The sequence below is a fragment of the Cellvibrio sp. QJXJ genome (assembly GCF_024452345.1).
In the GTDB taxonomy this organism is placed as follows: Bacteria; Pseudomonadota; Gammaproteobacteria; order Pseudomonadales; family Cellvibrionaceae; genus Cellvibrio.
Map to the genome: position 1 here is coordinate 173,014 of NZ_CP101663.1, position 57,671 is coordinate 230,684.

At 42.2% G+C, this 57,671-nt stretch carries 36 protein-coding genes and 1 pseudogene (1 of these 37 running past the window's edge); 32 read left to right on the forward strand and 5 right to left on the reverse strand.

Annotation, left to right across the window (positions count from 1 at the left end):
* The 11 genes from tssC to NNX04_RS21735 form a co-directional block, all read left to right on the forward strand.
* Positions 1-1,478, forward strand: the 3' portion of a protein-coding gene (gene tssC, locus NNX04_RS21685) for a type VI secretion system contractile sheath large subunit (protein WP_261948521.1). It extends 49 nt beyond the left edge of the window; only the last 1,478 of its 1,527 coding nucleotides appear in the window; the start codon falls outside the window, past its left edge; its stop codon occupies positions 1,476-1,478.
* A 29-nt stretch (positions 1,479-1,507) separates the two neighbouring features.
* The gene (tssE, locus tag NNX04_RS21690; protein WP_261948522.1) at positions 1,508-2,002 is read left to right on the forward strand and encodes a type VI secretion system baseplate subunit TssE; all 495 of its coding nucleotides are present in this window, start codon (positions 1,508-1,510) and stop codon (positions 2,000-2,002) included.
* Positions 1,995-3,830, forward strand: a complete 1,836-nt coding sequence (gene tssF, locus NNX04_RS21695; protein WP_261948523.1) for a type VI secretion system baseplate subunit TssF — start codon at positions 1,995-1,997, stop codon at positions 3,828-3,830. The genes tssE and tssF overlap by 8 nt, the downstream gene beginning before the upstream one ends.
* Positions 3,794-4,924, forward strand: a complete 1,131-nt coding sequence (tssG, locus tag NNX04_RS21700) for a type VI secretion system baseplate subunit TssG (protein ID WP_261948524.1) — start codon at positions 3,794-3,796, stop codon at positions 4,922-4,924. Before tssF ends, tssG begins: the two co-directional genes overlap by 37 nt.
* 48 nt (positions 4,925-4,972) lie before the next feature.
* Positions 4,973-7,639 (forward strand): type VI secretion system ATPase TssH, encoded by a 2,667-nt coding sequence (gene tssH, locus NNX04_RS21705; RefSeq protein ID WP_261948525.1) that lies wholly within the window; start codon positions 4,973-4,975, stop codon positions 7,637-7,639.
* Positions 7,640-7,703: 64 nt separating this feature from the next.
* Positions 7,704-8,225, forward strand: a complete 522-nt coding sequence (locus NNX04_RS21710; protein WP_261948526.1) for a DUF4198 domain-containing protein — start codon at positions 7,704-7,706, stop codon at positions 8,223-8,225.
* Positions 8,226-8,227: 2 nt separating this feature from the next.
* On the forward strand, positions 8,228-9,391 hold the full coding sequence (locus tag NNX04_RS21715; RefSeq protein WP_261948527.1) for a lipase family protein: 1,164 nt from the start codon (positions 8,228-8,230) through the stop codon (positions 9,389-9,391).
* Positions 9,392-9,438: 47 nt separating this feature from the next.
* Positions 9,439-10,842: a tetratricopeptide repeat protein gene (locus NNX04_RS21720; protein WP_261948528.1), complete on the forward strand. Its 1,404-nt coding sequence runs from the start codon at positions 9,439-9,441 to the stop codon at positions 10,840-10,842.
* Between the two features lie 4 nt (positions 10,843-10,846).
* On the forward strand, positions 10,847-13,639 hold the full coding sequence (locus tag NNX04_RS21725) for a tetratricopeptide repeat protein (RefSeq protein ID WP_261948529.1): 2,793 nt from the start codon (positions 10,847-10,849) through the stop codon (positions 13,637-13,639).
* Between the two features lie 49 nt (positions 13,640-13,688).
* On the forward strand, positions 13,689-14,303 hold the full coding sequence (locus tag NNX04_RS21730) for a tetratricopeptide repeat protein (protein ID WP_261948530.1): 615 nt from the start codon (positions 13,689-13,691) through the stop codon (positions 14,301-14,303).
* Positions 14,304-14,305: 2 nt separating this feature from the next.
* A complete protein-coding gene (locus NNX04_RS21735) occupies positions 14,306-14,539 on the forward strand; it encodes a hypothetical protein (RefSeq protein ID WP_261948531.1) in 234 nt (77 codons plus the stop codon).
* A gap of 25 nt (positions 14,540-14,564) precedes the next feature.
* On the opposite strand, the gene NNX04_RS21740 is transcribed toward NNX04_RS21735, so the two are convergent.
* Together NNX04_RS21740 and NNX04_RS21745 are read right to left on the reverse strand one after the other, a co-directional pair.
* Entirely contained in the window at positions 14,565-15,728 is a 1,164-nt protein-coding gene (locus NNX04_RS21740) for an ATP-binding protein (RefSeq protein ID WP_007645640.1), read from the reverse strand.
* Between the two features lie 119 nt (positions 15,729-15,847).
* The gene (locus NNX04_RS21745; RefSeq protein ID WP_261948532.1) at positions 15,848-16,840 is read right to left on the reverse strand and encodes a hypothetical protein; all 993 of its coding nucleotides are present in this window, start codon (positions 16,838-16,840) and stop codon (positions 15,848-15,850) included.
* A 261-nt stretch (positions 16,841-17,101) separates the two neighbouring features.
* Here NNX04_RS21745 and NNX04_RS21750 point away from each other — a divergent pair, with 261 nt between their 5' ends.
* The 21 genes from NNX04_RS21750 (at position 17,102) to NNX04_RS21850 (ending at position 55,342) form a co-directional block, all read left to right on the forward strand.
* On the forward strand, positions 17,102-17,653 hold the full coding sequence (locus tag NNX04_RS21750) for a hypothetical protein (RefSeq protein WP_007645644.1): 552 nt from the start codon (positions 17,102-17,104) through the stop codon (positions 17,651-17,653).
* Between the two features lie 141 nt (positions 17,654-17,794).
* The gene (locus NNX04_RS21755; RefSeq protein ID WP_007645646.1) at positions 17,795-18,703 is read left to right on the forward strand and encodes a ParA family protein; all 909 of its coding nucleotides are present in this window, start codon (positions 17,795-17,797) and stop codon (positions 18,701-18,703) included.
* A 75-nt stretch (positions 18,704-18,778) separates the two neighbouring features.
* A complete protein-coding gene (locus NNX04_RS21760) occupies positions 18,779-19,813 on the forward strand; it encodes a ParB/RepB/Spo0J family partition protein (protein ID WP_261948533.1) in 1,035 nt (344 codons plus the stop codon).
* Entirely contained in the window at positions 19,806-20,228 is a 423-nt protein-coding gene (locus NNX04_RS21765; RefSeq protein WP_261948534.1) for a ribbon-helix-helix domain-containing protein, read from the forward strand. The genes NNX04_RS21760 and NNX04_RS21765 overlap by 8 nt, the downstream gene beginning before the upstream one ends.
* A gap of 1 nt (position 20,229) precedes the next feature.
* A complete protein-coding gene (locus NNX04_RS21770; protein ID WP_261948535.1) occupies positions 20,230-21,096 on the forward strand; it encodes a replication initiator protein A in 867 nt (288 codons plus the stop codon).
* Positions 21,097-21,892: 796 nt separating this feature from the next.
* Positions 21,893-23,986 carry a hypothetical protein gene (locus NNX04_RS21775; RefSeq protein WP_261948536.1) on the forward strand — a complete coding sequence of 698 codons (2,094 nt, stop codon included), beginning with the start codon at positions 21,893-21,895 and terminating at the stop codon, positions 23,984-23,986.
* 438 nt (positions 23,987-24,424) lie between these two features.
* Positions 24,425-26,530 (forward strand): hypothetical protein, encoded by a 2,106-nt coding sequence (locus tag NNX04_RS21780; protein ID WP_261948537.1) that lies wholly within the window; start codon positions 24,425-24,427, stop codon positions 26,528-26,530.
* A 439-nt stretch (positions 26,531-26,969) separates the two neighbouring features.
* Positions 26,970-40,814: a hypothetical protein gene (locus NNX04_RS21785; protein ID WP_261948538.1), complete on the forward strand. Its 13,845-nt coding sequence runs from the start codon at positions 26,970-26,972 to the stop codon at positions 40,812-40,814.
* 128 nt (positions 40,815-40,942) lie between these two features.
* The gene (locus NNX04_RS21790; protein ID WP_261948539.1) at positions 40,943-42,796 is read left to right on the forward strand and encodes a ShlB/FhaC/HecB family hemolysin secretion/activation protein; all 1,854 of its coding nucleotides are present in this window, start codon (positions 40,943-40,945) and stop codon (positions 42,794-42,796) included.
* A gap of 240 nt (positions 42,797-43,036) precedes the next feature.
* A complete protein-coding gene (locus NNX04_RS21795) occupies positions 43,037-43,519 on the forward strand; it encodes an Hcp family type VI secretion system effector (protein WP_007646070.1) in 483 nt (160 codons plus the stop codon).
* Between the two features lie 119 nt (positions 43,520-43,638).
* Positions 43,639-45,645 carry a type VI secretion system Vgr family protein gene (locus NNX04_RS21800; protein ID WP_261948540.1) on the forward strand — a complete coding sequence of 669 codons (2,007 nt, stop codon included), beginning with the start codon at positions 43,639-43,641 and terminating at the stop codon, positions 45,643-45,645.
* Positions 45,646-45,653: 8 nt separating this feature from the next.
* Positions 45,654-46,247: a DUF6484 domain-containing protein gene (locus tag NNX04_RS21805; RefSeq protein ID WP_007646068.1), complete on the forward strand. Its 594-nt coding sequence runs from the start codon at positions 45,654-45,656 to the stop codon at positions 46,245-46,247.
* A gap of 58 nt (positions 46,248-46,305) precedes the next feature.
* Entirely contained in the window at positions 46,306-47,301 is a 996-nt protein-coding gene (locus NNX04_RS21810) for a DUF2169 family type VI secretion system accessory protein (RefSeq protein WP_261948541.1), read from the forward strand.
* A 19-nt stretch (positions 47,302-47,320) separates the two neighbouring features.
* A complete protein-coding gene (locus tag NNX04_RS21815; protein ID WP_040393758.1) occupies positions 47,321-47,701 on the forward strand; it encodes a DUF4150 domain-containing protein in 381 nt (126 codons plus the stop codon).
* A gap of 8 nt (positions 47,702-47,709) precedes the next feature.
* Positions 47,710-48,996 carry a TIGR02270 family protein gene (locus tag NNX04_RS21820; protein ID WP_050977145.1) on the forward strand — a complete coding sequence of 429 codons (1,287 nt, stop codon included), beginning with the start codon at positions 47,710-47,712 and terminating at the stop codon, positions 48,994-48,996.
* Positions 48,996-50,093 (forward strand): hypothetical protein, encoded by a 1,098-nt coding sequence (locus NNX04_RS21825; protein ID WP_040393756.1) that lies wholly within the window; start codon positions 48,996-48,998, stop codon positions 50,091-50,093. Before NNX04_RS21820 ends, NNX04_RS21825 begins: the two co-directional genes overlap by 1 nt.
* Positions 50,077-51,000, forward strand: a complete 924-nt coding sequence (locus NNX04_RS21830) for a hypothetical protein (protein ID WP_007646053.1) — start codon at positions 50,077-50,079, stop codon at positions 50,998-51,000. Before NNX04_RS21825 ends, NNX04_RS21830 begins: the two co-directional genes overlap by 17 nt.
* Complete coding sequence (locus NNX04_RS21835; protein ID WP_007646051.1) at positions 50,997-51,554, forward strand: hypothetical protein; 558 nt, start codon at positions 50,997-50,999, stop codon at positions 51,552-51,554. Before NNX04_RS21830 ends, NNX04_RS21835 begins: the two co-directional genes overlap by 4 nt.
* Positions 51,555-51,899: 345 nt before the next feature.
* A complete protein-coding gene (locus NNX04_RS21840; protein WP_040393742.1) occupies positions 51,900-52,916 on the forward strand; it encodes a DUF2931 family protein in 1,017 nt (338 codons plus the stop codon).
* Between the two features lie 191 nt (positions 52,917-53,107).
* The gene (locus tag NNX04_RS21845; RefSeq protein ID WP_040393740.1) at positions 53,108-54,127 is read left to right on the forward strand and encodes a DUF2931 family protein; all 1,020 of its coding nucleotides are present in this window, start codon (positions 53,108-53,110) and stop codon (positions 54,125-54,127) included.
* 189 nt (positions 54,128-54,316) lie between these two features.
* Positions 54,317-55,342: a DUF2931 family protein gene (locus tag NNX04_RS21850; protein ID WP_261948542.1), complete on the forward strand. Its 1,026-nt coding sequence runs from the start codon at positions 54,317-54,319 to the stop codon at positions 55,340-55,342.
* Positions 55,343-55,802: 460 nt separating this feature from the next.
* Here NNX04_RS21850 and istB read toward each other — a convergent pair.
* From istB to NNX04_RS21865, 3 genes and pseudogenes are all read right to left on the reverse strand, one after another.
* Positions 55,803-56,399: pseudogene (istB, locus tag NNX04_RS21855) on the reverse strand (IS21-like element helper ATPase IstB); the annotation flags it as partial.
* Positions 56,327-56,734, reverse strand: a complete 408-nt coding sequence (locus NNX04_RS22850) for a hypothetical protein (RefSeq protein ID WP_315973100.1) — start codon at positions 56,732-56,734, stop codon at positions 56,327-56,329. The pseudogene istB and the gene NNX04_RS22850, both read right to left, overlap by 73 nt.
* A 170-nt stretch (positions 56,735-56,904) precedes the next feature.
* Positions 56,905-57,063 carry a hypothetical protein gene (locus NNX04_RS21865; RefSeq protein ID WP_261948543.1) on the reverse strand — a complete coding sequence of 53 codons (159 nt, stop codon included), beginning with the start codon at positions 57,061-57,063 and terminating at the stop codon, positions 56,905-56,907.
* Between the last annotated feature and the right edge of the window lie 608 nt (positions 57,064-57,671).

The following is a 57,671-nucleotide window of genomic DNA, read 5'->3' on the forward strand; positions in this document are numbered from 1 at the left end:
TAAATATCGACTTGTTAACATCAGCCTGTAAGCGTAGACCTTACATCACATCACTATCCGGTTTTCTTGAAGAGACTGATCCCTATGAGGCCATCAGTTACTGGCTAAGTAACTTCGAAAATATAACCCCCGATACAACAGCAACCGATATCGCCTTCATCATCAATAAAGCAATTGCTCGTATTGACCATCTCGTAAATGACCAACTAAATGAAATTATTCATCATCCAGGGCTGCAAAAACTTGAAGCCTCTTGGCGTGGCCTGTGGTATCTCGTTGCACAAGCAGATGGTAATAGAAATATTAAAATACGTTTTTTAGATATTACTTGGGCAGAAATCACCAAAGATATCGAACGAGCTTTGGACGTTGATCAGAGCCAGCTATTTCAAAAAATTTACAGTGAAGAATATGGTACACCTGGCGGTGAACCTTACGGAGCCATTATTGGTGATTATGAAATAAGCCATAAAAGATCAATAAGACACCCATTTGATGATATAGCTACTCTCAATGGTATAAGCCAAATTGCTGCCGCTGCATTTGCGCCATTTATTGCCGCTGCATCCAGTGAGTTTTTTGGTTTAGACAATTTTACTGCATTGGGCATGCCTATAAACCTGCATAGTATTTTTGCGCAAACAGAATACGTTAAATGGCGCGCACTACGTGAAAAACAAGACAGTCGCTTTCTCGGACTTACCCTGCCACGCATTTTGATGCGAGAGCCTTATCGCACGTCTCCTGGAAGTTACAAAGGTATATTTTTTTACGAAAAATCAAATCACGAAAATCAATCCTCTAGCGAGTTATGGGGGAATGCAGCCTATGCATTTGGTGGGGTTCTGATTAGAGAATTTGCAAACGTTGGATGGTTTGGTCATATTCGCGGTGTCCCTCGCGATGAGATAGGTGGAGGGCTATTAACCAATTTATCGTCTGTTAACTTTGCAACAGACGCTGATGGCATAGCATGTAAACCCTCAGTCGATATTGTGATTACAGATACCATGGAACGGGAACTTAGTGATCTTGGGCTAATGCCCTTATGTCATTGTTACGATACGCCATTTAGCGCGTTTTATAGCAACCAGTCTGTCCAACAACCACGCAGTCGACTATCGCGCTCGGATGACGTGAATGCGAAACTATCAGCAATGTTGCAACACGTATTATGTGCATCACGCGTAGCACATTATTTAAAAGTTATGATTCGGGACAAAATCGGCTCTTTTATTACAGCCGATGAATGCGAGCGATTTCTAACTGAATGGTTGTTCAAATACACTACCGGACGTGAAGATTTGGAATGGGAAGAGCAGGCGCGTTACCCTCTTCGTCAAGCCGCCGTGAGTGTAAACGAACACCCTAACAAACCTGGACAATATCTCTGTGTTATTCATCTGGTGCCACATTACCAGCTCGATCAAATGGTCGCTGAATTAGAGTTAGTAACCGAATTAATGCAAACAAGTTAAAAACGGCTAACAATAGGAAAACCGCGGAAATGCGAATTGGGAAAAAACAAGAATTACGGCCATCTATTTTAGACCGTTTGATAGATGATGAACCACATATACAAATCGAACAAGATAAAAACCGAAATCAATATTTACGCGAACTACGCAACAGCGTTAAACGGGATTTGGAAAACCTTTTAAACACTCGGTTCAGAATGCAATCACCACCTGATGATTTAAAAGAGGTGGAGTTCTCTATACTAAATTATGGCTTACCAGATCTTGCCACTATAAATATTGCAGATATAGAGAAAAAAAAAGGTTTCACTAAAAATCTAGAAAAAACACTTCGAACATTTGAGCCGCGATTCAAATCAGTAAAAGTGATCCATCTAGACAATACAGATACTACTGATAGAACCCTTAAATTTCGTATAGATGCAACACTTCATGCGGATCCCGCTCCAGAAGTGATCATTTTCGATTCCATTTTAGACCCGGTATTTAGAACCGTAAAAGTAGAAGAGTCCAAACATGGCTGATGAATTACTTCCCTATTACGAAAAAGAACTCGCTTTTATTCGGCAAATGGGTGCCGAATTCGCGAAGGAACATCCAAAAATTGCCGGCCGTTTAGGGATTAGTACAGATACGATTGAAGATCCGCATGTTTCACGCTTAATCGAGAGCTTCGCTTATTTAAATGCGCGTGTTCAGCATAAATTAGATGACGACTTTCCAGAACTTAGTGATGCTCTACTAGGTATCCTGTTTCCGCACTACCAACGTCCAATACCGTCAATGGCCATAGTGCAGTTGGTGCCAAATCAGGAGCAACTTGAAGCGAGCTATATCCTACCGGCCCAAACAATCCTGGAAACAGAGCAATTCCAAGGAGAGAATTGTCGTTTCACTACAGTGTATGAAACTGAGCTCCTCCCCTTACAAGTTAAAGATGCAAGCTTGGTTGGACGACCTTTTGCAACACCCGGGGCGAATAGCGTGCGCGGTGCAGGCGGTGTTTTGCATTTGCGACTTCATACCTTTAATGAAGCAATAAATTTTAACGAGTTGCGCCCCAACCGTTTGCGTTTTTATATCAAAGGTCAACCACAACACGTTCATCCACTTTATGAGATGATACTCAATGAATGCCAACAATTAGTTATTTCAACATCTGCAACCGATATAAATCCGGTCTTTTTAGGTAAAAATATCGTAAAAGCGGTAGGGTTTTGCGATACAGAAAGTTTACTCCCTTACCCTTCTTCCTCTTTTTCGGGCTACCGATTATTGAGTGAATTTTTTGTATTCCCAGAGAAATTCATGTTTATTGATATTGAAGGAATCGCCAATTACATCCCAAATAATGCCACGACAGAGCTAAATCTCTATCTCTATCTCAATCGATCTGATGTAGAGCTTGAACATAATATTAATGCAGCCACTTTTGTATTGGGCTGTACACCGGTGGTAAATTTATTCAGCCATAAAGCAGATCCAATAAAATTGGAGCACACTCAGCTGGACTATCAAATTATTCCAGATGCGCGCCGGCCAACGGGATATGAAATTTATTCAATAGAGAATGTTATCGCTAGTAGCACAACTGGTATACAAGAAAAATTTCTACCATTCTATGGCCTCAAACATGAACATCTGGATTTAAAAACTCAGTCTTTTTGGTTTGCTAATCGCCAGCACGCAAAACTCGGCTACGGCCAACGTGATGAAGGAACGGATATGTTCCTAAGTTTGGTTGATTTAAACTTTAACCCAAACTTACCTGAAGATCGTACGCTAATTGTAGAAACCACTTGTAGCAACCGAGATTTACCCGCAAAACTTCCGTTTAATCTTGAACAACCAAAACTTCAATGTGTCAATGCAGCTCCGCCTTGCGAAAAAATTCGCTGCTTAACCCAGCCTTCAATTACTGTTCGTCCACCACTGAGAAATGGCGCGCGCTGGCGGTTACTATCTCATTTAAATTTAAACCATTTATCAATAACAGGATCGCATAACGCCACCGATGCCTTAAAAGAAATATTGCGTCTTTATAATTTTAAAGACTCTCCGGCAACAAGAGCGCTAATTGATTCTATTCAATCGATTCATACACGAAGTGTGAATGCACCACTTAATATCGATGGCAGAGCGACATTATGTCGCGGTATCGAGGTTGAAATTGAAATTGATGATTCACAGTTTACTGGCAGTAGCAGTTTTCTATTTGCAAGTGTATTAGAACACTTCTTTGGTCTTTACTGCTCGATTAATTCATTTTCCCGCTTACTCGTTAAACGTAAAAATAAAGAAGGTTACTTAAAAAAATGTCCTCCCCGAGCTGGCGAAAAAATACTGCTGTAACCGATTTACTGTTAAAAGCACCACATGCATTTAGCTTTTTCCAGGCAGTACGCTTATTGGAACGTGCGGTTATTTTTAACGACTCATTGTCTGTTTATGAAAATAATCAGACAAAAAAACAAAATCCAATTGCACTATTCGTGCCGCCGACAACTGAAGCCTTGCGCTTCAAAACGCGCACATCATTTAATTTTCCAAGCAGCGAAATATCATCTATTACAAAAACCAAAGAAGGAAACTTGAATGCACCATGGGAAATGCAAATAAATTTTATGAGCCTGGCAGGCAGCACCGGGGTGCTGCCCTACCATTACACAGAGTTAATATTACAACGCTTGAAACAGAAAGATGAGTCCCTCATTCACTTTCTGGATATGTTTAATCATCGAACTGTTTCGCTTTTTTATCAAGCGAGTACTAAATACTCATTACCTATTGAATATGAGCGAAAAAAATTAAATGGCAGCGCGAAAAAAGATAAATCAACAGCTACACAAGCTTTATTATCAATGATTGGATTGGGTACTGAGGGACTTACTAATAGGTTGTTAATAAAAGATGAGTCACTGTTATTCTACAGCGGACTACTAACACAGAAAGTTAGAACATCTACCGGACTAAAACAAATATTAGCTGATTATTTTGATCTGCCCGTGAAAATTCAGGAATTTGTGGGGCAATGGCAGGATCTAATTCCCGATATTCGTACACGCATTGCATCTAAATTAGAACCTAAAGGACAAAATGCAGCATTAGCATACTCAGCAATGTTAGGTGCCAAAGGTTGGATCGCCCAAGGGAAAATTAGGATATTGCTCGGCCCACTCAATGAAGAACAGTTTTATCGCTTTGCACCAGGGACTAAGGCCCTAGCTGCAATGAATCATATGATTCAAATGTATTTAGGGCTAGAACATGATTATGAATTTATAATTGAGGTAAAGCGAATAGACCTACCCAACAAAATTAAACTTAGCGCAAAATCACCTCCAATTTTGAGCTGGAATACCTGGTTATCTACTAGCGATAAAAAAACATTAGTTGATAAAGATGAAACGCTAAAAATTAAAGTTTCAGCTAAACATTTCGTTTGATTATTAGAATTTAAAAAGCACACATTAAATTATTTTAAGGATAGAGACATGATTAATATTGATCTGAAATCGCTTGTAGTAAAACTCAATGAACCTTGCAGAAATGCACTTGAAAGTGCCGCTGGCTTATGTTTATCAAGAACTCATTATAATGTTGAAATTGAGCATTGGCTGCTTAAACTATTAGAGATAGCGGATAGTGATATCCTGTCCGTACTAGAAAAATTTGATATTAATATTGGCAATCTCGTTCGTCACCTAAACCGGGAATTGGATGCTGTTAAAGCCGGAAACTCACGCGCTCCCGCACTCTCCCCTACTATTGTCGATTTGGCAAAAAATGCATGGATACTTGCATCAGTAGAGTATGGCCACAGTAAGATTACTTCTGCTCACATACTAGCAGCACTATTATTGGATGAAAGCTTACGTCGAGCAACCGAAGCCACTAACGGTGAATTAAAAAAAATTATTCCTGAGTCACTACGTGACGTAGTCCGTAGTGTTATTGGTACTACTGGTGAATCCAAACAAACAGAAAATTCGAACTCCTCTAATGAAGATAATTCAACATTTACTGCGCCAAGCAAAACACCATCACTCGATAGATTTACAGTTAATCTCACTGAGGCTGCCAAGAAGGGAAAAATTGATGCCGTATTAGGGCGAGATGATGAGGTTCGTCAAATTATTGATATTCTTATTCGTCGCCGCCAAAACAATCCTATTCTTACGGGAGAAGCTGGCGTAGGTAAAACAGCCGTTGTTGAAGGCTTTGCATTGCGTATTGCATCAGGTGATGTTCCTGAACAATTAAAAAATGTCACCATCCGCAGTTTGGATTTAGGGTTATTGCAAGCTGGTGCAAGCGTAAAGGGTGAATTTGAAAACCGTTTAAAGTCAGTCATTGCTGAAGTCAAAGCATCATCTGAACCGATTATTATGTTTATTGATGAAGCGCATACATTAATTGGCGCGGGAGGGAAAGAGGGACAAGGTGATGCTGCAAATCTTCTCAAACCAGCATTAGCACGGGGAGAACTACGCACCATTGCTGCCACAACATGGGCAGAATATAAAAAATATTTTGAACGCGATCCTGCGCTAACGCGTCGTTTTCAGGTCGTAAAAATCGAAGAGCCTGATGAAGAAAAGGCTATCAATATGATGCGTGCTATCTCTGATATGTTACAAAATCATCATCGCGTAAGAATTATGGATGAAGCGATTGTGGACTCGGTACGCCTTTCAAGTCGTTATATTACTGCACGCCAATTACCCGACAAATCAGTAAGCCTACTTGACACGGCGTGCGCGCGCGTCGCACTCAGCCAAAGCTCCACACCCGCAGCAATTGAAGACACTCGCCGTCAAATTATTCAATGCAATGCAACAATTGAATCTCTTGGTAGAGAAAACGCATCCCATGGAAACGCTACCGAACGTTTAGCGCAACTTGAAACAGAAAAACAACAATTGCAGATGCAACTACATGATCAAGAGGGACAATGGCAACTGGAACTGGAAAAAGTAAAAACAATTCAAAACTTACAAAAACAAATAGAAGATGATTTTCATAACCGCAAAAATAATGCAGCCGAAAACGTCCTTAATAACCATGAGTTAACTGCACTGCGTACACAGCTGAATAATTTACGTGAAGAACTTGCTGTATTACAAGGTGAAGCTCCGCTAATTAAAGTCAATGTAGATAGCCAAGCCATCGCCGAAGTGGTTGCAAACTGGACCGGTATCCCCGTAGGAAAGATGGTATCAAATGAAATTAAAGCTATTTTAGATTTACAGAGCGCGCTAGGAGAGCGAGTTATCGGCCAGCCTCACGCCTTGGAAGCAATTGCACAAAGCATTCGTACATCGCGCGCCGGCTTAACTGACCCACGCAAACCTATCGGTGTATTTTTTATGGTCGGCTCAAGTGGGGTAGGAAAAACAGAAACAGCACTCGCATTAACAGATATTCTCTATGGTGGTGAACAAAATATTACCGTCATCAATATGTCTGAATTTAAAGAGGAACATAAAGTATCCATGCTGTTAGGCTCACCGCCGGGATATGTAGGCTATGGTGAGGGTGGTGTTTTGACTGAGGCGGTCAGACGCAAACCTTATAGTGTAATTTTGCTTGATGAAATGGAAAAAGCTCATCCTGGTGTACAGGATATTTTTTACAACTTGTTTGATAAGGGCACGATTAAGGATGGCGAAGGTCGTGATATTGATTTTCGCAATACAGTGATTATTATGACGTCCAATGCGGGTGAAGAACATATTCGAGCAATGTGCGTCGCACAAGAAGAGCGCCCGGATCCAGAAGTGTTATTGGATAACTTCCGTCCGCAACTGCTGCGCTATTTCAAACCCGCCTTCCTTGGGCGTACGACCGTCATTCCTTACTACCCACTCGGCGATGATGACCTGATGAAGATTTGTGTGATTAACATGAATCGTATTAAAAAACGGGTTAAAGGTCATTACAACGCTGCACTCACTTATGACGAGGATGTATTACTTCATATATTGGCACGCAGTCAGGAAGTCGATACAGGGGCACGTAATATTGAAAATATTCTCACCCGCACTTTACTACCTGCGCTGGCTGCTGAGTGCCTTGGAAAAATGGCCAACGGTGAAACTATTAATAGCATTCATGTGGGGGTTACCGAGGAAGGGCAATTTAATTACAAGATTTTATAAACCATAACATCGTCAGCTATTTCTGCTGATAGCGTGATTATGATTCTTACAATCAGGAAAATAAATGTTAAACACCAGTAAATTTTTTTATTTTAAGAGAAGCATAGTCATTTATTTGTTTATAGTTTTTTCTTTATTCTATTCGATGAGCGGAGTTGCTATGTCTCTTTTTGGTACTGAGGTTGTATTATTCCCGTATATGCAGGGTAAACTGACTTATCAAGGTAAACCCGCTGCGGGCGCAAAAATTGTACGACACATAATATGGAAGGATGAAGATGGAGAAAAGGAAGTTTTTTATGCAAATGAAAATGGTGATTTTGATTTGCCAATCAAAAAAGATAAGTTAAGAATCCCTATGCTGGGAGAGTTTGTCATTGCCCAGCAACTTAGTGTTACTTTTTATGATACAGAATATTTTATTTGGTACAAAGGTTCGTCAGATTTTGATAAATACAGCGGGCTAGGTGGTTATCTACAAAACATGCGATGTGAAATTACTGATGAATCAGTAAGGATAAATGAATTTAATGCGTTATTTACTACCTCATGTAAGTGGGATTCTATCGTCAAACAAGGAGATTAATCATGAGTGTATTATCACCCAAAACGGTCGCTGAACTTGCTCAAGATATATACCGTGTTCAATCAAAACTAGCTGCCGCAGTAACTGCTTTTTTAACCCGACCAGAATTTTCACAAAAACCAGGTAATTCCTTACACCTAAAAGCCGAAGTCGGTTCCCGTCTTATCAACACCAAAGATGGTTTTGGAATGTGTGTGTGTGGCGGCAAAGGTTACGAGAAAGATCTGTTTTTAATATTTCGCGGTTCCACTACTGCCAATATAGGTGCGGATTGGATTAGTAATGCGCGTATTGGTGTAGCAAGATCGCAGACCGGATTACCTGTGCATATCGGGTTTAATTCTATTTTTTGCAGCATGAAAAGCAGCATTGAAGAATTTTTGGCTAGTCACCAGGATGCCCAAGGTACAGTTCATTGCATTGGTCATAGTCTGGGTGGTGCCATTGCTACACTCGCTGCCGACTGGGTCAGTTCAAAAGGCCGCAATGTAAAACTCTATACCATAGCCGCGCCTAAAGCTGGTTTGGAGTTCTTTGCGGACCGACTTACTACTAAAATAAAAGCCCACAATATTTACCGCGTCTATCACGCCACTGATGTAGTCCCTATGATCCCGGTATTCCCGTTTGCGCACCCACCATTTTGGGATATCGGTTATCAATTACCTAGTAGCTCCCTGATTTCACTTGCCGCACATAAAATGCAAAACTATATCAACTCCATAGGCACTAACAGTTGGGAGAGCTTGGGAGTTATTGCTAAAAAGGATATCGATGACCGCTCGGTAGAGCGTTGGCTGAAGTCAGAAAAATCGGTCAATCCGATGAGCGCCAAAATCTGGGAATGGATTAATGCGGGCCTTATGCTGGTGCTGCGCAAGTTTGTTGGAGAAGCAATTGTATCGTTACAATCCCCGTTTATAGGAGTATTAACTCTTGCCGATAAAATTGCCTGGCTCCTACGCAAGGGCATAGACTTGTCTGTTGCTGCTGGAGAATGGGTAGTGTGTTTAATGCGGAAGATTATGCAAGCACTGGGGATGCGCCTCGCTAAAAAAGCGAAGGAGCTGACCCAAGCTTTTATGCGGCAGGTTCTACAGCGCTTGCTGGCTCGGATGGCTGATGAAGCTATGCGTGTCGTCCGCGATTTAATTAATAAAAATTAAATCCCACGCATATATTTACTTAATGTCACCACCATTTGTGATAACCAATGACTGCTTTATATAAAATTGCCCAATACTTCCCGGTGATCGCACTGGCGATACGTGCCAAACATAAGCAGCTGTTGCTGCTTATGTTATTTTTTGCACAGTATTCCTATAGCAGTAATGTGCCATTCCCTCCTACTGATATGCTCTTCTCTACTGCCACCGCCGCCGCGTATCAAGATATTGCGCGCGACAAAAAAATAGGGATTATCACAGCAGATTTGGAACAGATTATAAAAACATCTGAAGTAGCAATACTATCTAAGGATTCTATAACTGCAATTGCAACAATCCTGGGCAATATGCCAGCAATTGCCCGGCAAATACATTTGCCGCAAATACAGAAAATTGCCGCTCTGGCTTTGTCACTTCACAACATCGCAATTGCTGAAACTCTGTTAAAAACAGCAAAAAATCAAGGTGACATATTTAGTGAAGCAAGAATCACTTTTGAACTTGCCAAATATCACGCAGATCAAGGCCAATGGGCCAATGTAATCACAAGACTTAGAGATTCTGGGGTTATCGAAAGTCTTACCAAGGACAATGCAGCAGAGGCCAATTTATTAATTGGTAGCGCTTTACAGCAACAAAAAAGACATCGTGAAGCTATGAGCTATTATGAAAAAATAAAAGCTGATTCTGTTCATTATAGGTTGGCTCAACTTAATCTTGCCACTGCTAATATCCGTCAGGATTGGTGGACTGATGCGCACATGGCAATTAATAATGCAATAAAGAAAAATAGCTCTAAAAAAGATGAGCTTGATTATCGGCTGCATACCCTACTCGGTTTTTCTCAAATTCAATTTGGCTTTTATCGTGATGCACGAGAAAGTTTTCGCAACGTATCACTTAAAAGTGATTATACAAATCGCGCTTTGCTTGGGTTGGGAATGGCAGCATTACACCAAGAGGACTTTATAGGGGCATTAAGTGCTTTCAAACATCTACGAACAAAAGAAGAAAAAGATATTTCAGTAGCTGAATCATATTTATTAAATGCTTTTACGTTGCGCCAACTTGGGCAATACGATGATGCGCTGGCGGCTTACCAGGAGGCGGTTGTCTATTATTCAGACTTACACAACCAACAAACTAATACGATATCTAACCTGAATGAACAGAGAATTTCGCTACAAATAATCAATAGTATTTTCATACGTCCAGAGTCGCGGAATGATAAGCAACTACGTCATTTCGTAGAAAAAATTAATATTATTGCTGATCTATTGAACTATCCGGTATCAAGTATCACAAAGACTCAGTTAACGAATACAAAAATACTTCTCGAAAAAGAATATGTAAATCTTGCAAAAACAATTCTACGATCAGAACAAGAATCAATCGCTAGTTATCTAAGCCAATCAAAATTTGGGTTGGCAACAATTTATGATGGTAAATAGTCCCATGCATTCACCCATTCATCCTATACCACTTTTATTTTTATTGTTGTTAATGGGCTGTAGCACGACGGAACAACAAGAAGTCACGTTGCGCGATATAGATATCCAGTCATCTGATGAAGATGTGGCACCAGTATTCATTAAGGCTAAAAATGAGAGTGAAATTAAAAAGGCTTATAGTGATTACTTAAAATCTGCTTCCGTTGATGAAAAAGGACGCCGGGCGGCTATAAGCCGTTTGGCGGAGCTGGAAATGGCAGAATTAAACAAACTGGATGATGAAAGTACAAATACTGATGTCAGCATTGATCAAAGTGAAGGCTATAAGAAATCTATTTTACGCACAATAGATCTGCTTTCAGCAGCAATAAATGAATATCCCAATGCAAAAGATAACGATAGAATTCTTTATCAATTATCTCAAAATTATGAAAAATTGAATCTTCAAGATCAATCGCTGAATACGCTAACTCAGCTCACCACACAATTTCCACAATCAGTTTACTATGCAGAAGCCCAGTTTCGTTTGGCTGAAAACGCTTTTGTTTTGGGGGATTACTTAACGGCTGAAAGTTCATACTCAGAGGTGATATTTACTGCCGGTGGCAACGAATTTTATGAGCGTTCACTGCTAAAACGAGGTTGGTCCCGTTATAAACAAGGTCTTTTTACTGAAGCAGTAGAGGATTATGTAGCCGCAATTAAACATAGGAAATTCGGTAATTATCAGACCCTGACAGGAAATGATCTGGGTGATTTTGATGAATACTTCAGAGCACTTGCTCTCGCGGCAATAAACCTTGAAAGCACCGATCTGCTTAAAAATTATTTTAATACACCAACCGATAGTGATTACCTCTATCACACCCATCAGGTTATTAGTTCTATCTACCTGGCACAACAACGATACGCAGATGCTAGTATCATTCTCAATAATTTTATTGCGGGCAACTCCGATTCAGAACGAATTCCAGAGGCTTATTTACAACAGCTACAAGTCCTTAAAAAGGCCGGACTGAATGACGAGTTTGCAGCAGCGATGGAGGCTTTTTATATTCGCTTTAATACGAATAGCCCTTATTGGGAAGGAAAAAAATACTCTTCAGCTTACGATGTTATTAAAAAATCCATGCGCGATAATATTTTGCTGGTTGCTGATGCACAACAACAGGAATATCGAAAAACCCGAAAAACTGGAAATTTTGTTGCCGCTAATCAATGGTATCAGCGCTACCTAAACCAATATTCATCCTATGCAAGGCAAGATAAGGTTTACACCGCATATGCAGAATTGCTTGTTACTCAAAATATGAATGAGCAAGCTCTCAGTTATTTTGAAAAAGCAGCCTATGATGGCGATATTGTACTGGACAAGGAGGCAGCTTATGCCACGATTGAGCTCACCGATAAACTACACAAATCTTATCCTGAAAATTCCGCATGGCTTGACCGACACCTAACCTACTCTTTGCGTTCAACGCAATTATATCAAGATGAAAAACGCTACCAACAGGCGAGCCTATACGCTGTGGAACTTGCGTATAAAAATAAACGTTACGCAGAAGCGATTACGTTTTCCGAGAGCATTGCACGAAGTGCCGCGGAAAATATTCGCAAAGAAGCGGATTATATTCGAGGATTGTCCTTCTTAAAGATCAAGAATCCGGAAAAAGCAGAAAAAGTTTTCTCATATCTCCTATCTACCGAAAATAATAATACCGATAAAATCCGCTTTAGTAATGGCTTGGCGCTGGCAATATATGAACAAGGTCAGGCTGATTTACAACTCGACAAGATTGACTCTGCGATTGCCAATTATGCTCGCGTAGTCAAACAAGCTAATACTGCCACCATTGCACCTGACTCGCTCTTTGCCGCTATTAACCTTGCTATAGCGCATGAACGTTGGAATCTGGCAGTAGCTAATATTGAACTATTTCAACAACAATTCCCCAATCACCGCTTGTATCAGGATGCAACGCGGGAACTCTCAAATGCCTATATAAAACTGGGGCAGGAAGATAGAGCAGCCGTTGTATTTGAAAAAATATCGACTCAAGACAATGATCAAAATATAAAAATGGCTGCTTTATGGAAAGCAGCCGCATTGTATGAATCAAAAAATAAACCCTCCGACGCAATTCGGGCTTACACCAGTTATGCGAATAATTATCCGACGCCTTATGCTCAGTATTTGGAGTCTATGGATAAGCTATCTTCACTTTATTTACAAAAAAACGATCTTGAAAAAGCCGAATTTTGGCAACGCCACATTATTAATGCTGACCAAAAGACAGTACAAAGTTATAAAAATGATCGCACAAATTATATTGCCGCTACGGCGGCTTTAGCCTTGGCAAAATATCAAAAAGATAAATTTGAAAAGAAAAATCTTGTAGAGCCATTGGCCAAAAACTTAAGAGAGAAGAAAAAATTTATGCAGGAATCTATTTCTCTTTTTGGTCAGGCATCGTCATATAACATTGCTGAGGTGACTATAGAAGCAACCTATTCTATAGGAAAAATATATCAGGAATTTTCGAAGTCGCTTCTTAATTCAGAACGGCCGAAGAATCTTTCAGATGATGAGCTTGAGCAATATAACATTCTTATTGAGGATCAAGCATTTCCTTTTGAAGAAAAAGCTATCGAATTCTATGAAATAAATATGGCAAGGACAGCCGATGGAACACACAGTTCCTGGATCAAACAAAGCCATATCGAATTACAAACACTTTTCCCATCGCGCTATCAGCGCCATGGAAAATTTCATGTTTTTAGTAGCACAGCTAACTGACTATAAATAATTTTATCTTTTTGAGTAAACACAGCTGAATGGAGCCGTGATGAAATTTTTACCCGAATTAAATATTCATAAAATAACTGGGCTGTTGATAATCGGACTGCTGTTGAATGCTTGTACAACAAAATCTGGAGCCCCAGCGGAGACGCCAGTGGTATCCATAATAGCAGCGCCGCTGGCTGAGAAAGATATCCCCTTATATACCAATGCTATTGCAGCATTAACCGCCGGTAATGCCAAAGAAGCTGCAGTATCACTCACAAGGGTTACTGAAAAAAACCCAGGCTACCTTGATGCCTGGGTTAACTTGGCAATTGCAGAATACTCGCTAAAACACATTAATGAAGCAAAACGTGCGATAGGACAGGCACACATGCTTCAATCAGAATCTGCCGATATCAGTAATATTCAAGCGCTCATCTGCATTGATGATGGACGCTATAAAGAAGCTGAGCAACATTATTTGACTGCGTTAAAACTCGATGCCAATAACGCTAATGTCCACTACAACCTGGCCTTACTCTACGACCTTTATTATCAGGATATCGCCAAGGCAATTCCGCACTATGAACATTACCTTTCACTCTTAAACCAAAAGGATGAGAAAACCGAAGCGTGGACAGAAGAACTAAAAGATACACTGAGCAGGAGAAACTGATTATGAAATGGCATAGATTGTTAATAGTTTGCTTTGGCATTTCGCTCTCGGTATTGGCCAACAATGAAATTGATAGCGAAACTGGAATAGCCGAAGGCAATGAGGAACTGCCCAAGATTTTATATGTGGTTCCATGGAAAGAAAGCCAGAACAAGAAAGTCGCAAATCCAAAACTGGTATTACATGACTTGCTAGGGGATTTATACGAACCCCAATTAGCTTCTGATTGGCAATAAAACCGAATAAAAATTTGGAAGAAATTCAGCGGTCAAATGTGGCAGCTAACTGATCAAAACCTATGGCATTAATACCATTACTGAAACTCATCGCCGCTCCTGCATAAATTAAATAGCCGCTAGCCATTTGCGGCGACAGCTCAATGATTCGTTTAAGCCCTTTCAGAAGTTCCGGTTTATAGGTCGAACTGGATTTTATTTCTATAGGTGTTAACTGCCTACCTTGCTGGAAAAGCAAGTCAGCCTCCAACCCATTGCTGTCGCGGAAGAAATAGAGATTATCCAACTTACCGCGGTTGTATCGATTTTTAACAAAGTCCAACACAACAAGATTTTCAAATAATTGCCCAATCAAAGGGTCCCGCGCAACCTGCGTTGTGTTTTCTATGCCCAAGAGAAAACACAGTAGCCCTGTGTCAACAAAGTAATACTTGGGTGATTTGATCACTCGCTTACCGAAATTTTCATAATATGGGGAAAGCTTATAGACAATAAAAGAAGCCTCGAGAATGGATAACCAATATTTTATGGTTGTCGCACTCACGCCCACATCGCCAGCAAGCGATGAATAATCCATCAACTGCCCTACCCTGCCGGCAACTAATTTCATAAATTTCTGAAACTGCGCAACATCTTTCAGGTTGATGAGTTGGCGGACATCGCGCTCGACATAGGTCTGATAGTAATTTGAATAGGCAGGTGTCGGTCGCTGATGCTGATCATAGATCCGCGGTAGAAACCCGTTGTAGATATAATCTTCCGCATGGCTAAAACCCAATTGATTTTCTACCAATTCGGCGATGGAGAAAGGCAGCAAGTGAAGTACTGCCGTACGCCCCGCCAAAGACTGGACTATGGCCTCGCGCAGAGCTAACTGATGGGAACCGGTTAACACGTAGCGGCCATTTTCTGCTCCCGAATCCACAGCGACTTGCAAATAGCTAAGAAGATCCGGCACTCGCTGGATTTCATCAAAAATAACCTTGCCAGTGAATTGCGCCAAAAACGCTTTCGGGTCATGTTGGGCGAATTCACGGGTTTCTGGTTGCTCCAGATTTACATAGGCGTAATCAGGAAGCGCCTGGCGTGCGAGTGTGGTTTTACCCGCCTGACGTGGCCCCAGTAGGGTGACTATGGGGTACTCACTCAACAGTTGAAGAAATTCTTGTTCTATATGTCGTTTAATCATCTGCACAGATTAAATTATGCAAAATTAAAGTTCAACTTTTATATTGCATAGCTTTACGCCTATTAACTTCGCAGCAACTCACAAAACAAATTGGTTAATAACTGAACAGGAGATCGTCACTATTCAAAACAAGTCGCACAAGACACCAGAACATGACGCCCATTGTGCTCGCTGCGCAATGGGCGAGGCCGCTTGTCAACCAAGGTCATAGCGCGATAAAGGGCATTTTCTTTATCGATGGTGAGGCGTTCGTGTTCTGCAGGGTAGCGCCAGGGGTCCAAACCGCCCTGCCCTATGAATGCATGTTTATCGATAGTAATTGTCTGCACGTGCAGCAACTCATGCAATAAGGCGTCGGCGGGTGAGGCGATGCAAAAGGGTTTTTGTTCGTCACACTTGTCGTAGAACTTTAACTTGGCACCGGATCGCGGATCAAAAAAAACGTCCACCTTGGTTATATCCATACGGGTACCTTTAACATTTGTTTGGAAGGTATGGGGTAGATATTTGAGTGTCCATTCAGTTGCGGCAATTGACTGTATCAGCTGCACTGCAGCCGGATACTGCGCGTAGTAAGCCGCTAATTCATGGATATCATCCAATATTCCAGGAGGATAACGGGCAATGTCATCCATATGATTAAGAAGAATTTGCGCCACGGCTTTACTCACCAAAGAATCCTGAGGTTGCCCAAACATTTTAGTGAGCGGTAAAACAGCCTTTTCTTGTTGCAAAAAGTCCGACCCTGCATATTCTGGAGCAATCAGATTCAGGCTTAGCTCTGCCTCCTCCGCTACAATCTCCATCGCGGACATACTCATTACTAAAAAAACAATCGAGAGAAATTTTTTGCGCCTGCAATCATCCGTCGCGCTTTGTGGCGCACGCCTATCGGCCTTTAAATAAATGCCTTGTCGCTCGGCATAGTTCTTCAAGCGATTAAAGTAGTCAGGATGTGTATGGGCTAGTGCCGGAGAGTGAATGTAATGTGGTACACCTGCGATGACACAAGCATGCACCGGGTGAATATCAACTGGGTCAACTTTATCCCGATTTGATAAGCCATGAACAACGTCGGTCCAATGATCAAGGATAGTTTTTTGCATCATCACACCTCAAAGCTGTGATTGAGCCGATACAGCTTTAGATGAGAAATAGCTGTGTTGAAAGTAATAATAGAAGCCAATACTGATTGCAGATTGAACAAATTGATCACAAAAACGGTTTTGTTACTCGATATGGAAATATAAAGAGCCCTCATCGACGTTTGATTAACGTTAATTCTCACCTATTTTTAGTCACGCGACTAAAAATAGGTGAGAATATCAGCTCCTCTATCACAATTTAGTCACATGACTAAAAAGGAATCCACAATGGAATATTTGCCCTACCTTTTGGATAAACGGGACGCCGTTGATTTTTATCAGAAAAATCCCGCCTGTAGTGATGCAGCCAAAGCCTGTGTGGTTGCCTTTTTGAGCAAGGCAGGCCTATCCAACCGCGAAATCCGCGCTGCGCTCAATATCGATAAGGTTTATACCGTTACCCATCTGAAACGGGCGGGACTGTCGCTCACTGAAACGGAACTGGCGCTGTGGCATAAAAATCCCGCCTGTATCACCCTGGGCCACGTCAGAGCTGTGGCTAAGCTACCCCAGCAAGAGCGCGAGAGGATGTTGCGTAAACTACTGGCGCAAAAAACCCCCGTTCATCAGTTTGAAGCTATAGCCCAAGGTGAAACCGAACAACGAAATGCGGATATCAAACGCTATCAGGAACGAATGGCGGAAGTATTGGGTCGCCCCGTTAAGATCCGCTACAACAATGCCAAAAAATCCGGTTCGCTCTGTTTGGATTTTTTTACTCTGGAAGATCTGGATCATCTCGCCACTACACTGGGTTTTAAAGCAGAGGAAGATTTTTAGCATCCCCTGCCCTTTTGCCGCACAGGAAACCCTTGATAGGGGTCGATTTTGCGATTGTTATGGTTAACACCCCTCAAGGCACTTGCTCAAGAAAATAACACATGTATATTATACGCTGTATGTTATTTTCAGGGGATTGAAATGTTTACTTATAAAAGCAAAGTTCTGGCTGTGCTCAATCAAAAGGGTGGCGTTGGTAAAACAACGGTGGCCAGTGTAATAGCCGAATACGCCGCCATAGTGGCCGGTAAAAATGTACTGGTAGTTGATTTGGATATGCAATGCAACTCATCTGACTACTGGGTGGGAATGGAAACAGCGCCACAAGCAACCGGCGGACAGTTGCCACCCCTACACCCGGATTATGATGGCGATCCTGATTTAGACTCGCGCTCCAATATTGCTGATATCTTCTTTGGCAAAGCCGTACTGCCGCACTCTACCTATATTCGCGCGGACAATGGATTTAAACACAGTGTCGACATTATGGTGGGCCACCCTGCCCTGCTTGAGCGAATCAATAGTGAGTACGATAACTCTTCCGGTAAAATTGCATCCTTGATTATCGATCGGCTCGGTGAATTTTTGCATATGGAAGATGTGGCCGAAACCTACGATCTAATCATTTTAGACACTGGCCCAAGCCGCAATCCAATCTTCCGCTCGGCAGTCCGTGCCGCGACCCATGCAATTATTCCGTTTGAACCCGAAGAAAAAAGCCTGCAAGGTATTAACGCAATGCTGCAGGTTATTCAGTCGGAAAACTTTTCGCGCAGCGAAGACCATCAACTTAACCTGATCGGTTTGTGCCCAAATAAAGTTCGCAGCAATACCAATATTCACCGCAGTACACTCGAAATGTTACATCGTGAACTGGGCGGTATCATGTTCCCCTCAGAGGTCTACCTCCCACAATCTACCGCCTTCCCGGAGCGCGACCTTAAAGGTATTTCACCGCGCAGTATTTTTCAAATATCCGCCCAGCATGTCGCTCACAAACAGAGTTCATCAGTCGGCGAGTTCACTATCAAGCGGGTTTTTGACCATTAATTACTTGTAAATTTCGATCAGTCACGCAAACACGGACTGTCTGTCTCCCGAGGAGACACCATAGGAGAATTTATCATGGCTCGTAAATTTGGCTCATCCAACACCAACCGCGTCGGCACCGGCAAAATCGACCAGTCAGAATCAACTGGCGAAAAATGGGCGGGTTCTGTAGCTGCACAAGTAGCAACAGCGGCCAATATCAAAGCCATAATGGCCAAAACAATCCCGGTTAATTATGTTCAGTGTGATCCACAAAACCCGCGCAAACTTGCCCTGAGCCAAGCTCAAGTCAGCGCCATCGCACAAAACTATCCATTGGATGCAAAACTGCTGCAAGTGGAAGATGCTACTGATTGGATCGAAGACTATGTGGCAAGGGTAGGTCAGGGCGAAGGGCTGACAGGTAAAGCGGTCGGCGATCTGGAATCACTGGTTAGTTTTGCTGCCGCCTTGAAATCTGCTGACCGCTTATTACACCCCATCGTGGTTTGGCGCGATGAAAGCACCTTTCATTTAATCGCTGGCGAACGTCGGCTGCTTGCACATATCCTGCTGGGTGAATCGCATATCGCTGCCCGTATTCTCGAGCAGCACTACAGCCGCGCCGAAATTGACACCTTACAATGGGAAGAAAACGTTCACCGGGTCGATATGTCGCTCTGGGAACGGGTTGAGCATGTCAAAAAGTTGCTCGAATCAGAGGCGGGCATAGCCGCAACATCAGTTACCAAACTGAGTAAAATTTTGGGGCGCAGTCGCGCTGAAAGCCAGCGTTACCTAGTCGTGCTGCGCTACCCTTCACCATTGCTATTGGATGCCATCAAAACCGGTAGGGTAGGGGATCTTAAATCAGCGGCGGCGCTTGCGCAGTTATCATCGGAACAACTACAGAAAAAGTTGTCAGGTGCACCATCAATTGCTCCCCCGAAAGCAAGCGTAAAATTTAGCGATAAATCCCAAAGCCAGGCTTTTGCCACTTTGTTAAAAGCCGCAGCAAAACAGCTAAAAATGGAATCCGCCATTAAACAAATTGATTTAAAGAGCCCTGCAGGAATAAATGAGGCATTGGCCATACTCATCGATGGACTCGGGAGTTCAGCTAATGGCTAAGTTTTCCCTGCCCAAAGCGGGTGACAATAGTGCTCGTTCCAGCATTAGAGTTCCCAAAACCATGCTGGCCAAAATAGATGAAACTATGGAACAAAGCGGCTATAACCGCAAGCAACGATCAAAGTGGATTGAAGATATCACGCTTTCTTTTCTCCAACGCTCAGATGCCCCCAACTTGATCGCCGAAGAATTTATTGTTCCGGGATCCACTGAATCCATTCCCGTTACACTCAGCAATAACCTGGATAACCAGATCAATGCAGTATTGGAGCGCGTCCAGCAGGAAGAGGCAATACGTAAAGACCGCAGCGCAGTTATCCGCACAGCAATCACCCAAAACTTGCTCGCAAGAGCAGGGCGTCAACTGTCTCCCAAGGAGACACGCCTCCCGGTGACCATGGGCGAGGGGGATTAAAATGTCACAGAAGATCGAGAAAACCGACCAGCTAGACCTCTTTGTCGCCGACATCATCGATATCGCCCCTAAGGGTGACCTGCATTCCATGGAGTATCCGATTTTTGCAATCAGCTCCAAACCGGACACCGAGATTTTTCGCTACGAGAATCCAAACGGTAATTGGCTAGAGATTATCCCCTCGGTAAATGGTAGAGCCACAATTCATGACAAGGACCTGTTGCTTTATTGTTTTGGTCAGATTGCCGAGGCTCTTAATCGGGGCAAAAGCATCAGCCGACGGCTCAAAATTACTGCCTACGATTATCTGGTGAGCACGAATCGCAACACCGACGGGCGCTCCTATGCTGCCATTACCGATACACTTGCGCGTCTGCGTGGCACTACTTTCAAGAGCAATATCGGAAATCAGGAAAATAAAAAAGGCGAAGTGTTTGGTTTAATCGATTCAGGTAATGCCGTTACCGACAAAAATGGACGACTGGATTATGTTGAAGTTGTGCTGTCGGAACACCTGTTCGCCTCCATTACCAACCATCGAATTCTGACTTACAACCGTGACTATTTCAGATTGCGTTCGCCCTATGACCGACGCATGTATGAACTCTGTCGAAAACATTGCGGCAATCAAACCTATTGGGAAATAGGGCTTGAAAATCTTTACTCCAAATTTGGAGTCAAATCAGAGCTTCGTGAATTTCGTCGAAAAATCAAGGAATTGGTAAAAGAACAAGCTATTCCAGACTATTACATCGAATATAAAACAGCCAAAGAAACAGGAACTATCGAAAAGGTTCAGGTTTACCATGATAAAGATGCCTATCTGCGGAATCAGAGCCAGACGCTGCATCCAGAAAACAATCCATAACGCCAATACATACTGAACTTTGCCTCGTGTTTTTAACCACAATTAAAATACTGGCATCGTGGTTTTAACCACACCAAGTAGCGCAACGAAAGTATGAACACAGGCAAAAAGTACAAAGGCGATTAAAAAAGGAGCAATAAATCTCTGAATCAAAAAAAACATACAGTATGTTTTTGATTAATAGGAGTTCGTGATTTTAACCACGCAATCTGAGCGACTAGAAGCAAAGCAAAAGTGACAACCAAGTAGTGGGAATTGTGAATAGCAACGTGTTTTTGACCACAAAAGCAACGTGTTTTTAAACACAGTTTATTCGGGTCTTTAACCACAAAAGTACGTGCTTTTAACCACGGGTAATCGTGATTTTGAACACCCTATGGGCTATCAAAACCGCCAATAGTAAGGCTTTGGTGAAATGTAACTATTTAATAACTATTAATAACTTTAAATATATTAACTAGCTAAGTAACTAAAAAGCTGGGCTTTGCTCCGCTGATGGACAATTGGGACGATGCTACGCAGCGCGGGCAAAAGCTATGGAAAACGCTACGCGTTTACACACAGCTTTTACCCACTTCGCCCCAATTGACCACAGCACAAACCTAAAAGTGAACTTGGGGTCTGTGGAATCAACAAACGCTAAAGCGTTACATCTAATAACTAAAAAAGCATTTTGATCTGTTTTTTCTAATGCCTTCACACTTTTAAATTGTGATCACTGTCATAATCCGCGCCTTTTGAACACACCGCTTCATTCGACAGCTCCTCTCTTTATCGCAAAGGAATCATTACTATCATGACGATAGCTACACTGCACCGCGCATTCTTCCGAACCGTTTTACTCCTGGGCTTCACTGCACTTGTCGCTTGCGGCGGAGGTGGTGGGGGAGGCGATAACACAACGGCCTCACGATCCAGTAACAGTACTGCTGGTACCAGCAGTGCAGGTATCAGCAGTTCGGTGGGTGTCAGTAGCCTTGCCCCGAGTAGCAGCAGTGTCTCTTCTGTTCCGCTTCCCGATACTATTCCCAATAGCTTTAGCTTTAACTCTGTTACTGGCGTGGAGCTCTCTGCAGTAACGCCCTCTGATGTCGTAACCATTTCCGGTATTAACACTCTCGCTACCGTGAGTGTTACGGGTGGGGAATATTCTATTGATGGCGCTGCGTTTACCGCGATCGATGGTCAAGTCAGTAATGGACAAACACTCGCCGTGCGATTGACCGCGTCGGCGGTGCACAGTACAGCGACCAGTGCGACGGTGACTGTTGGCGGAGTGAGTGCGAGCTTCAGTGTGACTACCAAGGCCGATACCACGCCGGAGGCTTTTAGTTTTGAGCCCGTAACTGATGCTGCGCTCGATACGGTTTATACCTCCGGTGCAATTACGGTCACTGGCATTGATGCGGCCGTGCCCATCACTGTCACTGGTGGTGAATATGCGATTAACAGTGAGGAGACATTTACCTCAGCGGCTGGCACTGTGTCGGCAAACAATACGGTCAGGCTCAGAGGAACATCTGCAACGGGTAATAATCTGACCCACGCGGTTGTCGTCACTATTGGTGGTGTCAGTGCTACTTATTCCATCACTACCATCCCGGACACCACGCCTCCGGTCGCTGAATTCAAATTCCCTACGCCTTACACCATGAGCGAAGCCAATACGGTAAAAGTCCGTGGCATTGCCACCGATGACAACACCATTACCAGCGTGAAAGTGGTGGTGCGTTCATTCAAGCTCGATACTCCAGATGAAACGATTGCATCAACCGAGTTTGAGGTAACGCCGAAAGCGGAAATAGACGGCGTAAAAGATTTTTCCAGCTGGACGGCTGATATCCCACTAACTGCGCTTGCAGAAAATGAAATTAAAGTGATTGCAACAGATGAGAACGACAATACGACTCCGAACGAGGATGCTAATAAGGTCACTATTCGGCAGGCCGATGTCTTGAGTGCATTCCCGGATGAGGTGAATCAGTTTGATTATGCGGTGAGTCTTGTTTTTGACACTTATGATGGACGTAATCGAGTGCTTGTTGCGTCATCCTATGGTGGCGATCAAAATGTCATAGCCGTTGATTTAGCAACAGGGCGTAGATCAATTGCTTTTACATCCCCTGACTGCAGCCTGTTTGGATTAACAATTGATCCCTTAAGTAAACATATCTTTGGTGCGTGTAGTGGTAATTTATATGAGTTCAATTTAAGTGATGGTAGTTTAATTGGTACTTATAGGGTTGAAGGTTCTGTTACCACAATACCAGCCATTGTGCTTGACAGAAACAATGGTCGAAACCGATTAGTATTATTAGAACGTAGAGAATCTGAAGCATCAGGAAAAATAATTTCGTTTGCGTTGGACACTAAAATATTTTCTACTATATCTGCTGTAGATCAACTGCCGTCTTTTCAGGTTAGCGAATCTATTCTATTGGATGGAGACAATTATTTAGTGCCTGGTAGCGATCTCAATAGTGATTTCGGTGGCCAGATCATTAGTGTGAGTGCATTGGATGGCACTCGAAAAATATTGTCCGATAATACCATCGGTACCGGAGATCTTTACGGAGGAGTTGGCTTTCGGGATATGCCAGTATTATCAACTATGGTTAAAGATCCAAATGCAAACAAATTTTTCGTATTTGAGTATTGGTCCAGCAGAATATTTACTCTCGACCAAGAAACGATGAATCGAAAAATATTCAGTGATATTTCTTTCAATCAACAGGGTATTGTTAGAAACGAAGTTGGATCTATTGATATGGATACCGATGGAGTTAAAGGGCATCTTTATATTGCTGACGAGCGACGGAAATCTATTATCATAGTTGATACTGAAACAGGCGCAAAAGTAATCCTTTCAAAATCAAAAAATAACCGCTGATAGCTAAACGTCCTAAACAATTCAGCGAGCACTACAAAGTGCTCGCTGAACTGGCAATCTCCAAAAACCATATACGTTAGCAACGTGTATCATCTCGCTCCCAAATATATTTTCATTTCGGCTCATAGACTGACCAACAAATTTAGCGCGTCGCAATTCTAATCCGCAATACGATACCCATTAACACGATCTCAAAAAAATCCACTAGAAATCACAACTGTTCGAGCGCTGTAAAACTGGCGCCGAAAACATTAATTATCATCATTTTTACTCCTAAAAATAAAAATAAAACCGGGTCACAAAATGTCTAAAAAAGCGCCATGTATAGTCAATTTCCTACAGCCAAGGCTTATTGCTAGCAGGTAAAATCCGCACCTTTTTAAACACACCGCTTCATTCGATAGCTCCTCTCTTTATCGCAAAGGAATCATTACTATCATGACGATAGCTACACTGCACCGCGCATTCTTCCGAACCGTTTTACTCCTGGGCTTCACTGCACTTGTCGCTTGCGGCGGAGGTGGTGGGGGAGGCGATAACACAACGGCCTCACGATCCAGTAACAGTACTGCTGGTACCAGCAGTGCAGGTATCAGCAGTTCGGTGGGTGTCAGTAGCCTTGCCCCGAGTAGCAGCAGTGTCTCTTCTGTTCCGCTTCCCGATACTATTCCCAATAGCTTTAGCTTTAACTCTGTTACTGGCGTGGAGCTCTCTGCAGTAACGCCCTCTGATGTCGTAACCATTTCCGGTATTAACACTCTCGCTACCGTGAGTGTTACGGGTGGGGAATATTCTATTGATGGCGCTGCGTTTACCGCGATCGATGGTCAAGTCAGTAATGGACAAACACTCGCCGTGCGATTGACCGCGTCGGCGGTGCACAGTACAGCGACCAGTGCGACGGTGACTGTTGGCGGAGTGAGTGCGAGCTTCAGTGTGACTACCAAGGCCGATACCACGCCGGAGGCTTTTAGTTTTGAGCCCGTAACTGATGCTGCGCTCGATACGGTTTATACCTCCGGTGCAATTACGGTCACTGGCATTGATGCGGCCGTGCCCATCACTGTCACTGGTGGTGAATATGCGATTAACAGTGAGGAGACATTTACCTCAGCGGCTGGCACTGTGTCGGCAAACAATACGGTCAGGCTCAGAGGAACATCTGCAACGGGTAATAATCTGACCCACGCGGTTGTCGTCACTATTGGTGGTGTCAGTGCTACTTATTCCATCACTACCATCCCGGACACCACGCCTCCGGTCGCTGAATTCAAATTCCCTACGCCTTACACCATGAGCGAAGCCAATACGGTAAAAGTCCGTGGCATTGCCACCGATGACAACACCATTACCAGCGTGAAAGTGGTGGTGCGTTCATTCAAGCTCGATACTCCAGATGAAACGATTGCATCAACCGAGTTTGAGGTAACGCCGAAAGCGGAAATAGACGGCGTAAAAGATTTTTCCAGCTGGACGGCTGATATCCCACTAACTGCGCTTGCAGAAAATGAAATTAAAGTGATTGCAACAGATGAGAACGACAATACGATTCCGAACGAGGATGCTAATAAGGTCACTATTCGGCAGGCCGATGTGGCCAGCGCATTTCCGGATGAGGTGAGTCAGTTTGAAATCGCACGTTCCAGTGCATTGGACACTGAACTTAATCGCATACTGGTTGCTGACAGGGGAAAAGTGATGGCAGTAGATATTGCTACTGGGCAGCGTACTGTGTTTATCAACCATGAAAGTGTTTGCAATAGTCGCTTGTCTGGGCTCACCATAGACCATCAAAACTCTAGGCTTTACGGCATTTGCAGAACTGAACAAATTCTAGAGTTTAATTTACTCGATGGAGCCTTTATTGACCAATACACAATAACCCTAAATCCCAACAACGAGTCATTTCTCGGTCTTTCTCTGGATAGATTCAATGGTAGAAATCGATTGGTATTAGTAGAACAAATTTATGCATACAATGAAGGGGGTGGGCGACTAATTGGTTTTTCGCTGGATTCGAAAGAATTTTCTGTTATTTCCGACGCTAGTGAACAACCCCTGATAAAAGGTTCATCTGGTGGAATAGCAATAGATGGCGACAATTATTGGATTACATCAGGTGGTCAGCATGAAGACGTAACACTACGTCAAGTCATTAGAGTCAACGCGATAACCGGAAAACATGAGTTATATTCTGATAACGCAACAGGAAGCGGAGAGTTATTTAGTGCTATTTTGCCTGACGGAAATACAGCAGCCCTCGGAGGAATTGTAAAAGATGCAGTAAATAATCGTTTCTTAGTGTTTGAGTCCGTTTCAAGCAAAATCTTATCTATCGATATCGCATCTGGTGACCGTAGTTTATTTAAGGATATATCCTATACTGGAATTACAACGAAATTTGTTACATCTTCCGATCTAGATATTCATGAGATAAAAAGATTTATTTTTTTGTTAGATAGTAGGCGTAAAGCCTTGATACTGGTTGACCTTGAAACAAGCGAGAAAGTAATCCTCACTAAGTCGAAAAATAGTTTTCAATAAAATATTTTGCGATATTCCAAAAGGGGAACGTCAATGGTTCCCCTGATTTACGTCAAACTTCCTCAGCGAGCACTGCAAAGTGCTCGCTGTAAAAATCATCAAGTATTGTCAATTTCCTACAGCTAAGGCTTATTTCCAGCAGGTGGGATACGAGCTTTCTGAACATGCGGCTTTATTCAACCGCCTCTCTCAATCAATATTAATTTAGTGCATAAAATGGCGTCTGATTCATTGTGCGACGCCATTTTTTTATTAAAAATAAAAATAAAACCGGGTCACAAAATGTCTAAAAAAGCGCCATGTATAGTCAATTTCCTACAGCCAAGGCTTATTGCTAGCAGGTAAAATCCGCGACCTTGGAATCGCTTTGACTAATGCCGCCCCGCGTTTTTGTGCACTGCGTCAGCGTTGATGAAAAACTAATGTTTAGGAATGACATATGAGTAATACCCTTCTGCCCAAGTCCCTCCCGTACCTCCAACACAAGTCATACCCATCACGTCGCAAGCTGTATGCCGCTATGTTAGTTGCGTCCCAATGGATGGCTGCTGGGCATTTGCACGCCGCACCTGAGGGTGGCGAAGTGGTTGCTGGCGAGGGGACTATTACGCAGACCGGTGTAGACACATTGATCCAGCAAGCGAGTGATCGCATGGCCATCGACTGGCGCAGTTTTGATGTGGCTGCCAATGAACGGGTGGAGTTTATTCAACCCAGTTCATCATCTATCGCACTTAACCGTGTACTCAGCAATAACGGCAGTAAGATCCTGGGGCGGATCGATGCTAACGGCCAAGTAATGTTAGTAAATGCCAATGGGGTGGTGTTTGGTAAAGACTCTGTCATTAACGTCGGCGGCATGATTGCCAGTGGTATGAGTATTGATCCGGAGAGTTTTATTAATGGTGATTTCACGCTGAATAGCATTGAGGGTACAGAGGGCAAAGTAATCAATTACGGCATTATAAATGCCGCGACTGGCGGTTCTGTAACACTGGTGGGGCAACAGGTACAGAACGATGGTTTGATTTCCGCCAAGCTGGGGGCAGTGAATTTAGCGGCTGGTAATGAAGCGGTGCTCACTTTTGACCAGTCAGGTTTGGTTGGCGTTAAGGTAACCGAAGCGGTTCTGCAAAATGAACTGGGTGTAGATGCAGCGGTGATTAACAACGGTGACATCATAGCGGAAGGTGGCCGGGTTTTACTGAGCGCCAGCGTAAGTGAGGATATTTTTTCCAACGCTGTCAACAACGCCGGTATGAATAAAGCCAGCAGTGTTGTGGTACACGATGACGGCAGTTTCACCTTGGGCGCGGGCGCAGATGTGATCAATACCGGTGATATTGATACGTCCGTTGCTACCGGTGCAGCGGGTCAGGTTGTGGTGGTAGGCAATAACATCACCAGCAGCGGCGCCATCACCGCAAATACCAATTCAGGTACGGCGGGCGCAATTGAACTCCACAGCACCGACACTACGCTGGTGACTGAAACCGGCAATGTTTCTGCGCAAGCAGCTGCCCAGGGTGAGGGCGGAGATATCAAAATCCTCGGCAATAAAGTCGGGTTGTTTGATAGCGCGGAAATAAATACATCGGGTGCCAATGGTGGTGGGCAAGTATTAATTGGTGGCGATAAAACCGGCGATAATCAAAAAATTCGGAATGCGGATTTTATTTATCTCGGTGAAAACACCGCAGTAAAAACCGATGCGTTAATTAATGGCAATGGCGGTAAATTAATTACCTTCGCAAGCGACACCGCACGCATTTATGGCAACCTCTATTCGCGTGGTGGTAGTGAAGGTGGTAATGGTGGTTTTATTGAAACATCAGGCTTGAAGGGGTTTGAGATTTTAAATACGCCGGATATTACGGCAGCGACGGGAACTGGTGGGATTTGGTTGATTGATCCTTATGATATTGAGATTATTCCTGGAGGTCAAACTAATGACGATTTTGACCCGCCCAATACATCCCCATTTACCTCTTCAGCGACACAAGGTCCGAAGCTGAGTATTACTTCAATTGTAAATGCTTTGGTCAATGGATCAACCGTAATAGTCCAAACTGGTGGCAGTGCAGCACCTGACAATATTATCGGCTCGGATTCTGGAAATATTACTCTCAAAACCGATCTAAAATTTAATTTCAGTACTAATGCAACACTCCGTTTGCTAGCTCATAACGATATTATTTTGAATGAAAATATTCAGCGCGAAAATGACAATGTCACCGGAACGCTTAACCTCGAATTAATCGCTAACAAAGATGATTTGGATGGCGGCGACATCACTGTAGCAAGTGGAAAAACTATTGCCACCAACGGTGGCTATTTTTATGCAGGTGTGCGACCCGCGGTAGATACAGAAGATACAGATGGTTTTTTAAACTCGGATATTGATTCTCCAACCTTAGGAACATTTACATCAACCGGCGCTACCATTGATACAACTGGTGACTTAGGTGGCGGTGATATTGTTATTAACGCTACGAACAATGTAACTTTAGGTTTGGTCGCTTTTGGGTATAACTATTTAAATGCAAATTTTGGCGGTACAAATCCAGATAAAGCTGAATTAATTCGAGTGGGTTCATTAACAATTGATTCCAAAGCTGATGTTACGTTAAATGACGCTATCGATTTTAATAATACAGGTAAAAGGACAAATGCAGGTGGAAAAGGTTACTCAGGAAATTTATTGGATGGTGAAGAAACATTTTTAAGAATAGATGCCTTCGGTAATATAGAAATTAAAGGTCTGATTTCAGACGCAGATTATGGCGATGCGCGTGATGCTTTAAATATTGATTTGACTGCAGGGAAAAATAACACTAGCGGCGGTGAAATAAAAATCGAAGCTGACATATATACAGCGGGAGGTAATTTCACCGCGACTAGCACTACATTCACTTCGACAGGTAGATTGATTAATACTGAACGCGCAAACGCCAGTTTAGTTGATATAACAACCAATACAAACGGCAACGGACAACCTAATGGAAATGCACAGTGGTCAAATGGTGGAAATGTTACTATTAATGCTGGGACGAATATTGCATTAGGCAATATTACGACGGATGGCTCATGTCTTGCTCCTTCAGTTTGCACAGGTATTCTATCTTTAGCGGTTACAGATATCGTTCTAGATCCAGATCAACAGCCCAATGTTGTTATCACACAGGCCCCCGGTTCTGTCTTAAAAATTGCAGGCGATGCTACATTTAATGCTGGTACCAATGGTGATATCAAATTAACGAATGATAATATCTTTAATGGCAACCTGCTCTTCACCAGTGCACGCGATGTTGAATTAACAGGGATAACCGCGCTCACACAACCAACAGACACAACTGCCGTTACTTTTGGTAAATCCCAGATTAATAGAAACCTAACGTTAACTTCTGGTGGCGGTGTTACGCAAGTAAATGATCTCTATGTAGGCGGAGAAACCAAATTAACTTTTACTGGCGCTGACAAAAGTATTAATTTGTCTACTCATGTAAATGATTTTGTTGGAAAAATCTCTCTCACCAATAACGTTAGCCACTTGTTATTAAGTGATATTAACAACCTATCACTGGATGCAGTAACGCTTGTCGCTGGCGCAGACGCTTCGATTGGCAACATCGAATTAACTTCTGGTGATGCATACTCCATCATTCTTAATGGAAATCTAAATAGTGCGAATGGAACCACAAAAAATATAACCTTGAATAGCAATGTCACGCTTGCATCTGACGTTGAGCTAAATGCTGGTACAGGGAATATTTTATTTAGTGGCACTATAAATTCAAATGACAATACTACCCCAAGAAACCTAACCGTCACTGGTTCAAAGTCATTCATTTCAGGCGACATAACCACTGCCGGTGGCGACGTTAAGATAACCGCGTCCGATTCAATTAGCGTAAATTCAATAGATACCTCGGCAGATACAGCCGGCTTAATAGCATTAACTGTAAACGGCAGTGATGCGGCGAGAAGCATCACCGTTAATGGCGATCTAAATGCACAAAATACAGTGGTCGGCCAAAAATCCGTTGATTTAACCTTAGCTAGTGATTCGGCGGGGGGCTCTGTAAAGCTTAATTTCACTCCTACATCTAATTCCTATTTATCATCAGATATTTCTGTGAATGGCTCCGCAGGTTTAGGGCAGACGCTGACAGCGGTTAATGCAAATAACACGTGGAATTTAACGGCGGAAAATGCCGGTACTATTGAAAAAACTGGATCCACATCAAAAATAATAACATTCATAGGCTTTGAAAATATCAATGGTGGTGAGCAAGTAGATACTTTTAATATCACCGATAATATTTCAACCAGTGTCAATGGCGGATCTGGTGATGATGTATTTAATATTAACGTAACAACAATCGACGCATTGTTAAATGGCGATGCAGGGGCAGATGCTTTTAATATAGTAACTACCGATGCAGTCACTGCAATACTAAATGGTGGTGGTGATACCGATACGCTTGTCTCTGCAGCAGCGGGAGCTAATAACTGGATGCTTGGTGCCACCGAGTCACTTAATAGCTCCATAGATTTTTCAGATATTGAAAACCTAACGGGTAATAATGATGTCGATACCTTTAGGTTTAACGGTATCCGTGCTTCAACCGGCGTTATAAATGCCAGTGGCAGTGAAGATATTGTTGAAGTATTAAGTGATGCTGAAATTGATTTCAGCGGTGTTTTTTCATTTTTTGGAATTACTAATGCAGAAGTATTGGAGTCAATAAATGGTGGAATTTTAAGGACATTGAGTAACGAGTTAGATGTAATTCAATGGACTTTTAATGCAACCGCTAACTCCGTAACCGACGGTACAAATTTAGTAAAATTCACCGGATTTACAAGCTACATTGGTGGTGAGGGGGACGATAATTTTAGTGTTGAAAATAACATCACATTTGCCGGTTTGGTTGATGGCTCAGATGGAAATAATATTTTCGATTTTAGTGATGCCACCGAAGCTTACTCGATTGTTCTTAGTAGCGCATATCAAACGGATTCATCGGCTACTCTGTCGAATTTCAGTGAAATTAAAGCAAATAGCCATACAGGTACTTCACTTGAAGCTATTGCAGGAACCAATTTCTGGGAAGTAACAGCGAAAGATTCGGGAAAAGTTGGCAATACTACTTTTACTGGAGTCTCGACCATCATCGGTGCTTCCCCTTCAGATAGCATAAGTACTTCAATTAATGGTCATGCAAACTGGTCCATCAAAGCGACTGACCCTAGCACGCTTTCCGACTCTAACGATCCACAAAATGTTTTAATCTCTTTTAGCAATATTGGTAAGTTAGTCGGTTCAATTTATAACGATACCTTTGCTTTCGAAACTGGCGCGAGCATCGTATCTGCCGAAGGTGGTGCCGGGAGCGGGACAGACACAGCTGATTTTTCAGAGCTTGCTGCACGAACAATCACCATCGGTGCGGCAACAGAATTTTCATTTACTGGCGTTGAACGGTTTAAGGCTGATGCCTTGAAAGCGTTTGTGCTAACCGCATCATCCGGCGCGACCTGGACGATTGATAATAGCGGTGGAGAGATTGATGGCACGGTCGGCAACATTGAGTTTGTTGGTTTCAAGACACTGCAAGGCAGCAATGCGAATGACACCTTTAATTTAATAACGAATTTTGGCGGAGTCATCAACGCTGAGGGTGGAGACGATACTTTCGAAATCCGCAACGGCTATACAGGCGAGTTACAAGGCGGCAATGGGGTTGACACATTTGCGTTTTTCGATGGTGGAAGCATTGGCACCGATGGAATTGTCAACGCGGGAGATGGCTTAGATCAAGTGGACTTAAGGGCATTATCAACCGGCGTTACGGTTGTTGCCTCGAATTCGATGGTTTACGGTGTCGCCAATGTCGAGCGAGTGATAGCCGATTCGAACAAAGGATTTACGCTAACGGCCGGTGGAACAGATAACGCATGGCACATTTACGATTTTGATGGTTCCGGAACTGTTGCTAACGGAGCGAATGATGGTGTAGTAGCGGGAATTCAATTCGTTGATTTCAGCACACTGACCGGCGGAGCATTGGTAGATACCTTTACGATTGATTCTAATTTTACCGGCACCATTTCTGGCGGTGATGGTGCAGATATTTTCAATATCAACGCAGTGGTGACCAATATTTCCGGCGGGATCGGAAATGACAGTTTTGTGTTTTTCAATACCGGCAGTGTCACCACGGCAAGTGGCGATGACGGTAATGACATCGTGGATTTCCGCAATATCAATGCTAGCCATACGGTTACATTGGACGGAACGCGCATCAATAACGTCGACAGTATTTCACGCGTTATTGCGAACAATGCATTTGACTTTACGCTGGCCGCCAATGCGGGTTCCAACACGTGGCGTATTTACGATTTTGATGGTGCAGGCAGTGCATCTGATGGTGTGAACGATGGCGAATTGGCCGGTATTCAATTTATCGATTTCAAAAATCTGCAAGGTGGTTCAGGTGTCGATACCTTTGATATAGACACCAATTTTACCGGTACTATTTCTGGCGGTTCCGGTGCAGATATTTTCAATATCAAAGCTGCCGCAACCAATATTACCGGTGGTGCTGATGATGATAGTTTTGTTTTCTATAGCGCCGGTAGCGTCACTACGGCAAGCGGCAATGATGGCAATGACATTGTCGACTTCCGCAACATTGCGGCTAATCGCACGGTTACTTTAAGCGGTACCAGCATCAACAATGTGGCAAGTGTATCCCGCGTTATCGCCAATAGTGCATTTGATTTCACGTTAGCGGCAACATCGGGTACTAATAGTTGGCGTGTTTACGATTTCGATGGTGCAGGCAATGCATCGGATGGTGTTAATGACGGCGAAGTGGCCGGTATTCAATTTGTCGATTTTAAAAATCTGCAAGGCGGTTTGGGTGTAGATAGCTTTGATATCGATACAAACTTCAGCGGCACTATTTCTGGCGGTGACGGTGCAGATATTTTCAATATCAACGCAGTGGTGACCAGTATTTCCGGCGGGATCGGAAATGATAGTTTTGTGTTTTTCAATACCGGCAGTGTCACCACGGCAAGTGGCGATGACGGTAATGACATCGTGGATTTCCGCAATATCAATGCTAGCCATACGGTTACATTGGACGGAACGCGCATCAATAACGTCGACAGTATTTCACGCGTTATCGCGAACAATGCATTTGACTTTACGCTGGCCGCCAATGCGGGTTCCAACACGTGGCATATTTACGATTTTGACGGTGCGGGTAGTAACGCCGATGGCGTAAACGATGGCGAAGTTGCTGGCATCCAATTTATCGATTTCAAAAATCTGCAAGGCGGTTCGGGTGTAGATAGCTTTGATATCGATACAAACTTCACCGGCACCATTTCTGGCGGTGACGGTGCAGATATTTTCAATATTAACGCAGTGGTAACCAATATTGCTGGTGGCATTGGTAACGACAGTTTTGTGTTTTTCAATACCGGCAGTGTCACCACGGCAAGTGGCGGTGACGGTAATGACATTGTCGATTTCCGCAATATCAATGCTAACCATACGGTTACATTGGACGAAACGCGTATCAATAACGTCGCTAGCATTTCACGCGTCATTGCGAATAATGCGTTTGATTTTACGCTCGCGGCCAACGCGGGTACCAACACGTGGCGGATTTACGATTTTGACGGTGCGGGTAGTAACGCCGATGGTGTAAACGATGGCGAAGTTGCTGGCATCCAGTTTATCGATTTCAAAAATCTGCAAGGTGGATTAGACAACGATATTTTTATTATCGATACCGCGTTTAACGGAATCATTTCCGGTCGCGGTGGTGCAGACGTATTCAATATCAACGCATTGGTAAATAATATTTCTGGTGGTGATGACAGCGACAGTTTTGTTTTCTTTAACACAGGCAGCGTCACTACAGCCACTGGTGGTGCAGGTGATGACTTCGTGGATTTCCGCAATATCAATGCTAGCCATACGGTTACATTGGACGGAACGCGCATCAATAACGTCGACAGTATTTCACGCGTTATTGCGAACAATGCATTTGACTTTACGCTGGTTGCCAATGCAGGTTCCAACACGTGGCATATTTACGATTTTGACGGTGCGGGTAGTGCATCTGATGGTGTTAATGACGGCGAAGTGGCCGGTATTCAATTTGTCGATTTCAAAAATCTGCAAGGCGGTTCGGGTGTTGATAGGTTTGATATCGATACAAACTTCACCGGCGCCATTTCTGGCGGTGACGGTGCAGATATTTTCAATATTAACGCAGTGGTAACCAATATTGCTGGTGGCATTGGTAACGACAGTTTTGTGTTTTTCAATACCGGCAGTGTCACCACGGCAAGTGGCGGTGACGGTAATGACATTGTCGATTTCCGCAATATCAATGCTAACCATACGGTTACATTGGACGGAACGCGCATCAATAACGTCGACAGTATTTCACGCGTCATTGCGAATAATGCGTTTGATTTTACGCTCGCGGCCAACGCGGGTACCAACACGTGGCGTATTTACGATTTTGACGGTGCGGGTAGTAACGCCGATGGCATAAACGATGGCGAAGTTGCTGGCATCCAGTTTATCGATTTCAAAAATTTGCAAGGTGGTTCGGGTGTTGATAGGTTTGATATCGATACAAACTTCACCGGCACTATTTCTGGCGGTGGCGATGCGGATATATTTAATATAAATGCCTTTGTTAATACAATTTTTGGTGATAATGGAAACGATAGTTTTATAGTAGGCAACTCTGGATCTGTGACTGTTGTCAATGGCGGTCTGGGAACAAATAACACGCTCACTGGCCGTAATAGCCAAAACACTTGGGCGCTAACTACAGCTAATGTAGGGTCTGTGTCTACAGGTAGTACAGTTTACATTGATAACTTTTCCGGTATCCAAATTCTTCAGGGCGGAGATTCATCAGACACTTTTAATTTAGCGTTTACTTTTTCGGGAACCGTGAATGGTGGTGCTGGAGCTGATATTTTTAATATTGACGCGGCAGCCAACATTCTGCAAGGAGAGGGCGGTAACGACAGCTTTTTGTTTAATAGTACTTCTAATGTTGGTAGTGCAAATCAGATAGATGGTGGTAATCCCGGAGAGGATAACCAAATTACCGGTCGTGAGACGCTCAACACCTGGACTATTACATCGACTAATGCAGGCAATGTAAAGGTGACGTCTGGCGCAACTTACATCGCAAACTTTAGCAATATCCAAACTCTGAACGGCGGTGCGGCGGCGGATGAATTTTTTGTTAACGCTGATCTTACTGGAACAATTCAATCAGGTGCGGGGAAAAATATTTTTCATATCAATACAAGTGTTGGTCAATTACAAGGCGGTACTGATGATGATGAATTTATTTTCGGCATGGCAGGTTCAGCGCAATCCGTTAATGGTAATGGTGGTATCAATACATTAAGAGGACGTGATGTAGCCAATACTTGGAACTATACGGGCACAAATGCAGGGAATCTTAGCCAAACTGACAATTTCGCTACCTACGTGAACAATTTTTCAAACATTCAAACCCTGCAAGGCGGTAGTAATGTTGATATTTTTAATATCAACGCTGCTGCAGGAAATATATTCGGCAATGCAGGTAATGATAGGTTTGTATTTAGCAGCAATAACAATGTGGGTAGCGCGGTAAGTATTGATGGAGGTACTGATAGCAATTCCCTTATTGGTCGCAACGCGGCTAATAGCTGGACTATGCTTGGTGCCAACAACGGTAGCCTATCGATCACGAATGGAAATATTTACGTTGAAAATTTTTCCGCTATCAACAATCTGGAAGGTGGTAATGTAAGTGACAGACTGTTCGGTGTGAATCAGAACAATGCCTGGAAAATCACCGGCATTGATAGGGGGAATTTGCAGGTTTCCGGCTCCGCATCTTCCGTGGTATTTACTAATATTGAAAATCTTGTCGGTAATCAGGAAATTGACACCTTCACTTTTACAACTAATCAAAGTTATATAACAGGATTAATTGATGGTGGTAGCTCCGCGATATTAACCACTACCGAGGATTCTATCGATCTGTCCGCATTGACTAGTGGTGTGACTGTAGAGTTGGGTAATAGTGAATCCAACAACTTAAATTTGGTTAATATCGAATCTATTACTGCGTTTTCCGGCAATCCCAATTCAAATGTCATTATTGGTGCGAGTGAAAATGCATATCGTTGGAACATCACGAGCGCAAACGCTGGGCTGATAGAACTTGCAACATCACCTTCTTTTGAAACCCGTGTAAAATTTGTTAATTTCGGAGATCTTCGAGGTGGAACAAATAGTGATAGATTTAATGTTGAAGCACAAGTTAGCAAAAGCATTAACGGTGGTGATGGCGGTGGAATTGACTTAGTAGATTATTCGAATAGAACTGAAAATTTCACCATTACAATTGGCGGGAATGGTTCATTGGGTAATACAGGTATTAACGGAATCGAAGGTGTTATTGGGAATAGCGGAAAAGATAATGTTTATAACAGCACAATCAATGTTACAGATGGCAATAATACCTGGACTATAGGAGCATTCGATACTGTTGCTGATGGCTTAAATGATGGCACGATTAATATTAACGGAAAGATTATTTCTTTCGAAAATTTTAATAGCCTTATTGGTGGTTCGGGAAATGATACATTTAATTATTCCTCCCAAGGCAAATTAGTGGGGCTTATTGATGGCGGTGCGGGCAATAACACTGTTAACGCATCTCAATCAGCAGTAACTCAACAATTTCACATAAATGGTAATGGAACGGGCGTCACCAATTTGATGCGAATAGAGGAGTTAACTGGTAATTCAGCTACTAATAGCACATTAGTGAGCACCTCCTCAGCCAACACCTGGAACGTGAATAATCAGGGTATCGGGCGATTAAATAATTCTTTGCGTTTCGCTGGCATATCTAGCCTCACGGGCGGCCTGTACATAGATGTGTTTAATATCGAAAATATTTCTTTCTTAACCGGAATTATCGATGGCGGTTCCGGTTCATCCGCTGATCAACTTAATCTTACAGGAGTTAATACAGACTTAAGTGTGGGTATTGGAGCCACCGCGGTCGCTAACCTGCGAGTAAGTAATATCGAATCCATTAACGCAAACTCGAATAGAACCAATACCTTTATCGCAAACAATCTGATCGATAATTCCTGGTTAATTACAGGTCTCAATAGCGGCACACTGAATACAACACTCTCTTTTTCCGGTTTTGCCAATCTTGTTGGACGGGAAACAGCTGATACATTTATCTTTGACAATGAATTATCCAATATCAGTGGTTGGATTGATGCTGGAGTGGGTATTGACACTCTGGATCTAACCCAAAGTAATCGTGATGTAGTTGTTCACATCGCTGCCGATAATACTGTTAGCAATAATGGTGAAATTACGGTTAATAATTTCGAGACGATTGCTGCCGATTCAGACAACAGTAATAAACTAATCGCTAAAGATGTAGACAATACGTGGACGATTACATCGATTAATGGCGGTCAGTTAAATGAAACTGTATCGAATGCGGCAACAGTTTTTACAAATTTCAAGCATCTCACTGGCGGAAGCCTGAATGATATATTTAATTTTGAATCAGCTGGCAATATTACTGGTTTAATTGATGGTGCAGCCCATAGAGATCAGGATATTGTTGACGTCAGTAAATCCCTTAGTGCCAACATAGTAATTACTGCCGCAGGTGCCAATAGTGGTTATGGCAATATCGAAAAATTTATTGGCAATAACACTACCAGTACTATTGCGGGTGATAATCGAGTTAATAACTGGGTGGTTAATAACAATGCGGGCACTATAAATAGCACTATCCAATTTGAAGGCTTTGCTAATATTGTTGGTGGCAATAGTCAGGATATTTTTTCGCTAAATAATGCCGTTTTGGCGGGCTATATAGATGGTTCAGAAGGCAATGACACCTTCAACCTTACCCAGAGCGCAATCAATGGCGGTATCCGTGGTGGAACAGGTGATGATTTATTTAACATAACAGTGGTAAATGGTTTTGCTAGCACCGTGGATATTATTGGAGGGCAGGGACTCGACCGATTATTTGTTTCAGGTGGCGATGTAAACTACAAAGCCACACATCAACAAGGTGTTTTACAATATGCAAGCCCTACAAATCTTACCTATACAGTAAATTATTCAGATATCACGGATATTACCGATAATGTAATTGCTGATAGCCTTACCCTCTGGGGCACTTCATCTAATGATGTATTCACCCTGCAAAACAGTAATTATTGGTTAACCCCAGAAACTTCTATAACTTATTTGCAAAAACAAAATTTGACTATCAATGGCTCATCAAGCGATCAAATAAAAATAGATGGAAGCGTATCAATTCCAAAAACTTTTACGGTTAATAATGCGTCCCTTATCAGTGAAAATTCAGGAAAAATTATTGCTCAATCTCTTGAATTGGTTGCAACACAAAATATTGGTAGTGAGGCGGAGCGTTTAAAATTAGCAGTTGATGATATCTATTTAAAATCAACTAACGGTAATCTATACCTTGATGAGCAAGATTCTCTTAATATAAAAGAGTTTTCAGCATCTACTACTAATATTTTCGATGTCACACTTGGTGGTGATTTATTATCTTCCGCCAATATCAATTATGCGGGTCAATTTAATGTTAATTCTCTATACGGAAATATTGTATTAAATAACAACAACTCTTTTGCTGGTAATCTGGCGTTAAATGCCACTGGCAATATCGCTGTAAAAAATAATACATCTTTAAATTTATCTTACGTGCAAGCTCAAAACTTGACAATTGATGCTGATGGAACGGTGACCAGTAAAGGACCAATAATTGTCAATGGGTTAACCAGCATATCATCCAGTGCCGATCTCTCTCTATTGCATGTTGATAATGATCTTAATTCGCTGACAATCATTAAAGCGAATAACATTTCCATTAATGAAAAAAATAATCTTACATTAACAGGCATTTCTGCAAATGGTAATGTCACCATAAATGCTAAAAACTCAATAAATGTGAGTGATTCATGTAGTGATAATTGTGGTGACAACAACGGCATAAGTGCAAAAAATGTAACAATAAATTCTGACTCTGGTGATATCACTGTAGGAAAGCGTATTTTTGCCACTGAAAGTATTGATTTTGATGCTGACGGAATAACAGTAAATGATTTGCTCTCGGCGAAGGATATAAACCTGAATGCAGGAGCGGGTAATCTATTACTGAATGAAAGTGGTCACTTGAATGCCCAGTTAGGAAATTCTATTGATCTAGCAGGTAATAGAATTGAACAGCGATCGACGATTTCCAGTACAGGTGATATCCGTTTCGCAGCATCTAATGACATTCAAATGATTAACGGATCGTTGACAGAGTCAGCTTCTGGTAATGTCACTTATACGGGCAATAATATCGCGCTTGCAACCATTAAAGCGGTTAACGGGGAAGTTAATCTGACAGCCGATGGTGCGATTACCGATAATAACGATGACAACATTAATATTTATGCGAATCGTTGGAGCGCAGATGCGGCCACTGGAATAGGCTCTGGCCGTTTTGGTGCGACGGGGCAGGATGCTATAGAAACTGATGTGAATATACTATCGGTAAGAAACGCAGGTAAGCTTCTGGGAGATACAAAAATTAATATTTTAAATTCTGGTTCACTTACTATTGAGCAGTTGAGAAATAATGGTGATATTTCTATTGCCAACCTTACTGGTGATTTTATTCTCGATAACACTCATAACGGTCCTTTTGATATCAATAAAACTGATGCGAGAGAGCAAGGCGGCGTTATCAATGCAGGTACAAATGGAAGTGTTCTCACTCTTTCTATACCGAATGGAATGGTGCGTGCGGAAAATGATGCGGTAAAATCAAATCCCGACATCATCGCAGATATAGCGACTTTTGATTATTCCCCTGGGACTCGTTTTGGCTTTGGGGATAGAAATAGAAAAATAGTTATGCATATCCCAAGTGTTTATAAACAGACAGCAAAAACAAGCTCTATTATTTGGCACATCAGAAAGCCATTTGAGATTGTTGACTCATCCACTCCATTAAAAAATCTTGCCAGTAATGATCAATTAATTCAAATTGAAGGATTGAGTGAGATTGATCCTGCAATTTTTACTAGCGTAAGAAACTATCTTCACGATGAGGTTGCCATTCTGATGCCGGCTGACCAGCGTTTTGATGAAGATGAATACGCAGAATAATCTGTTAATTTTTTAACTTGTCCGGGATTGATTAAGTGCTATTTAAATTTTTTAAAATAAACATACGTTATCTAACTCTAGTGTTTTTTGGATTGATTCATACTCCTGCTAACGCAGGATTTCTTGAAATGCCGGATACAACCCAAGTTCCTGAATTTGAGCGCGAAAGCTTATTGCTCGATATGGATATACCTGCGTTACGGGATCGTGACCCAAATCCGGAAGCAGGACCACGACTTAATGTAAAACAATTTAGGGTACAAGGCTTGGTTGAGTATCCTGAATTGGATATTACTCGCGAAAAAATTATCAAACAGGTTGAAAAGATTCGATTTGATTTGATGGAGGAGGGAAAGCAATTAGAGTCGGGATACACGGTAAGTGAATTAGAAGAGGTCTCTGATCTAATTGCCGAAATTGAGAAAGAAACAGAAGGGCGCCATGTAGGCCCTGTTGAGGTTCAAAAGCTTGTTTTTCTCATTCGTGAGCAGCGTCGGCAGCGTGGTGTTACTGTTGGCATGATAGAGGTTGTTGCGGACACAATAACTCGATATTACCGTGAGCGCGGCTTCATTTTAGCGAAAGCATACATTCCCAAACAGCATGTTCGTGATGGTGTGGTAACAATTACCCTCTTGCTTGGTCAATTAGGTGAAGTTGAAGTAAAAAATAACAAACGCTATTCTGAAAATTTAATTAAACGAGTTTTTAATAAATCCCTTTCAAAGCCTGTCACTAATGATTCAATAGAGGAAAATTTATATCTTATTAATGATTTTCCGGGGTTATCCGTTAGTGGTTATTTTGAAGCAGGATCTCAAGTGGGAGATACCAAGTTAAATGTTAATGTGAATTCAGAAGACAAATACGCAGCAAACGTTCGCTTGGACAATCATGGCTCGGATAAAACTGGCGAGTTCAGAGCTTATACAGATTTTTACTTAAATAACCCTCTTGGAATCGGCGATCAATTGCAGTTAGGTGTATTGGGTTCATTTAATCCTGAAAATTCGTTGTATGGATCTTTGCGATATTCACTTCCTATATATACGACAAAAATTGGTTTTTCGCTTGGGGTTTCTAACAATGATTTTATATCAGCTACTGCTGGATCGACGTCAGACTCGGATTTCGAAATTACCGGAAAGTCTACAGTAATAGACGGTGTTTTTACTTACAAATTAAATCGAACCAGAAAAGAAAATCGCAGTATTTTACTTGGATTATCCGATATAAAATCTGAAATTCAGTATGGTACGTTATTAAATGCAGGAACTGAAAAAACAGTTAGAAAAGTGGATTTAACCTATCAGTTTGATGTGTTAAATGAGAAACATCGTGTTCTACATCAAGGTGGAGTCACGCTTACCGCCTCAGACTTCGTAGCGGGAGCGGAGGAAGGCCAAGATGAGGCACCAAGCATACTGTCATTTGACTATTCAAGATTATCTTTTGTTGACATGCCATTATTAGAAAAAGAAAGTAAATGGATTATTCGTGCCGCTGGTCAATTTTCTGATGCTGCACTTTCTGAAGTCTTGCAGTTTGGTTTGGCCGGGCCTACGCGCACACGCGGGTTTGCTATTAATGAATTTTATGCGGACGATGCTATCTTTTTTGGGTCAGATCTGGTTTTTAGCGGTCCTAATTTGAATGATTTCATAATAGCGGGGGAAAAGTTTGAAGATGTAATACAGCCCTTTGTTTTCCTTGATATGGCTTATGGGAAAAACAATGCTTTCATTAAAGACGATGACGATATCAAAACACACTTGATTGATGTTGGCGTTGGAATAAAAGTTGTATTTACAGATGGTCTCCGCAGCAATTTTTCACTGGCTTTTCCTGTTGACGCAAAGAATTCAGCTCTGGAACAACAGAAGCAGTTAGATCAAGAAGAAGGATTGAGTGGGGATTCCGATACTGATTACACTCCAGGAGAAGGTGTAAAGCTCTATTTTGATATCCAATATGGATTCTAAAAAGTCTATATCAGGTCCACGTTTTAATAGTGTCTGTATTCATAAAATTTATTTTATTTATTGAGTGGTGCATCACATATTAAATTAAGACTAATGGGGTGCGTTGTTTGTAAAAATAAATTAGTCTAGCATCCATTGTTTTTTGGATATTTTTAATTTTTATCTAGTGGTTGGTACGCTGCTTAATTGGCGTATTGGTTACTTTAATGTGTAGTACTTAAAACTTAAGGAGCAATAAAGATGGCGATTTATATCGAGTATGAAGGTATCAAAGGAAATATTACCGCTAATGGTTACAAAGATCATATTGGTGCTAGCTCGTTGCAGTTTGGCGTTGGTCGTGGCATCTCCATGGAAGCGGGCAATCTTGCTAACCGTGAAGCTACTCGTCCCTCTATTAGTGAAATTACTTTCACTAAGTTGGCTGATATATCATCCACCTCTCTTTTTAAAGAGGCAGTGACTGGTTCTGCTGGTAAGAAAGTAGTTATTAAATTCGTACAAACAGGTGCCGATCAGCTGGTTGAGTTTATGACTTACACCTTGGAAAACTGTTTGGTTAGTGGATACTCAGTATCAGCAGATAGCGAGAGTGATCCGGTTGAATCTATTTCTCTGAGCTTCGCGAAGATTATGGTTAATTATAGCGATTATGATAAGAGCAATAAGTCTGCGACACCTCAGCGTGTTGGTTATGACTTGGCTACCGCTAAGCCTCTGTAATACTTCTCAAAAAAGTACCCCGTTTAGGGGTACTTTGTCTCTGAGCTCGCAATTCCTTACTGCGGGGCAAGGATGTAATAACACTTCATCGATGAAGGGTTTATTAAGGTTGCAATAGCATGACTCAGCTCTCACAAGATAATCGTTTCATCTCCATCTCTGATTTTTCTCTCGGTAAAGACACTTTCTTACTCACTGGTTTTCAGGGTTCAGAAAATATTTCTGACTTATTCACATTCGATATTGATGTAATATCGGAAAATCTGGACATAGATCCTAATAAAATTGTGGGTAAAACAGCGACAATAACTATTAAAACGGATGCTAATCGCAAATTTAACGGTTTCATCAGAGAGTTTATTTTAGGGGAGATAAAAGCAGATAACCTGCGCGAATATAAAATGGTTATGGTTCCTTGGTTGTGGTTTTTATCACAAACTAATGATCATCGTATTTTTCAGGAAAAAAATACCAAAGACATTGTTAGTCAAGTTTTTAGTGATCTTGGCTTTACTGACTTTGAATTCAGAGCTGATGGTGGCAAGAAACGTGAATATTGTGTACAGCATAATGAAAGCGACCTCCACTTTATATCACGGCTGCTAGAAGAAGACGGCATTGCATACTATTTTGAACATTCTGATGGGAAGCATCAGCTAATTTTGGTTGATAAACCGAATGCTTATAGCGATGTGTCGGAAACCGATCTGGAATACTCCAAAGGTAATACTCCTCATGCTCAAATTCACTCATGGGAACATAAGTATTTATTTAGAAAAGGAATGTGGACTCTCAATGATTATAATTTTAAAGAGCCGCAGAAGGATTTAACTGCAACCATTAAAACAAAAAGTCAATACGCTAAAAATGCAGTCTATGAGCATTATGAATACCCGGCTTTCTATGATCCTAATTTAGGTTCAGAGCTTGCAAAAATCTGCCTTGAATCTGAAGAAGCTGATCGCGATACTGTATTTGGTCAAAGTAACTACGCCAGCTTTTACGCCGGCGGTAAGTTTAAACTGGCCAAACACGCAACAGCATCTCAGAAAGGTAGCTATATTTTAACTGCCGTAACTCACCATGCTTTTGATAAAAGTTATTTTTCGGGTCATGAAGGGAATGCCGCCTACAACAATCAATTTGTCTGTATTCCCGCTGAAACATCATTTCGTCCTAAACGTATACATATCAAACCGGTGATGAAGGGGCCCCAATCCGCAGTAGTGGTAGGGCCAGCAGGCGAAGAGATCTATATTGATGAACACTGTCGAATCAAGGTGCAATTCATTTGGGATCGCGAAGGTAAGGACGATGAAAATAGCTCGTGTTTTGTTCGTGTAGTCCAAGGTTGGGCAGGGAATCAATGGGGTTCATCGTTTATTCCGCGCATTGGCCATGAGGTTATTGTTAATTTTCTGGATGGCGATCCCGATAGGCCCTTGGTAACTGGCTCGGTTTACAATGCTTGGAATAAGCCGACCTACCCGTCAAAAACACAAAGTGGGATAAAAACCCGCTCTACAAAAGGCGGTACACCACAAAACTATAATGAGCTCCGTTTTGAAGATAAAAAAGGCGAAGAGCAGATTTATGTTCATGCGGAAAAGAATTACGACACCCAAGTAGAAAATGATCAGACCTTAACAGTCGATCACGATCGTACCAAAACTATCAAACACGATGAAAATTCATCAATTGGTAATGATCGCAACAAAACGGTTGGGAATAATCAAACTGAGTCAATTGGAAAAAACAAAACAATTGATGTTGGTGATGATCACACGGAAACCATTGGCAAAAACATGTCGTTGACTGTGGGTAAAAATATCACCATCGATATTAGTGAAAACCATACCGAGACTATCGGTAAAAATATGACTATCGGTATTACCAAAGATCTGCGTGAAACAGTTGAAGGTAAATACACCGAAAATGTCACGAAGGAATATGCATTAAAAGCAAAAACTATCACTATGACTGCCGATGATCAGATCACACTTAAAACAGGTTCGGCCTCAATAGTAATGAAAAGTAATGGTGACATCACTATTTCTGGAGCCAATATCAATGTGAAGGGCTCAGGAAATGTAGTTGTTAAAGGAAGCAAAATTACTAACAATTAGTGTGATTTATGAGTGTTCATTTGTTTGAAGAATCAAATGGTGTTGAGCTACAAACAGAATCTGCTGTTCCAATCGTAGCACCGGGCGAAGTACTGCTCGGTGTGCTTTCTGCGATCGATAGTAGTGGCAGTCCCATGGTTGGGTTCCCACAGTTTCCAGAATCTGAAACAGTTGCTGCTCTCGCTACTATCCCGGTATTGCCACAGCATATTGGCCGTCAGGTTGCCTTGCTGTTTACCCAAGGTACGAATCCGCGCCCAATCGTTATTGGTTTTCTTTACTCTCCGTTACAACAAGTGCTGGATAATCTTTTTGAGTCGCCGGAGGCAATAACTGCAATTGATAAACAAGCAGATCAGACGGTTTTTGATACCACGATTGCAAAGACTCGCGAAATGATTGATACCAATCTTCAAACCGATACAGTACATGTTGATGGTAAGCGAGTTGTGCTGGAGGGGCAGGAAGAAGTGGTTTTAAAGTGTGGCGAGGCGAGCATTACACTTACGCGTAATGGCAAGGTAGTTATTCGCGGAAAATATTTGCTCAGCCGTTCTAGTGGTATTAATCGGATCTTGGGGGGATCAGTACAAGTGAATTGACAGGGATGGCTGCCGCCTGCGGTCTTTGTAAATAGTTTGTCTCCAGCGAATTTCCACTATGTTGCAACTTAAAAATAATACTCCTTTTGTTACTGCATTTACTATTTTCCCCAATGAAAATGCGATAGACACGCTTTACATCATGGTCAAAGCAACCTTCCTGATTGGTGAGCAATGGACACTGGCCAGTTCACAAATGCCTCTACACCAAGCGGATGAATATTGGGGTGAGCCAGCAAAATCCAGCTTACGTTTTAGTTCGGATTATCACATCGGTAAACCAGCGACCGATATTCTTATGATCGGTTCAGCGTGTTCACCTGATCAAAGGCCCGTGCGACAAATGGATGTTGGACTCCAAGTGGGTTCCGTGAATAAAGTAGTGCGTGTTTTTGGTGATAGATTCTGGAGCCGCGATCAGATTTCACAACCTGAACCCTTTGTGACAATGCCTTTGGTATACGAGCGTGCTTTTGGAGGGCGGGATTTAATTAATGGAGAGACGCTCCGCGATGTGGAAACTAAAAATCCTGTTGGTTGTGGTTTTGCTGGACAAAAACATCAAACTGAGTTGAGCGGTTTTCCTTTACCGAATCTTGAATGTCCGGATAATTTAATTCGATACAATCGCGATAGACCTGCACCCGCGTGTTTTGCTCCTATAGCCCCCAATTGGCAGCCACGTGTCGGTTTTGCGGGTACTTACGATGAACTCTGGCAACAAAATCGTGCGCCTTATTTGCCAGATGATTACCGCCCACGCTTTATGAATGTGGCACCACAGGACCTGATTTACCCTGGATATTTACAGGGCGGTGAAGCAGTAAGAATTATTGGTATGCACCCAGCAGGCGATTTAGTATTTAATCTTCCTTACGTGAATTTATCCAATAAAGTTTTAGTTGCTGGACAAGAAATAACGTCAACTTTCCATATAGAAACTTTGTTGCTAGATCCTAATCATCGTCAATTAGTAATGGTGTGGCGTGCTGCATTGCCCTGCGATAAAAAAATAACCAAAGTTCAACAGATATCAGTCAGCTTATCCCGTTAAATGGATCAAGGAGAAATAAATGGCGCAAACAACCTTTTGTAACACGCGTGGTATTGCTCATAAGGGGAGTGGTGGTATGAGTACTGTATTTCCCGATGTCTGTAAAACGCCAGTAGGTTCAGCCGTCGTGCCTATTCCTTATCCCAATATTGGCAAATCCTCTGATACCAGCAAAGGGCCGAAAACGGTGGTGACTGATGGCAAAATGCCTATGGTAAAAGGTGCGGTTTATTCCACCAGTACGGGCGATGAAGCGGGGACACTTAAAGGTGTTATCAGTGGCCAAAATAAAGCGGAGTGTGAATTTATGATGTACTCGTTTGATGTGAAATTTGAGGGAAAAAATGTATGCCGTTTAGGTGACCCCTTGTTTCACAACAAAAAAAATATCATGGGTTGATGTTATTCATGACTACAGAGGCCGCTTTTTCACGCAACCTGGTTGGCCTTTACGGTCATATTCATGAACGTTATGCAGATGACGCTACCTTTTTGTGGTTACTTCGAGACCTCGCTGTTAGTCAACCGCACTACAATGTTACAGATCTTGCTGAACTCGATGGCCGCATTGATGCTCAGCTCGACGGTTTAATGACTGCACCGGAAGAATCCTGGGCCATATGCGCCGATGCTCTTGAATTGCTCCAGCCCGACGCCGTTTTCACCGCTGCTGTGTTAGCGTTTCGCAGTTTGGATATACGCCATATCCAACAAGTCGTGGAAGCGGGTATGAGCAGCGATCACACCGTGCGCGGTTTGGTTGCCGCTATGGCGTGGTTACCCGGCAGATTGGTGCATTCCTGGATTAAGAAATTCCTCACCAGCAAAGATCTCAATCACAAATACCTTGCTCTGGCGGTGTGCAGTGCAAGGCGCGAAGATCCGCGCGAATTCTTGACAGCAATTTTGCAACGCGATGATTGCCTTGCGCATCCCCGACTCTACGCGCGAGCACTTCGTCTGATTGGTGAATTGAAACGCTTTGACCTTTTGCATGCATTGCGCGCCGGAATGGTATCAGGTGATAAAGATGCCGTGTTCTGGGCTACTTGGTCAGCCATTTTGTTAGGTGATAAATCGCTAGCCACCAACCTGCAAATTTACGCACTTAACCCCAATCCCCATCAAACCCGTGCCATGGCCTTATGCTTTCGGGTACTGCCATTAGAAACCGCACGTAGCTGGATCACTCTGCTCGCTAAAACCCCAACAAATAGCCGTCTGGTGATCACGGCAACAGCGTATCTTGGCGACCCGCAGGCCATTAATTGGTTGATTGCGCAAATGCGTATACCCACCTTGACGCGATTGGCAGGCGAAGCCTTCACCACCATTACCGGCATCGATCTGCAGGAGCACAAGTTGATGTTGGAAGAACTTCCGGATCTGGATGCACAGCTGCCGGATGATGGGGCGCAAAACGAAGAAATAGGTTTGAGTGACGATGAATATTTGCCGTTTCCAGACGTCAATAAAATCGCCGCAATATGGCAGAAGTACCAACAACGTTACGCACCCGCGCAGCGCTATTTTATAGGGCAAATCGTCAGCCCCGGTATCAGCGCGAGTGAACATCTACGCAATGTCTTTGCTAACGGGCAACAACGCCAAAGACAAATGGCTGCACTCGAACTTGCGCTATTGGAACCCGCCCACTTTTTATTGAACCACGCCGCGAAAGGATTCAACGAATAATGTCAGCCCCACGTTTGTATATTGCTGGTATGGGCATGATCACACCGCTCGGCCCCAATGTTGCGACCACCGTTGCAGCGGTTGATGCGGGGGTTAGTGCTTATACCTTGTCTGATTACCATACGGATGATGGTGAGCCGATCACGATGGCTAGAGTGCCGGATGAAGTATTTGAGCACACCAAATATGAATTTGAGGAAGGGAATGACGTATTTAATCATCGTCATGGGCGAATGATCCGCATGGCTATAGTGGCATTGCGTGAAAGTGTAGCTGCCGTGGATACTCTTGATGCCACGCCTTTGATCCTGGCTGTACCTGCTGATCAAATACAAGACAAGGGATATATCCCTTTTATTCCTGCGCTTGCACATAACTTGAAACCATGGATTGAATTACCCTTAACGCGAAGAATATCGACTGGGCGCGCCGCTAGCATTGAAGCTATTCATTTCGCCTTTCAATACCTAATGGATCAACCTCAGGACTATATTCTTATCCTAGGTGTTGACTCTTACGATGACGATACGGTCATCAATCAATACAAAAACAGACTATTATCACTCAGTGCGGCAGATTCTTTTGCACCCGGCGAAGGTGCTTGTGCGCTGCTATTAACGCGACACATCGAACTTGCTGAACAAAAAAATGGATGCGTGATTGCATTAAATCCGCCCTCTATGTCTGAAGAAGACGGACATCTATTTAGCGATAAACCGTACAGAGGTGATGGATTGGATCGTGCTTTTAAAGGCGCACTAACATCACATCCCACCAATAGTATTCAATCCATATATTCCAGTATGAATGGAGAAAATCATTGGGCGAAAGAATATGGCGTGGCGTATTTGCGTAATAAAGAAAAATTTATTGAGAAAATCAAAATCGAACATCCAGCTGATTGTTACGGTGATCTGGGCGTTGCTACCAGTGCAGCTTTAATCATAGCCGCTGCAAAAAATTTACAAAGAACAAATACAACAAAATCGCTAGTCTATAGCTCATCAGATCACGGATTACGAGGAGCTTTAGTGATTGAGAAAGTTCTGTTTCGTGATGCCAATAAGTTAGGGGAAAAGAATGACTCAATTGGGTGAGAAAACGGCGAGCGGTAAAGAAAGCATTCCTGCTGAATTAACAGTTAATGTTGTTGATTCATGTTCAGATAAGGGAATAGAAAATGCAGAGATTAGAGTTTGTCGTAAATTACAGATGTCGGATAAAAATGGAAAAGCTTTATTTAGTGAAGTAAATCCAGGAGGAACAGCTGTTTATGTAAAGGTTCATACAAAAGACGCGGATTATTCGACGTTTATATCACATTATCCCAGGTTTTTGCGTAGTCAAAAAGCAGTGTCATTGAATGACGACGTTATATCCTTAAAGGCTGGGCAAAAAGAAACGTTAACAATTAAATTGGATGTTCATAAAGTAATAAAAGAAGTGGTTTTTCATAGACGACATATCGACTTTGGTGGTGAAGATAAATATGGGCACTGGTGGTCAGTGTTTGATATGAATATGAGTTTCGGGTGGTGGCCAAAATATCCAGTCGGAAGTTATGAAAATCGACGGAGCAGTCCTCCAAAGCCACCACCAACGTTGGGATCAAATGCGGGCTGGAAAGAAAAAATTCAACATAAGTTTGATACTTTAACTTACGAAGCTGCGAAAAAATTATTTGAAATAAAAGAAAGTGGCCCAAGTCAAACTTTTCGTGGCGTCGAGGGTGAGCTAAATGGAGTAACTTATTTTCAAGGCATAGCCAAAAATGGTATTTATAAAGATCCTCATGACCTTGGTGGAGATACAGGAAATGAACAGTATTCACCTGTTATACTTGAATGTATCCAGCTCGACAAGATTAAGAACAGAGCACTTGATTTTTCTTTGTCTTATTCCGGTGATTGGTCGTGGCGGTTAGAGGCAGGAAATCATTGCCATACTTTTCAAAAAAAATTAATGGCTCATCTTGTATTTAAGAAATATAAGGTACTCAAATGAAAATAGTGGAATTGCTATTTATTATCGGGTTTTTTTTATTTAGAAATAGTGGTGAGAATATGATTAATACAGTGTCTGCAAAAAATAATAATAATGAAAAATGTGAAGTCAGTTTTTTTAAGAGATGGACTGGATATTCTCATCCAGTGAGAGTAATAGATCCCATTAATTTTTCGGATGCACTCATGCGCGGTAATTATCAGCGCGCCTGGATATGTGAAAAAAATTCAAAAGAATTATTTGTCCTCCTTGAAAGAGTTGAAGCACAAGGATTGAATAATATAAACATTAAAAATGACACCGATCTGTCATTTTTCCTTGCAGATGTGGCTGTTGATGGAGCCTATAAATTAGGAAGAGAAATTACTATTGCTGAAACATTTTATTTAGCTTCCTTTTATGTGGAAGCTACGGAGGCTAGTGGACATGTAGGGAAGTTTTTGATTAAGCAAAAACTAGGAGGAAAATTTGAATATATGTACGATTCAATGGGAAAGCTCGCCAAGTTGCGGGTGACAAATGACGAGGGCACAATAACAGAACTTGATTATTAAGAATCGATTATGATTCATCGGCTTCCTGAAACTCGATCCTCATTTAGCCATACCATAATAACTTTATGCAGAATGAAATAAGGTTGACAACTGTGAGGAGTTAAGAATGGCGGATCATAAATTCCACCAATTTTGATTTAAAAGACATGCACCAACAACAATCTGTGAGGCCGTTAGATTAAGAATAATATCAACGGTTTTGATCACTTCATAATATAACTGTTTTCCACACTAATAATCCCCTGCTAAAACGTATCCGGCACGACCACTTACACATGTCATCCAAAGACTCATTAGGATTACATCCCCGCTTTAACGACAAAGGGCAACGCTGGAGGCAAGCGTATGATGCTTAAATTCATTGTGTATAAACTGGCTTTTATATTTATTCTTTCTTTAGTTGGGTGCGGAAATATGTTCACCAAAAATAAAACCAAGTTTCACTGGCTGGCGACAGAAAGCGCCCCAAAAAATTACCCTATGCGAATTATTAATGGCACCTTTTATTATCATAATGAAAAAGGTGGTTTATACGTTCCTACTGCAGCCGCTATCAACCCACATTGGGGAACAGGCAGATCAACCCATGTCGTGGGTGAAGACTTCAAACCCCTGCCAGATCGTTTGGACATCCGTTTTTTTTCTTTTACTGAAAATAAACTTTACCAAGGCAGTTTCGATCTTCCTTATGAAAAAATATTAGCTTTATTTAGAGAAGGCGTAGCTAGAGATAAAGACCGCCCAACGTTTAATACCATCATGGCCGGTGTTGCGCCTGGTGGTATTGTTTCGGTTTGGCTGACAGGGCGTGAAACACGCGAAGTATTTTTCGGCCAAGCGGAACCTTATGAAGATGATTTATTTGATATAACACAACGGAAAATCAATGACCGGGATGATTATGTTCGGCGCAACATAATTGAAATGATTGGTATAGAAAAACTGACGGATATTGAAAAAAATGGTGTTCCCTTGGGGTTGTGGGAAAAATACCGTACCCCCTATAAGTGGTCGCCCATATTTAAAACAGAAAAAAAAATGTCTACCTATCTCTCACTATCTTTTTTTAATGGAGAGAACTATCGTTTTGATTATCCCTTGAATAAAAATGTTATGGCAAAGGGGCGCCCTTTGCCCCTCCTTATTTCATTCGGTTGCTACATAGAGGGAACTGAGAAGCAGTATTTTTTTACAGTGCGTTTTGATGAAAAAGAACTTTATGCGGCGTTTGATAAATTGGGCGGCACTGAAGAGTTAGTTAATATTGAAATAGAACCCTTACTACCCAAGAACCTCACCAAAGTAAGGCTGTATAACAGCAAAGGTTCGATAGAGTTAAAGCATTACAAATCCGAGATGTGAGATTGATGTAAAAATGGCGGATCATAAGTTCCGCCATTTTTATTTACAAAACATACCCGCGTAATATTGCGTCATCCCTAATAATCCACTAGTAAAACCTATCCGGCATGACCACTTACACATGTCATCCGAAGACTCATTAGGATTACATCCCCGCTTTAACGACAAAGGGCAACGCTGGAGGCAAGCGTATGATGGCCAAATTCATTGTATATAAACTGGCTTTTATATTTATTCTTTCTTTAGTCGGGTGCGGAAATATGTTCACCAAAAACAAAACCAAGTTTCACTGGCTGGCGACAGAAAGCGCCCCAAAAAATTATCCTATGCGAATTATTAATGGCACCTTTTATTATCATAATGAAAAGGGCGGGCTGTATGTGCCAACTGCGGCAAGCATTGGTCATTTTTGGGGCACAGGCGAATCAACCCACGTTGTCGGTGAAGATTTTAAACCTTTGCCCGATCGTTTGGATATTCGTTTTTTTTCCTTTACGGAAAATAAACTTTACCAAGGTAGTTTCGATCTTCCTTATGAAAAAATACTCGCTTTGTTTAAGGAGGGCGTTGCTAGAGATAAAGAGTCTCCCATTTTTAATCGCATGATGGTGGGAGTAGCACCAGGGGGTGCTGTGGCGGTGTGGGTAAGGGGGCGCGGCGAAACAAGGGAAGTGTTTTTCGGGCAAGCTGAACCTTATGAGGATGATTTATTTGATATTACACAACGGAAAATCAATGACAGGGACGATTATGTTCGCCGCAACATCATTGAAATGATTGGTGTAGAAAAGCTGACCGATATTGAAAAAAATGGTGTTCCCTTTGGGTTATGGGAAAAATACCGTACGCCCTATAAATGGGCAACGATATTGCGCACTGAAAAGAAATTATCAAACGATACAAAGTATAGTTTTTTTAACGGTGAGAGTTATCGCTTGGATTATCCTTTTAGCAAAGACGTGTTGAATGCTTCCCGCCCTCTTCCATTGTTGATCGGTTTTGGTTGTTACATCGAAGACACATCGAAACAATACTTCTTTGTAGTGCGTTTTGATGAAAAAGAACTTTATGAAGCATTTGATAAATTGGGTGGTACTGAAGAGTTAGTCAATATTGAAATAGAACCCTTCCTACCAAAGAACCTGACAAAAGTCCGGTTGTATAACAGTAAAGGATCGATAGAGCTACAGCATTACAAATCCGAGATGTGAGATTGATGTAAAAATGGCGGACTATAAGTTCCGCCATTTTTATTTACGAGGCATGCACCCGCAATATTACTTCAGGCCTAACAATCCACTTGCTAAAACGCATCCGTCACGATCATTTGCATATGTCATGCAAAATGGCCATTGGCTACAATCCGCGCTTTAAAAAAGGAAAGCGCTTGAGGTATTACTATGAAGTTTAAAACACTTTTAAGCAGTGGTTTAACAGGTTTATTTATTTTTTTAACAGGTTGCGGTAGCGCTATGAGTAAAAATCCTACAACATTTGATTGGCTTGCCACCGAAAGTGCCCCAAGTCATTACCCTATGAAAATTATTCAAGGTGATTTGTTTTATCATGGTCAAGGCGGAAGTCGATATATTCCTAGTGGTGGAACACTTCGTGCTGGATGGGGAAGTTCCATTTCTACTCATATAGGGGGAGATGAGTTATATCCGTTGCCTGATAGGTTAAGTATTGTGTTTTTTTCACTTACGGAAAACCAATTTTACCAAGGTGAGTTTGATTTACCTTACGAGAAGATATTAGCGTTATTTCGTGAAGGTATAATCGCAGATAAGAAATCTCCCTATTATAGAAAAGTAATGGTTGGTGTAGCGCCGGGGGGTGTTGTATCAGTTTGGTTAACGGGTAATAGAACCAAAGAAGTTTTTTTTGGGCAAGCAGAAAAAATAGACCTTAGTTATGGACGAGCCACTGGATTGCCATTTGATGGAAAGCATGACGAAGATTCCTTTATTAAAGGGATATTAGAGGATGTCCTCAAACCCGAAGAGCTCGAATCCTTAAAAAAAGATGGAGTACCTTTTGGTCTCTGGGCGCGTTATCGCACGCTATATACTTGGAATTTAAAATCTGGCGGCGCAGTTCCTTTTAAGCATGAAATCATTGGAATGAAGTATTTAAACGGTGAGTCAGGGCGGACGGATTATCCTTTTACCGAAGAATTGGTGAAAACCCCGAGGCCTCTGCCGCGCTGGATTTCAGTAACACCTAAATTTACCAATAGAAATACAAACTACAGATTACATTTTAATGAATTTGAATTGATGAATGCATTTGAAAAATTAGGTGCTAATGGAGAAGAGGTAACAATTGAATGTGATGCAAGAATGCCGCGTGAAGATGCTCGCCTACGCGTCTATAATGACAAAGAATCCATCGAGTTGAAAAAAACCAGAGTTTCAGACCGCTGACTTTTTGCAAGAACTATTTTCTAAACCTAGAGCGAATGCCAAAAACGGTGAGCTATTTAGCTCGCCGTTTTTATTTCCGTTAACAAATACTGTCCAAGAAAAATAAAAGATGTTTATGTAATGAAGAGTTTCACTTAAGGACACACGGAAATCTTGTGTTAGTAGCTATATCTGTCGGCAGAAATTCTAACCCGGAAGACTGGTTAAAAGATAAAGGAATTAAAAAATCCGTCACGATCATTTGCATATGTCATGCAAAATGGCAATTGGCTACAATCCGCGCTTTAAGAAAGGAAAGCGCTTGAGGTATTACTATGAAGGTTAAGACGTTTTTAACCAGTGGATTAACAAGCTTATGTTTATTTTTAACAAGTTGTGGTGGTGTTTGATATGAATATGAGTTTCGGGTGGTGGCCAAAATATCCAGTCGGAAGTTATGAGAATCGTCAGAGCAGTCCTCCAAAGCCACCAACAACGCTGTTGTCATCTTCGTATCACCAAACACATTCGACAATTCTGCAAAGCTGAGGTTAGTGGTGATGATCATGCTGGTGCATTCATACAGTTTGCTCATCAAGTGAAACAACAAAGCACCACCGGTTTGGCTGAAGGGTAAATAGCCCATCTCATCCAGGATTACCAAGTCGGTATGCATGAGTCGCGAAGCAATTTGTCCTGCCTTACATTGCTGCTTTTCCTTCTCCAAGGCCTTCACTAATTCAATCGTCGAGAAGAACCGGACACGGCGATGCAAGTGTTCAATCGCTTGAATGCCGATGGCACTGGCAAGATGGGTTTTACCCGTACCGGGGCCACCGACAAGTACAACATTCTGTGCGCTATCCATAAAGTCACCTGCACACAATTGCCGAATCAATGCTTCATTGGCCATGCTACTCGTAAAATCAAAACCACTCAGATCCCGGTATGCTGGGAATTTGGCAGTCTTCAGTTGATAAGCCTCCGAACGTACTTCGCGCTCGGTCAGTTCTGCTTTGAGTAAATGATCAAGGATACCCGTGCTCGCCTGGAATGCCGGTGAATCCTGTTCAGCAAGACGAGCGCAAGGATATCCACCATCTCCCGATCACCACCCACACGCTTTAACAAAATGGTTTGTAGTGATTGAAAGGCGTTGGGTAATTCGGCGAAGGGAGCTCCGTTGCGAATGGCTCCGGGTTTGCGCTGCAACACCGAGAGGTAACCCTCGAAACCAAGTGCGCACAAATCGGCATGCATCTGTTTGAGTGAACGGCGTTGTTTGCGGGACGTTCTTGCAGCATCACTCAACCATTGCGCCAACTTATCGGCAAAAGCATCGGGCTTGCTGGTTGTCCGTCGCTTGGGAAAATCCGGTACGTCGCGCAATCTCCCGCAGCGAGAGTTTGTCACGGAAATACCAGCGTCTGATCTTGCTCAAAATGTCCACGTTAATCACTCCTATCTCCCGCTCGAAAAGCAAGCAGGATAGTCGGTTTACGTGGGTCAGTTTTCGGTGCAAATATGGGGGTTTAGGGGGGCAGTTTTAGGTGCAAATCAACATTAATCTGGCTCACTCCATATTATGATTTGAGTTGAACAATTTTTACGCCAAATACTTTACGTAAATGCTCTCTATCCTCAGAACTTAATTTCATTTTTTGTATGTCCTCTTTTTGAATGTTTTTGTTCTTCTCTTTTGCTTCTAAAAACTTGGAAAAAATGCTAACAACAGTACCCATAAAAACCCCTCAAAATAAGCACACTTTATGTGTGAAAAATGCTGTTTTAAGGAACCCATTTCCTTAAAAATTCTTCATAAGTAATTCAGCTCAAAACCGCTTCTTTTTTAAAGCACGGGAAACCTACTGTTTAAAAATAGCACCATTTACCATTATTTTTTTCTCACACCCCACGCAGTATACTGACTTAACCTAAGTCTTTGAAAAATAATAAGTTAACTGGTATACCTCATTGTTTATTTTTGTATAAATTGGTATACCACCCCTATTGAAAACCGCGCCAGTACTGGGTTTTAGCGGTTAACCGAGGTATTTTTTATATTTCACTATTTTGAAATGAGTTAACCACCCATTTTTTCTATCCTTTAAAGTGCTAACCGATTTTTTCCTGTTTTTACTCACAGATTTTCTTGTGAAGAGAGATAATTGAATAGGCCTGCGCCTTCGGCGCAACATACTCGCTCCGCCCGTTCGCGTTGCTCTCTTAATGCTACGCTGCGACAGGGCTTCCAGCCCTGACTCTGGATTGGTGGGGATGCTCCCCACACCCAAAGTTAATCAGGTGAAGGGGTAGCGTTTTTATCGTTGAATATATGCGTAGAAAGGAT

Excerpts from the sequence above, each read along its gene's own strand:
- NNX04_RS21730 (WP_261948530.1), top strand. The coding sequence starts at position 13,689 with ATGAAATTTTTACCCGAATTAAATATTCATAAAATAACTGGGCTGTTG.
- NNX04_RS21810 (WP_261948541.1), top strand. The coding sequence starts at position 46,306 with ATGTTGCAACTTAAAAATAATACTCCTTTTGTTACTGCATTTACTATT.
- NNX04_RS21850 (WP_261948542.1), top strand. The coding sequence starts at position 54,317 with ATGAAGTTTAAAACACTTTTAAGCAGTGGTTTAACAGGTTTATTTATT.
- NNX04_RS21725 (WP_261948529.1), top strand. The coding sequence starts at position 10,847 with ATGCATTCACCCATTCATCCTATACCACTTTTATTTTTATTGTTGTTA.
- NNX04_RS21715 (WP_261948527.1), top strand. The coding sequence starts at position 8,228 with ATGAGTGTATTATCACCCAAAACGGTCGCTGAACTTGCTCAAGATATA.
- NNX04_RS21710 (WP_261948526.1), top strand. The coding sequence starts at position 7,704 with ATGTTAAACACCAGTAAATTTTTTTATTTTAAGAGAAGCATAGTCATT.
- tssE (WP_261948522.1), top strand. The coding sequence starts at position 1,508 with ATGCGAATTGGGAAAAAACAAGAATTACGGCCATCTATTTTAGACCGT.
- NNX04_RS21755 (WP_007645646.1), top strand. The coding sequence starts at position 17,795 with ATGTTTACTTATAAAAGCAAAGTTCTGGCTGTGCTCAATCAAAAGGGT.
- NNX04_RS21750 (WP_007645644.1), top strand. The coding sequence starts at position 17,102 with ATGGAATATTTGCCCTACCTTTTGGATAAACGGGACGCCGTTGATTTT.
- NNX04_RS21825 (WP_040393756.1), top strand. The coding sequence starts at position 48,996 with ATGTCAGCCCCACGTTTGTATATTGCTGGTATGGGCATGATCACACCG.
- NNX04_RS21785 (WP_261948538.1), top strand. The coding sequence starts at position 26,970 with ATGAGTAATACCCTTCTGCCCAAGTCCCTCCCGTACCTCCAACACAAG.
- NNX04_RS21720 (WP_261948528.1), top strand. The coding sequence starts at position 9,439 with ATGACTGCTTTATATAAAATTGCCCAATACTTCCCGGTGATCGCACTG.
- NNX04_RS21820 (WP_050977145.1), top strand. The coding sequence starts at position 47,710 with ATGACTACAGAGGCCGCTTTTTCACGCAACCTGGTTGGCCTTTACGGT.
- NNX04_RS21815 (WP_040393758.1), top strand. The coding sequence starts at position 47,321 with ATGGCGCAAACAACCTTTTGTAACACGCGTGGTATTGCTCATAAGGGG.
- tssH (WP_261948525.1), top strand. The coding sequence starts at position 4,973 with ATGATTAATATTGATCTGAAATCGCTTGTAGTAAAACTCAATGAACCT.
- NNX04_RS21795 (WP_007646070.1), top strand. The coding sequence starts at position 43,037 with ATGGCGATTTATATCGAGTATGAAGGTATCAAAGGAAATATTACCGCT.
- tssF (WP_261948523.1), top strand. The coding sequence starts at position 1,995 with ATGGCTGATGAATTACTTCCCTATTACGAAAAAGAACTCGCTTTTATT.
- NNX04_RS21840 (WP_040393742.1), top strand. The coding sequence starts at position 51,900 with ATGATGCTTAAATTCATTGTGTATAAACTGGCTTTTATATTTATTCTT.
- NNX04_RS21790 (WP_261948539.1), top strand. The coding sequence starts at position 40,943 with ATGCCGGATACAACCCAAGTTCCTGAATTTGAGCGCGAAAGCTTATTG.
- NNX04_RS21805 (WP_007646068.1), top strand. The coding sequence starts at position 45,654 with ATGAGTGTTCATTTGTTTGAAGAATCAAATGGTGTTGAGCTACAAACA.
- NNX04_RS21765 (WP_261948534.1), top strand. The coding sequence starts at position 19,806 with ATGGCTAAGTTTTCCCTGCCCAAAGCGGGTGACAATAGTGCTCGTTCC.
- NNX04_RS21835 (WP_007646051.1), top strand. The coding sequence starts at position 50,997 with ATGAAAATAGTGGAATTGCTATTTATTATCGGGTTTTTTTTATTTAGA.
- NNX04_RS21800 (WP_261948540.1), top strand. The coding sequence starts at position 43,639 with ATGACTCAGCTCTCACAAGATAATCGTTTCATCTCCATCTCTGATTTT.
- NNX04_RS21735 (WP_261948531.1), top strand. The coding sequence starts at position 14,306 with ATGAAATGGCATAGATTGTTAATAGTTTGCTTTGGCATTTCGCTCTCG.
- NNX04_RS21770 (WP_261948535.1), top strand. The coding sequence starts at position 20,230 with ATGTCACAGAAGATCGAGAAAACCGACCAGCTAGACCTCTTTGTCGCC.
- NNX04_RS21830 (WP_007646053.1), top strand. The coding sequence starts at position 50,077 with ATGACTCAATTGGGTGAGAAAACGGCGAGCGGTAAAGAAAGCATTCCT.
- NNX04_RS21775 (WP_261948536.1), top strand. The coding sequence starts at position 21,893 with ATGACGATAGCTACACTGCACCGCGCATTCTTCCGAACCGTTTTACTC.
- NNX04_RS21780 (WP_261948537.1), top strand. The coding sequence starts at position 24,425 with ATGACGATAGCTACACTGCACCGCGCATTCTTCCGAACCGTTTTACTC.
- NNX04_RS21865 (WP_261948543.1), bottom strand. The coding sequence starts at position 57,063 with ATGGGTACTGTTGTTAGCATTTTTTCCAAGTTTTTAGAAGCAAAAGAG.
- NNX04_RS21740 (WP_007645640.1), bottom strand. The coding sequence starts at position 15,728 with ATGATTAAACGACATATAGAACAAGAATTTCTTCAACTGTTGAGTGAG.
- tssG (WP_261948524.1), top strand. The coding sequence starts at position 3,794 with ATGTCCTCCCCGAGCTGGCGAAAAAATACTGCTGTAACCGATTTACTG.
- NNX04_RS21760 (WP_261948533.1), top strand. The coding sequence starts at position 18,779 with ATGGCTCGTAAATTTGGCTCATCCAACACCAACCGCGTCGGCACCGGC.
- NNX04_RS21845 (WP_040393740.1), top strand. The coding sequence starts at position 53,108 with ATGATGGCCAAATTCATTGTATATAAACTGGCTTTTATATTTATTCTT.